This window comes from Paracoccus litorisediminis, assembly GCF_009711205.1.
GTDB classification, from domain to species: Bacteria; Pseudomonadota; Alphaproteobacteria; order Rhodobacterales; family Rhodobacteraceae; genus Paracoccus; species Paracoccus litorisediminis.
This window is the reverse complement of record NZ_WMIG01000014.1, coordinates 1-57,671: the sequence shown is the minus strand read 5'-3', so window position 1 is coordinate 57,671 and position 57,671 is coordinate 1. Positions and strand designations below refer to the sequence as shown.

51 protein-coding genes (1 of these 51 running past the window's edge) are annotated in these 57,671 nt (G+C 61.7%); 24 read left to right on the top strand and 27 right to left on the bottom strand.

Translation table 11 applies throughout. The features are described 5' to 3' along the window. Positions 1-1,193: the 3' portion of a tripartite tricarboxylate transporter permease gene (locus tag GL300_RS18830; RefSeq protein WP_155041216.1), read on the top strand. The gene continues 313 nt to the left of window position 1, outside the view; only the last 1,193 of its 1,506 coding nucleotides appear in the window; its start codon lies beyond the left edge, outside the window; its stop codon occupies positions 1,191-1,193. A gap of 113 nt (positions 1,194-1,306) precedes the next feature. Here the strand turns inward: GL300_RS18830 and GL300_RS18825 are convergent, their stop codons facing one another. The 7 genes from GL300_RS18825 to bioB are packed head-to-tail and all read right to left on the bottom strand — an operon-like array spanning position 1,307 to position 7,269. Next, complete coding sequence (locus GL300_RS18825) at positions 1,307-1,918, bottom strand: GntR family transcriptional regulator (protein WP_155041215.1); 612 nt, start codon at positions 1,916-1,918, stop codon at positions 1,307-1,309. Between the two features lie 16 nt (positions 1,919-1,934). Next, on the bottom strand, positions 1,935-2,690 hold the full coding sequence (locus GL300_RS18820; protein ID WP_155041214.1) for a methyltransferase domain-containing protein: 756 nt from the start codon (positions 2,688-2,690) through the stop codon (positions 1,935-1,937). After that, on the bottom strand, positions 2,687-3,304 hold the full coding sequence (locus tag GL300_RS18815) for a pimeloyl-ACP methyl esterase BioG family protein (protein WP_155041213.1): 618 nt from the start codon (positions 3,302-3,304) through the stop codon (positions 2,687-2,689). Before GL300_RS18815 ends, GL300_RS18820 begins: the two co-directional genes overlap by 4 nt. Beyond that, positions 3,304-4,587 carry an adenosylmethionine--8-amino-7-oxononanoate transaminase gene (gene bioA / locus GL300_RS18810; RefSeq protein WP_155041212.1) on the bottom strand — a complete coding sequence of 428 codons (1,284 nt, stop codon included), beginning with the start codon at positions 4,585-4,587 and terminating at the stop codon, positions 3,304-3,306. The genes GL300_RS18815 and bioA overlap by 1 nt, the downstream gene beginning before the upstream one ends. Beyond that, entirely contained in the window at positions 4,587-5,210 is a 624-nt protein-coding gene (gene bioD / locus GL300_RS18805) for a dethiobiotin synthase (protein ID WP_155041211.1), read from the bottom strand. The genes bioA and bioD overlap by 1 nt, the downstream gene beginning before the upstream one ends. Beyond that, entirely contained in the window at positions 5,207-6,340 is a 1,134-nt protein-coding gene (locus tag GL300_RS18800) for an 8-amino-7-oxononanoate synthase (RefSeq protein ID WP_155041209.1), read from the bottom strand. Before GL300_RS18800 ends, bioD begins: the two co-directional genes overlap by 4 nt. Then, on the bottom strand, positions 6,337-7,269 hold the full coding sequence (gene bioB / locus GL300_RS18795; protein WP_155041207.1) for a biotin synthase BioB: 933 nt from the start codon (positions 7,267-7,269) through the stop codon (positions 6,337-6,339). Before bioB ends, GL300_RS18800 begins: the two co-directional genes overlap by 4 nt. 521 nt (positions 7,270-7,790) lie before the next feature. Between bioB and GL300_RS18790 the strand changes: the two genes are divergently transcribed. The 3 genes from GL300_RS18790 to GL300_RS18780 all read left to right on the top strand — a co-directional run bounded on the left by GL300_RS18790 (position 7,791) and on the right by GL300_RS18780 (position 9,947). After that, entirely contained in the window at positions 7,791-9,014 is a 1,224-nt protein-coding gene (locus GL300_RS18790) for a GTP-binding protein (protein ID WP_155041205.1), read from the top strand. Between the two features lie 40 nt (positions 9,015-9,054). Beyond that, entirely contained in the window at positions 9,055-9,327 is a 273-nt protein-coding gene (locus GL300_RS18785) for a DUF6525 family protein (RefSeq protein WP_155041204.1), read from the top strand. A gap of 140 nt (positions 9,328-9,467) precedes the next feature. After that, positions 9,468-9,947 carry a MarR family winged helix-turn-helix transcriptional regulator gene (locus GL300_RS18780; RefSeq protein WP_246195250.1) on the top strand — a complete coding sequence of 160 codons (480 nt, stop codon included), beginning with the start codon at positions 9,468-9,470 and terminating at the stop codon, positions 9,945-9,947. A gap of 2 nt (positions 9,948-9,949) precedes the next feature. Here GL300_RS18780 and GL300_RS18775 read toward each other — a convergent pair whose 3' ends face one another. The 3 genes from GL300_RS18775 to GL300_RS18765 form a co-directional block, all read right to left on the bottom strand. Beyond that, the gene (locus GL300_RS18775; RefSeq protein WP_246195249.1) at positions 9,950-11,923 is read right to left on the bottom strand and encodes a TonB-dependent receptor plug domain-containing protein; all 1,974 of its coding nucleotides are present in this window, start codon (positions 11,921-11,923) and stop codon (positions 9,950-9,952) included. 424 nt (positions 11,924-12,347) lie between these two features. After that, positions 12,348-14,489, bottom strand: a complete 2,142-nt coding sequence (locus tag GL300_RS18770) for a TonB-dependent siderophore receptor (protein WP_155041203.1) — start codon at positions 14,487-14,489, stop codon at positions 12,348-12,350. Between the two features lie 153 nt (positions 14,490-14,642). Continuing rightward, complete coding sequence (locus GL300_RS18765; protein ID WP_170297723.1) at positions 14,643-15,611, bottom strand: ABC transporter substrate-binding protein; 969 nt, start codon at positions 15,609-15,611, stop codon at positions 14,643-14,645. A 171-nt stretch (positions 15,612-15,782) separates the two neighbouring features. Here GL300_RS18765 and GL300_RS18760 point away from each other — a divergent pair, with 171 nt between their 5' ends. From GL300_RS18760 to GL300_RS18750, 3 genes are read left to right on the top strand one after another with little or no spacing between them, the layout of a single operon-like run. Beyond that, on the top strand, positions 15,783-16,769 hold the full coding sequence (locus GL300_RS18760; RefSeq protein WP_170297722.1) for a FecCD family ABC transporter permease: 987 nt from the start codon (positions 15,783-15,785) through the stop codon (positions 16,767-16,769). After that, the gene (locus GL300_RS18755; RefSeq protein WP_155041200.1) at positions 16,766-17,710 is read left to right on the top strand and encodes a FecCD family ABC transporter permease; all 945 of its coding nucleotides are present in this window, start codon (positions 16,766-16,768) and stop codon (positions 17,708-17,710) included. The genes GL300_RS18760 and GL300_RS18755 overlap by 4 nt, the downstream gene beginning before the upstream one ends. Positions 17,711-17,725: 15 nt before the next feature. Then, positions 17,726-18,493: an ABC transporter ATP-binding protein gene (locus GL300_RS18750; RefSeq protein WP_155041199.1), complete on the top strand. Its 768-nt coding sequence runs from the start codon at positions 17,726-17,728 to the stop codon at positions 18,491-18,493. Here the strand turns inward: GL300_RS18750 and GL300_RS18745 are convergent. Then, on the bottom strand, positions 18,488-19,378 hold the full coding sequence (locus tag GL300_RS18745) for an alpha/beta hydrolase (RefSeq protein ID WP_155041198.1): 891 nt from the start codon (positions 19,376-19,378) through the stop codon (positions 18,488-18,490). The genes GL300_RS18750 and GL300_RS18745 overlap by 6 nt on opposite strands. Positions 19,379-19,665: 287 nt before the next feature. On the opposite strand from GL300_RS18745, the gene GL300_RS18740 reads away from it, so the two are divergent. The 5 genes from GL300_RS18740 to GL300_RS18725 all read left to right on the top strand — a co-directional run bounded on the left by GL300_RS18740 (position 19,666) and on the right by GL300_RS18725 (position 21,564). Continuing rightward, positions 19,666-20,166 carry a jacalin family lectin gene (locus tag GL300_RS18740; RefSeq protein WP_155041197.1) on the top strand — a complete coding sequence of 167 codons (501 nt, stop codon included), beginning with the start codon at positions 19,666-19,668 and terminating at the stop codon, positions 20,164-20,166. Between the two features lie 122 nt (positions 20,167-20,288). Next, positions 20,289-20,417 (top strand): hypothetical protein, encoded by a 129-nt coding sequence (locus GL300_RS27150; protein ID WP_281353167.1) that lies wholly within the window; start codon positions 20,289-20,291, stop codon positions 20,415-20,417. A 4-nt stretch (positions 20,418-20,421) separates the two neighbouring features. Continuing rightward, complete coding sequence (locus tag GL300_RS18735) at positions 20,422-20,898, top strand: hypothetical protein (RefSeq protein ID WP_155041196.1); 477 nt, start codon at positions 20,422-20,424, stop codon at positions 20,896-20,898. Between the two features lie 99 nt (positions 20,899-20,997). Next, on the top strand, positions 20,998-21,312 hold the full coding sequence (locus GL300_RS18730) for a hypothetical protein (RefSeq protein WP_155041195.1): 315 nt from the start codon (positions 20,998-21,000) through the stop codon (positions 21,310-21,312). 81 nt (positions 21,313-21,393) lie between these two features. Continuing rightward, positions 21,394-21,564, top strand: a complete 171-nt coding sequence (locus GL300_RS18725; RefSeq protein ID WP_155041194.1) for a hypothetical protein — start codon at positions 21,394-21,396, stop codon at positions 21,562-21,564. A gap of 980 nt (positions 21,565-22,544) precedes the next feature. Here the strand turns inward: GL300_RS18725 and GL300_RS18720 are convergent. The 9 genes from GL300_RS18720 to GL300_RS18680 all read right to left on the bottom strand — a co-directional run bounded on the left by GL300_RS18720 (position 22,545) and on the right by GL300_RS18680 (position 40,298). After that, the gene (locus GL300_RS18720; RefSeq protein ID WP_155041193.1) at positions 22,545-24,140 is read right to left on the bottom strand and encodes a bifunctional aspartate transaminase/aspartate 4-decarboxylase; all 1,596 of its coding nucleotides are present in this window, start codon (positions 24,138-24,140) and stop codon (positions 22,545-22,547) included. 21 nt (positions 24,141-24,161) lie between these two features. After that, positions 24,162-25,847 (bottom strand): aspartate-alanine antiporter, encoded by a 1,686-nt coding sequence (gene aspT, locus GL300_RS18715; protein ID WP_155041192.1) that lies wholly within the window; start codon positions 25,845-25,847, stop codon positions 24,162-24,164. Positions 25,848-26,235: 388 nt separating this feature from the next. Then, positions 26,236-27,906: a calcium-binding protein gene (locus tag GL300_RS18710; protein WP_155041191.1), complete on the bottom strand. Its 1,671-nt coding sequence runs from the start codon at positions 27,904-27,906 to the stop codon at positions 26,236-26,238. A 32-nt stretch (positions 27,907-27,938) separates the two neighbouring features. After that, positions 27,939-29,936 (bottom strand): TonB-dependent receptor domain-containing protein, encoded by a 1,998-nt coding sequence (locus GL300_RS18705; RefSeq protein WP_170297721.1) that lies wholly within the window; start codon positions 29,934-29,936, stop codon positions 27,939-27,941. A gap of 62 nt (positions 29,937-29,998) precedes the next feature. Then, the gene (locus GL300_RS18700; protein ID WP_170297720.1) at positions 29,999-34,213 is read right to left on the bottom strand and encodes a cadherin domain-containing protein; all 4,215 of its coding nucleotides are present in this window, start codon (positions 34,211-34,213) and stop codon (positions 29,999-30,001) included. A 539-nt stretch (positions 34,214-34,752) separates the two neighbouring features. Further along, complete coding sequence (locus GL300_RS18695; RefSeq protein ID WP_155041188.1) at positions 34,753-36,102, bottom strand: endonuclease/exonuclease/phosphatase family protein; 1,350 nt, start codon at positions 36,100-36,102, stop codon at positions 34,753-34,755. Continuing rightward, positions 36,048-37,253 carry an MFS transporter gene (locus GL300_RS18690; RefSeq protein WP_170297719.1) on the bottom strand — a complete coding sequence of 402 codons (1,206 nt, stop codon included), beginning with the start codon at positions 37,251-37,253 and terminating at the stop codon, positions 36,048-36,050. The genes GL300_RS18695 and GL300_RS18690 overlap by 55 nt, the downstream gene beginning before the upstream one ends. A 7-nt stretch (positions 37,254-37,260) precedes the next feature. Beyond that, positions 37,261-39,351 (bottom strand): TonB-dependent siderophore receptor, encoded by a 2,091-nt coding sequence (locus GL300_RS18685; RefSeq protein WP_155041186.1) that lies wholly within the window; start codon positions 39,349-39,351, stop codon positions 37,261-37,263. Between the two features lie 293 nt (positions 39,352-39,644). Further along, the gene (locus GL300_RS18680; protein ID WP_155041185.1) at positions 39,645-40,298 is read right to left on the bottom strand and encodes a GntR family transcriptional regulator; all 654 of its coding nucleotides are present in this window, start codon (positions 40,296-40,298) and stop codon (positions 39,645-39,647) included. Between the two features lie 166 nt (positions 40,299-40,464). Between GL300_RS18680 and GL300_RS18675 the strand changes: the two genes are divergently transcribed. From GL300_RS18675 to GL300_RS18665, 3 genes are read left to right on the top strand one after another with little or no spacing between them, the layout of a single operon-like run. Continuing rightward, entirely contained in the window at positions 40,465-41,844 is a 1,380-nt protein-coding gene (locus GL300_RS18675; RefSeq protein ID WP_155041184.1) for an SLC13 family permease, read from the top strand. A gap of 35 nt (positions 41,845-41,879) precedes the next feature. Beyond that, entirely contained in the window at positions 41,880-43,232 is a 1,353-nt protein-coding gene (locus tag GL300_RS18670) for a malonyl-CoA decarboxylase (protein ID WP_155041183.1), read from the top strand. Positions 43,233-43,243: 11 nt separating this feature from the next. Continuing rightward, the gene (locus GL300_RS18665; protein ID WP_155041182.1) at positions 43,244-44,743 is read left to right on the top strand and encodes a malonate--CoA ligase; all 1,500 of its coding nucleotides are present in this window, start codon (positions 43,244-43,246) and stop codon (positions 44,741-44,743) included. 312 nt (positions 44,744-45,055) lie between these two features. Here GL300_RS18665 and GL300_RS18660 read toward each other — a convergent pair whose 3' ends face one another. Next, positions 45,056-45,664, bottom strand: a complete 609-nt coding sequence (locus GL300_RS18660; RefSeq protein ID WP_225612455.1) for a CHAP domain-containing protein — start codon at positions 45,662-45,664, stop codon at positions 45,056-45,058. Between the two features lie 802 nt (positions 45,665-46,466). Further along, complete coding sequence (locus GL300_RS18655; protein WP_155041181.1) at positions 46,467-46,709, bottom strand: hypothetical protein; 243 nt, start codon at positions 46,707-46,709, stop codon at positions 46,467-46,469. 187 nt (positions 46,710-46,896) lie between these two features. On the opposite strand from GL300_RS18655, the gene GL300_RS18650 reads away from it, so the two are divergent. Then, positions 46,897-47,520 (top strand): amidohydrolase family protein, encoded by a 624-nt coding sequence (locus GL300_RS18650; RefSeq protein WP_343043116.1) that lies wholly within the window; start codon positions 46,897-46,899, stop codon positions 47,518-47,520. Between the two features lie 142 nt (positions 47,521-47,662). On the opposite strand, the gene GL300_RS18645 is transcribed toward GL300_RS18650, so the two are convergent. After that, positions 47,663-47,803 (bottom strand): hypothetical protein, encoded by a 141-nt coding sequence (locus tag GL300_RS18645; RefSeq protein WP_155041179.1) that lies wholly within the window; start codon positions 47,801-47,803, stop codon positions 47,663-47,665. A gap of 28 nt (positions 47,804-47,831) precedes the next feature. After that, entirely contained in the window at positions 47,832-48,371 is a 540-nt protein-coding gene (locus tag GL300_RS18640) for an SDR family oxidoreductase (protein WP_155041178.1), read from the bottom strand. Positions 48,372-48,433: 62 nt separating this feature from the next. On the opposite strand from GL300_RS18640, the gene GL300_RS26415 reads away from it, so the two are divergent. The 5 genes from GL300_RS26415 to GL300_RS18620 all read left to right on the top strand — a co-directional run bounded on the left by GL300_RS26415 (position 48,434) and on the right by GL300_RS18620 (position 50,752). Beyond that, positions 48,434-48,829 carry a LysR family transcriptional regulator gene (locus GL300_RS26415; RefSeq protein WP_211595202.1) on the top strand — a complete coding sequence of 132 codons (396 nt, stop codon included), beginning with the start codon at positions 48,434-48,436 and terminating at the stop codon, positions 48,827-48,829. Between the two features lie 89 nt (positions 48,830-48,918). After that, on the top strand, positions 48,919-49,206 hold the full coding sequence (locus GL300_RS26410; protein WP_211595199.1) for a type 2 periplasmic-binding domain-containing protein: 288 nt from the start codon (positions 48,919-48,921) through the stop codon (positions 49,204-49,206). Positions 49,207-49,267: 61 nt separating this feature from the next. Further along, entirely contained in the window at positions 49,268-49,606 is a 339-nt protein-coding gene (locus GL300_RS18630; protein ID WP_155041177.1) for a GIY-YIG nuclease family protein, read from the top strand. After that, positions 49,606-50,148 carry an AAA family ATPase gene (locus tag GL300_RS18625; RefSeq protein WP_155041176.1) on the top strand — a complete coding sequence of 181 codons (543 nt, stop codon included), beginning with the start codon at positions 49,606-49,608 and terminating at the stop codon, positions 50,146-50,148. Before GL300_RS18630 ends, GL300_RS18625 begins: the two co-directional genes overlap by 1 nt. Positions 50,149-50,263: 115 nt before the next feature. Further along, entirely contained in the window at positions 50,264-50,752 is a 489-nt protein-coding gene (locus GL300_RS18620; RefSeq protein WP_155041175.1) for a hypothetical protein, read from the top strand. Between the two features lie 1,438 nt (positions 50,753-52,190). Here GL300_RS18620 and GL300_RS18615 read toward each other — a convergent pair. Next, positions 52,191-52,370, bottom strand: a complete 180-nt coding sequence (locus tag GL300_RS18615; RefSeq protein WP_155041174.1) for a hypothetical protein — start codon at positions 52,368-52,370, stop codon at positions 52,191-52,193. 541 nt (positions 52,371-52,911) lie between these two features. Here GL300_RS18615 and GL300_RS18610 point away from each other — a divergent pair. Continuing rightward, the gene (locus GL300_RS18610) at positions 52,912-53,193 is read left to right on the top strand and encodes a hypothetical protein (protein ID WP_155041173.1); all 282 of its coding nucleotides are present in this window, start codon (positions 52,912-52,914) and stop codon (positions 53,191-53,193) included. Here the strand turns inward: GL300_RS18610 and GL300_RS18605 are convergent, their stop codons facing one another. Both GL300_RS18605 and GL300_RS18600 read right to left on the bottom strand, forming a co-directional pair. Beyond that, a complete protein-coding gene (locus GL300_RS18605; protein ID WP_155041172.1) occupies positions 53,194-53,391 on the bottom strand; it encodes a hypothetical protein in 198 nt (65 codons plus the stop codon). It lies immediately after the preceding gene. A gap of 507 nt (positions 53,392-53,898) precedes the next feature. Further along, positions 53,899-54,798: a LysR family transcriptional regulator gene (locus GL300_RS18600; protein ID WP_155041171.1), complete on the bottom strand. Its 900-nt coding sequence runs from the start codon at positions 54,796-54,798 to the stop codon at positions 53,899-53,901. A gap of 105 nt (positions 54,799-54,903) precedes the next feature. On the opposite strand from GL300_RS18600, the gene GL300_RS18595 reads away from it, so the two are divergent. After that, positions 54,904-56,133: an aminopeptidase P family protein gene (locus GL300_RS18595; RefSeq protein WP_155041170.1), complete on the top strand. Its 1,230-nt coding sequence runs from the start codon at positions 54,904-54,906 to the stop codon at positions 56,131-56,133. Between the two features lie 117 nt (positions 56,134-56,250). Continuing rightward, the gene (locus GL300_RS18590) at positions 56,251-57,327 is read left to right on the top strand and encodes an ABC transporter substrate-binding protein (protein WP_155041169.1); all 1,077 of its coding nucleotides are present in this window, start codon (positions 56,251-56,253) and stop codon (positions 57,325-57,327) included. Positions 57,328-57,671 lie beyond the last annotated feature (344 nt).

The following is a 57,671-nucleotide window of genomic DNA, read 5'->3' as shown; positions in this document are numbered from 1 at the left end:
GCAAGGCCGGACTCGCCTTGGGCCTAGCCGCCATCGGCTCCTTCATCGCCGGAACCTTTGCCACGATCGTCATCGCGGCGCTTGCGACTCCGATGACCAAGCTGGGGCTGCTTTTCGGGCCTGCCGAGTATTTCTCGCTGATGATCATGGGGCTGGTGCTGGCGGTTGTCCTTGCGCATGGCTCGCTGGTCAAGGCATTGGCGATGATCGTCGCCGGTGTTCTGCTGTCCTGCGTCGGTGCCGACATGGAGACTGGCCGCGAGCGGATGACCTTCGGTCTGCACATGCTGACCGACGGCATCGAGTTCGTGGTCCTGGCCATGGGCATCTTCGGATTTGGTGAGATATTCAAGAACCTTGCCGACCCGGAAAAGCGGGATGTGGTCCGCGGAAAGATCGGTCGCCTTCTGCCCACCCTTGCCGAGCTGCGCGAGAACATCAGGCCGATCCTGCGCGGGACCGGGCTTGGTTCTGTTCTGGGCGTGCTTCCGGGTAACGGTGCGATCCTTGCGCCTTTTGCAAGTTATGCTCTTGAAAAACGCCTTTCGGATCGACCGCAAGATTTCGGCAAGGGGGTTCCGGCCGCTGTCGCCGGGCCGGAATCTGCCAACAATGCCGGGGCGCAAACCTCTTTCATCCCGCTGCTGACACTTGGTCTGCCGCCCAACGCGGTCATGGCCCTTATGGTCGGCGCGATGATGATTCAGGGGATCGTGCCCGGCCCGCAGGTGATCGAGAACAATCCCGACCTGTTCTGGGGGCTGGTCGCGTCCATGTGGATCGGCAACCTGATGCTGGTCGTCATCAACCTGCCGCTGATCGGCCTGTGGGTGAAGCTGCTGAAAGTGCCCTACCGGTTGCTTTTCCCGGCGATCGTTGCCTTCTGCTGCATTGGCCTGTTTTCGATCTCGAACGATCCGGCGCAGGTCATGATGGCGGGCGTGCTCGGACTGCTGGGATTTGCCCTCTACAAGCTTCAGTTCGAGGCCGCTCCTTTGGCGCTTGGTTTCGTTCTGGGTCGTCTTCTGGAGGAAAAGCTGCGTCAGGCGCTGCTCATATCGGATGGCAGCATGACCACTTTCCTGACCTCACCGCTATCGGCCTTCTTGCTGCTGATCGGTCTTGTGGCTCTGGTCATCGCCGTATTGCCGTCGATGCGCAAATCTCGTGATGAGATCTTCACCGACGCCTGACGCTTTGGAACGCGGCTCAGGGTCGCGTTCCAATCACTCCTTTCAGTCATCATGTCTTTGGCCAACCCGAGATCGTGATCGGCTGGCCGTAAACCGGGCACGATCCGGTGATATCAAATCGCCAGATTCAACCTCTGCAGATGCCGGTCGAGGATGGCTGCGGCGGCCTTTGCATCGCCGCGTCGGATCGAGGCCATGATGCCATGGTGGTCGGCATCGATACGGGGGCGCCACCGATTGCGGTAATGGACAAGGATGTAGCGCGCGGCGACATCCTGCAGGTTGTCCACGATCTCGGCAAGGCGGGGCATATTGCAGCCTTCATAGATCTTGGCGTGAAAGGCGCGATTATATTCCTCCCAGTCGAAGATATTGTCGGCCTGATCGCATGCGTGGCGCAGTTCATCGGCCTCGCGGATCTGCTCGGAGGTCAGATTGGGAACGGAATGCAGCAGCGTCATCGGCTCAAGCGCCAGGCGCATGAGCTTGAGTTCCTTTTGTGCCAACGGATCAAGCGGCGCCACCTGCACGCCGCGATGTGGCTGCGAGACGGCCAGTCCCTTTGACACCACCCGCAACAGCGCTTCGCGCACCGGGACGTGGCTGACACCGAATTCCGCCGCGATATAGTCTTGCCGCAGCTTTTCACCGGCCAGAAGCTCGCCCCGCACGATGCGGCGCGTCAGTTCGGCGGCGATGACATCTGGGGACGGAACATGCGCCATTGCCTGCGTCTGACCTTTAAACCTGCTTCCGGGTAACGCCGGTCTGACCCGACTTGCGGGCCAAGCAATAGGAGGGACGATAGGTCAAAGTCAAATCGCCCTCGCGGTTCATCCGTGCCATCATGGCCTTGAGCGCGGCAGGCCTGAGCCGCCCGCCCAAAAGCCCGTTTACCCCGGTCGCCCGCAGATGCGCAAACAGGGCCTGCGCGGTTGGAAAATGCACAGGGATGGCGTCGTCGCGCGCGGCAAGCAGCTCCATTTCCGCGGGCAGCGCCGCAGCCAATGCAGCACCACTGCGATAAGAGGGCGCGCCCGGTGGCAACCCCAGTGCGGCGAGTTCGGGGAAATTTTCGGGGCCAAAGCTGGAAATGGCCAGAATCCCGCCCGGAGCAAGCACGTCGCAGAAGCGTTGGATCAACTGTTCGGGGTTCGGTATCCATTGCAGCATTGAGCTGCTGGCAATCAGATCGAGCCGCTGCGGCAACGCCAGCTGCGCAATGTCCCCGGCCAGTCGCACTGGTGGCAATGTCCATGCCAGGTCCGGCAGTGGTGCGGCAAGATCGTTGAGCCAGAAGACCCGTGGCGCCAACGTGATCAGCCCGCTGGTAAGAAAGCCCGAACCATGCCCTGCCTCAAGGATGCGCGGGCAAGGGGGCACGAATGGGCGCAGGTCTTCGAGCAAAGTCCGGGCGATCCGACGCTGTGCCTGAGCCTCGGCCTTGTAGCTCGATAGATGTCGCGAGAAGGCCGCGCCGATACGGGCAAGGGTCATGCGAAAATCTCTTCCCAGTCCTGCCAGATCGGGAACGGGTTGTGACCGGTTTCAAGCCACGAGACCTGACGCCCCGCCCAGACGGACCGCATGGATTGGGCCGTGAAAATACGGTCGCGACGACCCGCGAATACCCAGTCAAAGCCCACATCGCCCGTGGCAGGGCTTGCGGCGGGGCGTCGGGCGATCAGCGCCAGCTCCTCATGCAGCGCGGCCACGTCTGGGGCCGCTGGCAATGCCACCCCTGCGCGGCGGGCGAAGCGATCAAGGGCCGCGGGCGTCACTTCGGCCATGGTGCGGGCATAGATTTCGGGGGCGATGCCATAGCGTTCATGGGCAATGTAGGGCGATCCGCAAACCGCCACGGCGCGGTCGGGCGTCACCGCCGCAAGCTGCCGTGCGGCCACCGTTACGCCCAGCGAATAGGCCAGGACCCGAACCCGTGCATAGGGCGCGAGCAGCGCGTGAGGCAGGATTTCATCGCGGTAATCGTCCAGCACCAGAACGTCGCTATCTCCGATGAGGTGCAGGAACGGCGTCACCCCGACCGCCCATCCCGAATATACAAGGATGAGGCTGCGGTCCTGCCCCCGACGCAGCCATGTCTGGCGCATCACAGCCCCCTTGCGATGGCAAGCATCGCCGCCGTGATCCGCGAGACATCTTCGGGCTGGGTGATAAAGGGCGGCATCGCATAAAGCAGCCTGCCAAAGGGACGCAGCCAGACCCCTTCGCTGGCGCAGAAGGCATGGACCCTATCCATGGGCAGCGGGTCCTTCATTTCGATAACGCCGATCGCGCCCAGAACACGTATATCCGCAACTGTCGGGTAGGTCGCAGCGCTGGCAAGCTCGGCACGCAATTGCACCCCGATCCGGCGCGCCTCGGCCGACCAGTCCCGCGACCGCCAAAGGTCAAGCGCTGCCCCAGCGACTGCGCAGGCCAAAGGGTTGGCCATGAAGGTCGGGCCGTGCATCAATGCGGCAGGATTGCCCTGTCCGATCCGCTCGGCCACGTCGGCCGTGGCGATGGTGGCGGCGAAGCTCATGATGCCGCCGGTCAGCGCCTTGCCGAGGCACAGGATATCCGGGCGCACGCTTGCATGATCCATCGTGAAAGCTGCGCCCGTCCGGCCAAAGCCCGTCGCGATCTCATCGAAAATCAGCAGGATGCCATGATGATCGCAAAGTGCGCGCAATCCCCGCAGATAGGCGGGATGATAAAAGCGCATCCCGCCTGCGCCCTGCACGACAGGCTCAATGATGAAGGCCGCGATATCCGCGCCATGGCGGGCGAAAAGCGCCTCGACCTCGGCAAGCCCATTCTGCTTGGGTTCGTCCAGCCATTCGTCATCAAACACCAAAGGCGGCGTTGGCACGAAATGCTGGGCACTGACGGCGCGGCCGAAATGGCTGTGCATGCCAGTCTCGGGATCGCAGAGGCTCATCGCCTTCCAGGTATCGCCGTGATAGCCGCCGCGCGCCGTGGCGATCTGCGTGCGGGCCGGATGACCCGCCGCGATCTGCGCCTGCACAGCCATCTTGACGGCAACCTCCACCGCGACCGAGCCGCTGTCGGAATAAAAGACCCGATCCAGCCCGTGGGGCAGCAATGCCACCAGCTTGCGTGTCAGCGTGATGGCGGGTTGATGGGTCAGCCCGCCAAACATCACATGCGGCATCCGGTCGGCCTGCGACTTGAGCGCGGCAACCAGGGTCTCGGGCGCGTGACCATAGGCGGCGCACCACCATGACGACATGGCGTCGATCATCTTGCCGCCGTTTTCCAGATGCAGCCAGATGCCCTCGGCCTTGTCGACAAGATGCACCGGGCTCGGCGCGCTCATCGCGCTATAGGGGTGCCAGATATGCTGGCGCTCAAAGCTCAGCGCTTCCATCACAGCGCCTCCCGGATGGTGGCAAGGTCGATGCCGCCGAAAGCTGCCGCCAGCGTGGGGGGTGTCAGGGTCCCAAGCCGAGGCAGGCGGCCAAGGCTGCGCACCTGCCCGATCCGGCAGATGATGGCTTGGCTGTCGGCCATTTCGTCACCGACAAAGGCGATGCCAAGAAGATTGACCCGGCGCGCGCGCAGGGCTTCAATCGTCATCAGACTGTGGTTGATCGTGCCCAATCCGGTCCGCGCGACGACAATCACCGGTGCCTGCCAGCGGGCCATGAGATCCGCGTATAGCAGCCCCTCATGCAGCGGGACCAAGGCCCCGCCAGCCCCTTCGACGACCAAGGGGCCCGCGCCATCAGGCAATTGCAGGCGGGCGGGGTCTATGACGACACCCTCGTCTGCGGCAGCGAGATGCGGCGAGGCCGGGCGTTTCAGACGATAGGCCTCGGGCAGGACGGGACGTCCACTCAGCCGCGCCACGATCTGGCTGTCGGTCTCTTCCTCAAGCCCGGCCTGCACCGGCTTCCAGTACTGCGCATTCAGGGCTTTGGTCAGGCCAGCCGAAAAGATGGTTTTGCCGATCCCGGTATCTGTGCCGGTCACGACCAGGGCCGAAGTCATTGGAAATCCCTCCGTTTGAGGTCACCGATCATGGCGAAGAGCGCGTCGATATCGTCGGGGCCCACGCCACCGGTAATGGAAATGCGCAGCCGTGCGGTGCCTTTGGGGACGGTCGGCGGGCGGATCGCGCGCACGTCAAAGCCCCGGTCCTGCAGATGCCGCGCGGCCCGTAGCGCAGCCTCATCGGAACCGATGACAATGGGCAGGATCTGGCTGGGCGGCAGTTCGATCCCAAGTCCACGCGCGGCTTCATGCGCATGGGCGCGCAGTCTTGCCGCCATCTGGATGCATTCGGGATTGCCCCGCAGATGCGCCAGCGCCCGGGTGACCGCAGATGCCATCAAGGGCGAGGGCGCTGTGGCAAAGATAAAGGGTCGCGCACGATTGATCAGGGTGTCGATCAGCGCGCGATCGGCGCAGATCAGGGCACCGCTTGCGCCAAGGGCCTTGCCGCAGGTGTGCAGCGCAACCGTCGGAACATCCCTGATCCCTGCTGCGAACCCCCGACCAAGGGTGCCATAAACCCCCGTGGCATGGGCCTCATCAAGGACCAGCACCGCATCGCGGCGGGCCGCCACGGCGGCGAAATCGTCCAAGGGCGCGAAATCGCCCTCCATGGAATAGACGGTCTCAAGCGCTATCCAGACCCGCCCGCGCCCGCCGGCCAGCCGCCAGGCCGAGATGATCCGTTCGGCGTCGTCCGCGTCATTGTGGCGAAACACCTCGGCCCGCGCCGAGCCAAGGCGCAACCCCTCATGTGCGCTGGCATGGATCAGCGCGTCGTACAGCACCAGATCATCGGACATTGGCAGGGTGGCAAAGATCGCCTGGTTGGCCTGAAAACCGCCCCCCATGTAAATCGCGGCCTGAGCGCCAAAGAGCTGCGCCGCCTCGGCCTCCAACGCCAGATGCTCGGGATGGTTGCCACGTAGCAGCCGCGATCCCGTGGCCCCGACCGGCACGCCCCGTTCCAAAGCATCGGTGACCGCCATGCGCAGCACATCCGACCCGGCCAGTCCCAGATAATCGTTCGAGGCGAAGTCGAGACCGGCGGCCGGCACAAGGCTGCGCAAACGCCGACCCGTATCAAGGACCGACAGGCGTTCGGCATGGCGGGGGAATGCGGTCATGCGCGCGGCTCTTCGGCCATCAGGCCAAGCTTGGCGAATAGCTGCGCGTCCTTGCTTGCATCGGGGTTATCGGCCGTCAGCAGCGTATCCCCGATAAAGATCGAATTGGCCCCTGCAAAGAAGCACATGGCCTGCAACTCATCCGACATCTCGCTTCGTCCCGCCGACAGGCGCACATATGAGCGCGGCGCGAGAATGCGTGTGGTGGCAATGGTGCGCAGCATTTCGATCGGATCAAGCGGCGCCACATCCGCCAGAGGCGTCCCCGCCATGCGCATCAACATATTGATTGGAATGGATTTCGGCGGCTCAGGCAGATCGGCGAGCATCTGGATCATGGCGATCCGATCCTCGGCCGTTTCGCCCATGCCAATGATCCCGCCCGAGCAGACATTGATCCCGGCGCTGCGCACGCGATCGATGGTGTCGAGGCGTTCGGCAAAGCTGCGGGTCGTGATGATCGAGGGGTAGAAGCGCTCGGAGGTGTCGATATTATGGTTGTAGTAATCCAGACCCGCCGCCTTGAGTTGCACAACCTGACGGTCGTCGAGCATGCCCAGCGTCATGCAGGTTTCCAGCCCCATGGCCTTCACCCCCTCGACCATCGCGATCACGGCTGGCATGTCGCGCTCTTTGGGCGACCGCCATGCCGCACCCATGCAGTAACGCGTCGCGCCCGCCTCTTTGGCCTTGCGCGCCTCGGCAAGAACCCTCTCGACCTCCAGCAGTTTCGACGCGCTGAGCTGTGCCCCATTGCGTGCCGATTGCGAACAATAGGCGCAATCCTCGGGACAGCCGCCGGTCTTGATCGAAAGCAGCTTGGCGCATTGGATGCGATTAGGATCGAAATGCGCCCGATGGGTCGTCTGGGCGCGATAGAGCAGGTCCATCAAGGGCAGATTATAGATAATGCTGGCTTTTTGCTGCATGTGCGCGCCTCCTTCACCGTTCCAGAGAGGAGACAGGGCTTTGTCGCGAAGTGCAATTTCACAAACTATCTATCATTCTGATTGGTGGTTTGAGAGAAATATTAATTAATAACAATGCCATGTTCGGATGCGAGCTGGATTTTAGCTTGGTAGTGATCATTCAAAATTATCTATAATATAGAAAAGTCGTCAACTCCGTCAGACAGAGCCACGGGTTCGCTCTGAACGACCTGTAAGATGGATCTACTCACCACCCGCGAGCGCACCGATAAGTTCCGACCCTTTTCCTGCGCAGATATCCCGCACGGATTAGGGATGATGGCCATTGCGACATCACGTCCATGGTCGCGCGCGACAGGAGCGGCAAGCTCGCGGGTTTCTGCGGTCTCGATCCGCGCCGTCGTCGAGGTTGGAATGTGGGGGCCGCGCCCCTGAGGGATAGTCCCCCCAGAAGTCGCTTGCATACCGGAGGCAGCTTCATTTATTTAATGTAATGTTATTACATTTCGAAAAGGGCGAACATGCACAGGATACCCGGAACAAGTGCACCTCGGCTTCCAGTTACCGTTTTGTCGGGCTTTCTGGGGGCGGGAAAGACAACGCTGCTAAACCACGTTCTGAACAATCGGCAGGGCCGCCGCGTGGCGGTGATTGTCAATGACATGTCCGAAGTGAACATCGACGCCGATCTGATCCGGACCGGGGCTGAGCTGTCTCGCTCCGAGGAAAGACTGGTCGAAATGACGAATGGCTGCATATGCTGCACGCTTCGCGATGACCTGCTGCACGAGGTGCGCCGTCTGGCCGGGGAAGGACGTTTCGACTACCTGCTGATCGAATCCACGGGCATTGCCGAGCCCTTGCCGGTTGCCGCGACCTTCGATTTCCGGGACGAGGATGGCACCAGCCTTTCGGATGTGGCACGTCTGGACACGATGGTGACGGTTGTCGATGCGGCGAACCTGACGCGCGATTTTGCCAGCCATGATTTCCTGACCGAACGCGGCGAAAGTCTGGGAGGGCAGGATGAACGAACGCTGGTCGATCTGCTGACCGACCAGATCGAATTCGCCAATGTCATCGTCCTGAACAAGGTCGGCGCGGCGGGGCCCGAGAGATTGGATCACGCAAGAAAGATCCTGCGCGCGCTCAACCCGGATGCCGAGGTCATCGAGGCCGATTACTCGCAGGTTGACGTGGCGCGTATTCTGGATACCGGACTGTTCGATTTCGACAAGGCGCAGGAGCATCCCTTATGGGCCAAGGAGCTTTACGGTTTCGCGCATCATGTCCCCGAAACCGAGGAATATGGTGTTTCCTCCTTCGTCTATCGCGCCCGGCGTCCCTTCGATCCGGTTCGCATCCATGCCGCGCTGAACGGCGAATTGCCCGGCGTGATCCGGGCGAAGGGCCATTTCTGGATCGCAACCCGGCCGGATTGGGTGGCCGAGTTCAGTCTGGCTGGCGCGATCTCGACCGTAACCCCGCTTGGACGCTGGTGGGCCGGAGTGCCCAAGCAGCATTGGCCGACAGTGACCGACAGCCTTGCCGCTGCGGTCGAGCTTTGGGAGGAGCCTTGGGGGGACCGACGGCAGGAGCTGGTCTTCATCGGTGCAGGGATGGACAGGGCCGGGATCACCCGCGAACTTGACGCCGCATTGGTCAGGGAAAATGCGTTCCACCCGGAAGCTTGGGCCAATCTTGCCGATCCGTTTCCGGTCTGGGGCATGCGTCGCGATGGATAGCCGCGCCGTGTCAGTCCACGACCAGATCGAAAAGTGATCAATGCCCCGCAACAACCTTGCGACCTCATTGCGCAAACAGGCACGCGCCGGTTCCATGGATGATTTCGACCGTCTGCCAGCAGAGCTTCGGCAATGGCTGGCGCAGGCTTGCCTACCCTGGAGCGCTGGATCGGTGGTCCGGATATCAAAACGCGCTGCGAAAGCGGATGGTCTGGAAACGGCTCGGCTGCATGCAAGGCTTGATGCCGCCGAGCGCAAGACCCTGCGCAGGGACGCGTTCAAGGTCTGGGGGCGCCATTATCCCGTCGATTGAGCGGTCCGGCAGGGTCATGCACCTGCCGGAGGTCCAAAAGTGATGAAGCGCCCGTGGAATCTGTTGCAAGAGCGGACACCATCACTCGCCGTCCTGCGCGAAGTGACCTATCCTGAACGCAACCAGTTCAGGATTTCACTTTGCTTGCCACCCAAACGCCAGCCCCCGGCCAGCCGCAATTTGGCGATGACGATCCGGGTATCGCCTATAACCGTGTCTTCTTTGGTCTGCTGCGTGTCCAGCGCAGCCTGATGCCCGAGATCGAAAAGAGCCTGCGAGAGTTGGGAATACCCGATCCGATCTGGTACGAGATCCTTTACGCTGTCGAACAGGCGGGCGAGAACGGCGTGCAGATGTTGTCCCTGCAGGATCGCCTTGCCATCCCGCAATATGCGCTGTCCCGGCATGTCGCGCGGATGGAGCGCGCGGGACTGATCCGGCGCGAATCCGTGCCGGGGGCTGGGCGCGGCCAGAACCTGCACCTGACCGAGATGTCGGTCGGATTGCAGAACCGCGTCTGGCAGGTCTATGTCGCCCGCATCCAGGCCGCCATCGGTCCACATATGACAACGGACGAGGCCTATGACCTCGTCCGCTACCTCAACCGGCTTTACGGGTGAGCCTAGAACTTCATCGTTGCGACGACCGAAACGGTGCGGCCCGGCTCATATAGCGGGGTCACGCTGGAATAGTCCTGACCATAGGTCGCGCGATCGGCATATTCCTTGTCGAACAGGTTGGTGACCTCGGCGCGGATCACCAGCCCCTCGACCGCAGGGGCGGCATATTCGGTGAACAGGTTCACGACGCCATATCCGGGGATGTTCTGATCGGCATCCATATTGGTGTCGTCATAGGCCTGCGCCGCCTCGATGCTGCCCCCGAAACTGAAGGCGCTGCCAGCCGGATTGTGCTGCGCCTCCAGCGCAAGGATGCCGCCCAGGGGTGTGCCCAGATCGACGGCGGCGTAGCTGTCCGAGCCTGCCCCGTTCACCTCGAACTTGCTGTAAGAATAGCTGGCGCGCAAGAAGCCGTTGTCCCAGCCGTAACCCAGACCCAGATTGAAGCCCCGGCTTTCCGCGTCGGCATTGGAGTTCGCGCTATAGGTGCTGACCCGCGCGTCGTTGATCTTTGTCAGGAACAGCTCGCCATCCAGCTGGACGGCACCGGTCTCATAATCAAAGCCAAGCGTATAATTCTCGGCGCGCGCCGCCTTGAGGCCGGTGTAATCCCATGCCGGATTGAAGATGAAGTTGTCCTCAAGCGTCACGCCGCCAAAGACCGAGGAAACGCCACCACGCAGCCTCAACCCGTCGGTGACGGCATATGAGACCGAGGCATTGCCGCTGAACCCCGAAAAACTGTCCTCCCATCCGGTCGTGCCGGTGAAATTCTGGTGATCCCAGCGCGCGCCGAACGACACCGACAGCCTGTCGCTGGGCTCAAGTCGCGCCTGCGCAAAGATGCCGATATTCTGCGCGCTTTCGGTGACGTCGCCCGAGACCGCGTCGCGATAGCGGCTTTTGCGGTCGTAATAGTCGATTCCCGCGACCACGCTGTCGCTGTCCGAAAGCTGGAATCGGTTCTCGATCGTTGCCGACAGGGTCTTGTTCAACCCCCGGCTTGTTCCGATCTCGGGTTCCAGCGGCTGGTCCACCCCGATATCCACCTCGGAATAGCCGATGACGGCACGAGGGTCCCAGATGCCATCGGCCTGGGTGTTTTCATAGGACAGGGCGTAGGTACGCCGATCCGTGTCATAGCGGCGCAGGGGGAACGGTCGGCCGTCCCCGACGAAATTCGCGCGATAGGGGCGCAGGGCATCGTCCTGCATCCGCTGGCCGGACAGTTCGACGCGGTGCCCGCTTTCGGTCTCATAGGCCATCTTCAGCAGGCCGCTTTGCAGATCCGCCGCCGAGCCGGCGACCGTATCACCGGCGCCGGTTTCGTAATCATCGCCCGTCGCGGCCTTCAGATAGCCCAACCACTCAAGGCCGTCGTGGCGTCCGGCGATCGTGGCCGAGCGGCCAAAGGTCTTGCCACTGTCGGCATAGGACAGGCGGACATTGCCACCGATGTTCTGGTCATCGGCAAGAATGTCGGCGGCATCGACCGTTTCCATCACCACGGCACCGGCCATCGCGTTCGGGCCGGCATCGGCGGCCGCGACCCCGGCATCGACGCGAACGAACTTCATCAATCCCGGATCGAAGGCATTGGCCGACACATGGTGGAAGATGCGGTTGTTCTGCAGGACGCCATCGACGGTGACCGAAAGGTTCAGCATGTCCACGCCGTTGACGTAGATCTTCTGCGCCACCGGGATCGCGCCGCCGACGGAAACCGATGCAATCCCCGCGAACAGATCCTTGAGATCGCCCATGCGGGCCCGGTCCAGCTCGGCATCCGCAACATATTGGCTGGTACCGCGATCTGCAGCATTCCCGTCATCGTCACGCGCCCGCATGATCAGCGGGTCCAGAACGATAGCACCGCCCGCGGTGGATTGTTGTTCAGAGGTTTCGCTTTGCGCCAATGCGGGCATCGGCAAGGTCGCCAGCAGCAAGACGGTTATCGGAATGCGTTCACGCGCCATTATCAATCTCCTGTAGGTTGATTGGCTTGGAACGCGGTTCGTGGCTATCCACCGGCCCTAACATGGCGGGATAAAACATGCAATTGCATGTTAAGATGCCGACCGAGCGTCTGCGGGACGCTTCGACGCACCACTTCCGCCCGATCATTCTCTCTGACCGATGGGGCTCTGGGGTTCATCATATGCCTGTCCAAGGTCAGATCCGTCAGGGCACGGTTTACTGCGGGGTCGTGCCGGCTTTCACTGTCCAGCATCAGACACAGCATCGGCGCAGATAGTGCCGCGAACTGTTCATTTATCGAAAGGGGGGCCTGCCTCGGAGTTTCACTCACATGGCATCTGCCTCGGTTTCGCTTGAACGGAGCGAGCTGCAAAACGGGATGTCACTGTGCGAGGGCACCAGCCCTCGCACGGTTATAGTAGATCAGAAGGCGCGCGACAGGGTCAGCGTCGCTTCGCGGCCTTCGCCTTGCGCACAGCCATAGCCCGCCGCGCTGCAGGTCGCGTAATATTCCTCGTCGAACAGGTTGGTGACGTTCAGCGCGACCGAGTAATCATCCCAAGTGTAATGCACGGCCATGTCGGCCAGGACATAGGAATCGACCTCGCGGCTATTGGCATTGTCGGCCCAGGTCTTGCCGACATAGCGCAGGCCACCACCAAGGCTCAGGCCTTCGGCGGCACCGTTGAAGTCATATTCAGCCCAAATCGAGGCGGAATGCTCGGGGACCATCGCGGGCTCATTGCCCTGATCGCCGTCCTCGGAGCTGAGCACCTTCGCGTCGATATAGCTGTAGCCCGCGATCAGCGAGATCGCCTCGGTCACCTGACCACGCGCTTCAAGTTCAAGTCCGCGGTGGCGGACCTCTCCGGTCTGGATCTGGAAGCCCGAATTGACCGGGTCCGAGGTCAGGACATTGCTCTTTTCGATATTGTAGAGCGCCGCCGCCAGTTGCAGTTGTGTGCCTTCGGGCTGGTAGCGCAACCCGACCTCAAGCTGCTTGCCCTCGGTCGGCTTGTATTGCTCACCGCCAAAGGTCTGGCCAATATTGACCGTGAAGCTTTCGCCATAGCTGGCATAGGGCACGAAGCCGTTGCCCAGATCCCAGGTCGCGCCCAGCATGCCGGTGGTAGCATTGTCCTTCTGGGCCGAGTCCATGCCCCACAGGCGATCCTTCGTCTCGTTCTCGACCCACGAGCGGCGCAGACCAGCCGTCACCGTCACGCCATTGCCGAAGCGGATGTGATCCTGCGCGTAGATGCCCTTTTCGAGGACCTCGGTGCGCGCGTCGTTGAAGGCGCCCGGCTCGGTCACCGGCTGGTCGAAGTTCAGCGCGGAAAGCGCAATGACATAGCCCGGATCGGCATAACCCATGCTGCCATCGCGGATCTGCTTGCTGACATCGACGCCAAAGGTCAGGACATGTTCGGCATCGCCCATGCGCCCGCGATATTCCAGCTGGTTGTCCAAGGCCCAGTAGCGCGCCTTCTCATCCACGGTGAAGGCGGTGTAGTTCAGGCTGTCGGGCAGGGGCGCACCCGCGACAAGACCGCTGGAATAGAGGTGGTTGTAATCCGTCGTCTGGCGGGCATAGCGGAAGTTCTGCCGGACCTTCAGACTGTCGTTGAACTCATGCTCGGCCTGCCAGCCAATGCTGGCCTGTTCGGTCTCGAACTTGTTCCAGGGATGCTGGGTGTTCAGGAAGTCAGAAGGCAGCGTTCCGCCCGAGGTGTCATAATCCTCGCCCGCGACGGGGACCATGACGTTGGGCATCATGTTGTCTTTTTGCCAATGGGCAAGGAAGGTGATCGAGGTCTGATCCGTTGGCGCCCAGGTCGTGCTGAAGGCCAGCAGATCGCGATCATCGTCCGAGTTCTTGATCGAATTCGCGCCGTCGCGCGTCAGCCCGGTCAGACGCCAGGACAGGGTCTTGTCGGCATTCACGTCGCCCCAATCCACCGCCAGTTCCGCCGTGTCATGCGAGCCATAGGACAGTTTCGCCTCGCCCAGATGGGCGAAGGTCGGGCGTTTGGTGATCATGTTGACCATGCCCGCGGCATCGTTCGAACCGTAAAGCACCGATGCCGGTCCCTTCAGCACGTCGATGCGCTGGATCATGTAGGGATCGACCTTGAAACCGGAAAAGCTTTGCGCCTTGTTGATCAGCCCGTCGCGGAAAAGTCCGTAAACGCCCAGATCGAAGCCGCGGATCGAGAATTGGTCGAAACGGTCGTCCATGCCCCAGGGCGAGGCGACGATGCCGGGGATATAGGCCAGCGCGTCCTCGATCTGGACCGGGTCGCGATCCTTCAGTTCCTGCTCGGTCACGGTGTTGACCGTCATGGGCACTTCGGTCAGGGGTGCGCCGGATTTCAGCCCGGTCGAAGTCGTGCTGACCGTATATCCGACACCGCCCGAGATCGGTGAGCCTTGGCCCTGCAATATGACCGGGTCCAGGGTGACGCTTTCCTGCGCGAAGGCAGGCAGCGCGGTCAGCGCCGTTGCAGAAAGCAGCAGCGCAAGGCGGGGCCGCGGAAATTCCGAGGAGGACAGGAAAAGGGGCATGATGGTCCGGCCGTTTTCTCGCTCCACCCGCCCATATATGGCGTGGTAGTGCGGTGATTGCGTCTGACGGATGCGGATCCGCCGATTGCTGCCGGGGTTGCGTCGGGACGCTGCCTTGGTTTTTCACGCTTCTGTGACCCTTCGCGGGTCAAGTCAAGGCGTCTGCTCCGTCGATGTCGCCGGATCGCCGTCCGATGCTGCCGCAAGCATCCGGGTCAGAGGCTCCAGCGCCCATTCGATAGACAATGGTGACTGGAAACTCATCGCGCCCATCATCTGGGGACTGGCCCAGATTGCGCGGCCTTCGCGCGCGGCGCGTGTATTCTGCCATGAGGGCAGGGCCTCGATCGCTGCGCGCGAAGGGGCCTCGACCAACCAGAACAGCACATCCAGATCAAACAGATCGAAACGTTCGGGACTGATCTGGAAGCGATCCGAACCGCCGACCATCTCGTCAAAGACCGGGGGCGACTTGATCCCGAAGCTTGCAAGCAGGCGGTTCGCACCGTCCATGCTGCGATAGCCGACGATCTGGCCGTTCTGGAAATAGGCCGCCGTACCGGACAGGCCGCGAAACTGCGGATGCGCCGTGACGGCGGCGTCGACCTTGGCGCTGATGCGGTCGATCACGGCTTCGGCCTCGGTCTCGCGTCCGGTCGCCTGCGCGATCAGTCGCAACTCGGCGTCCCATGGCCCACCCCATAGTGGGTATTCGGCGGGTGGACCCAAGACCGGCGCGATTTGCGAAAGCTGCGCGTAAAGCGCGGCATCCATTGGCGCGAAAGTGGCAAGGATCAGGTCGGGTTGCATTTCCCAGACCCATTCCACGTCGATTTCGAAACCTTTCTGCACCTCGGGCTCGGCCCCGACGGCCTTGCGCTCGTCCTCGGCCCATGGGCCGGTCGCATAGGGATGGTCGCCGAACCAGTCATGCACGCCCACCGGCGCAAGCCCCAGTGCGTATAGGAAATCCTGCTCGTGATAGCCGACCGAGACGATGCGCTGCACCTTGTCGGGGTCGATCGTGGTCTCGCCGAAACCGTGGCGCAGGGTGATTTCCTCGGCCGCTGCAGGCAAGGCAAGGGCGGCAAGGCTGGCAAGGATCGCAAGGGCGCGCGGCATGGTCATTTCCATCGGTTCTGGTGCTGCCTTGCGCCGCCGCGCTGGGTCATTCGGGGCTAACCGCTGCGACAGGCCCGGTCAAGCCGCTTGACCCTGACACGCTGCCCTGCAATCAGGCGCGAAAGGCCAGCCCGTCGCCAGCCGTCGCGAATTTCCCCAACGGAGCCCGCCTTGCGACTTCTGCCCCGCCTCACTGTGCTTTGGCTTGCCGTTCTGGCCGGGCTCTTTGCTGCGCTTTGCCTTGGGGCGCAGGATTATCCGCCGAACGTTCTTTGGGCGGCGCTGACGAATTTCGACCCGACGGACCCGGCGCAGGGCATCATCATGGGCATGCGTCTGCCCCGCGTGCTGGCCGCTCTGGTGATCGGCGCGGCGCTGGCCGTGGCGGGGGTGGTGATGCAGGCCATGGCGCGCAACCCCCTGGCCGATCCGGGCCTGACCGGGGTCAATGCCGGGGCGGCGCTGGCGGTGGTTCTGGGGCTGTTCTGGCTGGGCGCGCTGTCACAAATCGTCGTCGCCGGGCTGGCTTTGGCGGGTGCGGCGCTGGCGGCGGTTCTGGTGCGCTATCTGGCCGGGGGCGGCGACAATACCCTGCGCCTGCCGCTGGCGGGTGCGGCACTGTCGAGCCTGTTCATGGCCCTTGTCGCGCTGATCGTCCTGACCCAACCCGAGGCGCGCAACGCCTACCGTTTCTGGATGGTCGGCTCGCTCGCCATGGCGCAACTGCCCGCGCTGGCGGTTCTTGCGCCCGTCGCAGGTCTTGGCATCGTGATCACCGCGCTGGTCGCGCGTCAGATCGAGGCGCTGATGCTGGGTGCCGAGATGGGGCAGGCCCTTGGCCTGAATGTCGGGCGGGTCATGGGCTTTGGTCTTGCCGCCGTCGCGCTTTGCGCGGGGGCAAGCGTCGCCATCGCCGGGCCGGTCGGTTTCATCGGGCTGATCGCTCCGCATCTGGCGCGGCGCGTCTTGCCGCAGGCCAGCCTGACCCAGCAGGTGGCGCTGGCCTGCCCGCTGGGCGCGGGGCTCGCCATCATTGCCGATCTGCTGGGGCGCTGGCTGGTCCGGCCCTCGGAATTGCAGCTTGGCCTGATGCTGGCCATGCTGGGCGCGCCAGTCTTCATGGTCCTGATCCGCCGCATGATCCGCGAGGGCGCATGAGGTTTCTCGGGCTGCTCCTGCTTCTGCTGGTCCTTGCTGTCCTTTCGCTTTCCGCCGGGCGGGTCTGGCTGGGGCCAATCGCGCTTTTCGACGCGCTCATGGACCCCGAAGGCGCGGGGCGCATGATCTGGAATCTGCGTTTGCCGCGCCTGCTGGTGGGCATGATTGCCGGGGCGGGCTTTGGTCTGGCGGGCCTGACCTTCCAGACGTTGCTGAGAAACCCGCTGGCGTCACCCGATGTGATCGGCGTAACGCAGGTTGCGGCCTTTGGCGCGGTGGCGGCGCTTTTTCTGGGTGCACCAGTGGTCCTTGGTGCCTGGGCCGGAGGCTTGGCAGCGGTCGCGGTGCTGGGTTGGCTGGCCGCCCATCCCCGCCACGGCATCGAGACGCGCGCCGTCGTTCTGCAAGGTCTGGCCCTAGCGATCTTTGCCGCTGCGGGAACCGAGGCATTGATCCTGCGCATGGGCGACAGCAGCGCGGGCATGGCCATGACATGGCTCAGCGGCACGCTGAACGCTGCGGGCTGGGCCGAGGTCCGGCGCGGCATCTGGCTAGCGCCGCTGCTGATACCGTTGCTGCTGGCGGGGCGGGTGCTGGACCGGCTGGAACTGGGCGATGACCTTGCGCGCGCGCTTGGCCTGCGTGTCGGGCTGCTGCGGGCGGGGCTTGGTCTGATCGCGGCACTTGTCGCGGCCGGGTCGGTCGCGCTTTGCGGGCCGATGGGCTTCGTCGCGCTGGCCGCCGGGCCGGTCGGCAGGCTGGTTGCGGGCGGCCGTCCCAGCCCCCTTGCGGCGATGCTGACCGGGGCGGCTTTCGTGACGCTGGCCGATGTGTTGGCCCGCGCATTGGCCCCGGCAGCTTTGTTGCCGACGGGGTTATATACCGCGCTCATCGGTGCGCCGGTGCTGATCCTGACCGTGCGCCGCATGGCGCGGCGCTAAAACGAAAGGACGAACATGCCCTTCGAGATCCGCGACCTTTCGATCCATCTGGGCGGAATGCCCGTTCTGCATGGGCTGGATTTCACGCTGCCGGCAGGCGGGATCACCGGTATTATCGGTGCGAATGGTTCGGGCAAGACCACGATGCTGCGCGCCATGGCCGGGCTTTTGCCGCCCGAGCGCGGTTTGGTGCGCCATCAGGGTCAGGACATTGCCGCGCTGCCTCCGCGCGCCCGGGCACGTCGCATCGCGATGCTGCCGCAATCGGCGGCGGCCCCACCCGGTCTGACCGTCCGCCAGCTTGTGGCGCGCGGACGGACGCCGTGGATGCGACCCTTTTTGCCGATGGGCCCCACGGATCGTGCGGCGGTCGATCGCGCGCTGCAGGCCGTGGGACTGGTCGATCTGGCCGCCCGGCCCGTGGACAGCCTGTCGGGGGGGCAGCGGCAAAGGGCGTGGATCGCGCTGGTCCTTGCACAGGAGTGCGACACGATCCTGCTTGATGAGCCGCTGAATTTCCTCGACCTGCCGCATCAGGCCGAACTGGTCGGGTTGCTGCGGCAGTTGGGAGAGACGCGAAGCGTGGTGATGATCCTGCATGACCTGACCATCGCCGCCCGTGTCTGCGATCAGGTTCTGGCCCTGCGCGAGGGGCGACTGGTCGCCATCGGTCCGCCCGGCACGGTGCTGTCCCCCGAGCCCCTGCGCGAGACCTTCGGCATCGGCTTCGATTGTACCACCCTGCCGGATGGTAAACCGGTGGTTCTGCCCGCGGGCCTATGAGCGCAGGTCAAAGACCCAATGCAGCGCCCGGTTCACCGCGACGGGCAGCAAAGACATATGAGTTTCCCCGGCATAGGTCTCATAAACGGCCGTGACGCCGGGCAATCGGTCCAGATCCTCGGCCATCTCGCGCGCGGCGTCCAAGGTGCGTTCCTCGGCCTTGGCAGCAAGGCGCTTATCTGCATCCTTGGCCTCGCGCTGGAACGGGGCAAGCAGGTCGCCCTCCCATTCCCCGGCGGAAAGATGCACGCGGATCTGTCGCCCCTTGGGATCGAAGGCATCGCGATGGGCCAGAAGGAAACTGTCCTCCCAGGTGATCGAGGGGCTGGCTGCGATCCAATGGGTGAAAGCATCGGGGCGGTTGAACATGAGCCAAAGCGCGAAAAGCCCGCCGAAGGAATGGCCGAAAAGCCCTTGCTGCGCGGGATCGAGCCGGGTGAGGGTTCCCAGAAAGGGGCGAACATCCTCAAGGATGAAGCGCGCCAGTTCGGCCCCGCCGCCGGTCCGGACCTCGGGCGTGCCGGGCCAGAAGGGGGGATAGGTCGCGCCGGGTGGCGGGCCAAGATCCCAGCTGCGACGGAACGGGTCATAGGCGTCCTCGGTCGGATAGCCGATAGCGACAAGCGCCCCCTGACCCAGATTTGTTCCGGAAGGGTAGGGTGCCTGCGCTCGCATCGCGTCGATCGCCGTGGCGATCACCGCATTCCCGTCGGTCATGAAAAGCGCGGGGCAGCCCGCTTCGGGCATCTCTCCGGGCGGTAGCCACAGAAACACGCGCCGGATCGCGCCGCTTGCCGTATCTGCCATATCGAACCAGCGCAGCCCGGCATGGCCCGTGCCCTCGGCGGTGATCGCCGGCAAAGCGGAGAAGGTGTTGCTATCCATGATTTCTCCTTGGGACGCCGCAATTGCGCACAGCCTTAATCTGCGCTGAGGTCGCGAGGCAACAGGAAGACTTGCAAGTGGTGCGAACTGTTCTTGGACGAAGCCGCCCGGCGTGCCCGAGACATTCTCTGGACACGGCCCCGAAAGGCGTTTTCGGGCCTATCCGCTCCACGCGACCGAAGCCTGGGTCAAGTTTTCCAGCTTGAATACCCAGATCTTTCCTGGAAAATGACCTGAAGGCACAGTGCATTGCGCTGCTGCGAGATTACTTCTCGAAAAAGCTGCGCGTGGCGCGGACCGGAATCGCCGGTTCGGAAGCGGACGACATCTACGGCCCCGACAATGCCACACTACGCCGCGTCAAGCGGATCACCGACATCGTGGTGGACCACGGAATTAACTTCGATGGTTTCAACTGGGCCTACGACCTCTATCCGCAGGACGGTAAGCCGTCTTCGGGTTCGGTCGGCTACGAGGACGGGACCACCCTCGGCAATTGGCGTGGCGAGAAGGACAAGCTTTTCGAGCACAAACTCGACCCGGACGAATATGTCGTCGAAATCGAGGCGGCTTGTGAAGAGGGTGGCGGCATCCACCGTATCGCCATCCGCACCAACAAGGGCCGGTATCCGAGCGAGGGCGGTTTTTTCGGACGCGACCCGTCGGCACGTCAGATAAAAAAAGATCCAAGCGCCTCGCGTCATCGGTTTCCACGGCTTCAAGGCCACGCTGGTCCATGGGATGGGGCTTTGTTACCTGCGCTTGGGCGACGATACGCACTCGCCTGATTTTCTGGAAAAGATGGAGCCCATCCTTTTTCCCAATCGCGATTTCGGCGCGATCTGATCGCCTCGGACCAGCAGTTAGGACTCCTAGTGGACGGCCCCGCTTTGAACACCGGGAGAGACGCATGGCTGATGTAACATACTGGTTCGACAGGAAGGGCACCCGCCTGGACGAAGCCCAAGGCATTGTTGCCAATGGATGGCCGGATAAGGTGATCGAGGGGCTGGCGGGCAAAATTTCCCCCGGTCAATGACAGGATGCCAGGTATCCCGACGACGTTTCCAAGTCTGTCGAGCGCGATCGCGACCGCAAGCAAGAGCAGCCCGAAGAACACCTTGCTGCATTACGAAATACCCAAGGGCATGGCGCTTTTCATGCGAGGTGCGACCTCCGACCTTGTTCAGGCCGTGGGTACGGACAAGAATATGGGAATTGAGCGCTTGGCGGTCATCGACAACGATCATCTTGAGGTTCGCCACATTCGGCAGAGCCTTAGCCGCAATGGTGCGGTCTCCATTTTCAGAATCGCCGGCAAGGAGACTTACAGGAGCAAGGTTAAGGCCTATCCGCCAGAAGAGGCCCCGCAGCAGAAGTCATGGGCCCTGATGGCGAGTGTCGAGGCAAAGCTTTACGTCCACAGGCCCACTGCAACGGCGCGACAGTTTTCCGTTATCGAGATGGACGCCCTGAGCGGGCTCATTGAGAAGTGCCGGAATGTTCAGCCATGGTTGTGATGGGACAGGGACCTCAAGCGGGGCGTCCTGACGGCCGCGAGGGCGCCGCGATTTTTCGACCGTCTGCCCGGTCTCAACGTCAAAAAGGGGAGTAAACGCATGTCAGGAGCGGCGTTCGGGTTCGACAAGAAGATCGACGAATATGAGCGCGCATCGGAATCCGCGAACGGCATTCCAGCACGTGTGATCCAGATGATGACGGAAACTCAACGTGAGCGCGCGCGTCCCAGCATCCGGCAAATGTACGATGAGACGTTTGACCTGAAGCACATCGAGATGTGGTATGACTACGCACTTTTTATCCGCGGTACGACCGACGAGATCGTTAAGGCACGACAGAAGGATCATGAGAGCGGGATCAAATATTTCTCGGTTCTCGGTGACACTCGTCTCGATATCCGATTTATCCGTTAGAAAGCCGGTGTCTCAAAGACCGTCTCTGTTGTCGGGATTGCTGGCAAAGACACAGACTGGCCTCCTAACCAAGCGTATGACTTGAATGAGGCCCGGCGCCTCAAGGGCTGGGCGCAGATGGCGGTCTGGGAAAACAGTGAAGCCTACAGTGACAAGAAAAGCAAAGTCGTCAAATTCTCCTGCATCAGCCTTGCTGATACACAGTTGATAGATGTCGTCCGGAAGGGCGAGAGCATCGAGCCATGGTTCTGACGAACGTGAGCCGATTTGAGTCTTTGGCAACCGAGTTTTTGAATGTGAGCGATTTTCATGTTCGTTCTCTGAATTATTATCCTCAGGCCATTCTGGATATCGTCTCCTCCGAGTTTTTTGTTGTAGCTCCAGCGATCCTCATTAACGTTCTCATATCCGCAGGTCGGGCAACCGCGGCGCTAGCCAGAAAGACAACTACTCCTACGATTACATAGCTTTATCCGAATTATTCCGTATCCGAGGCGCATTTTGACGTGGGTGGGCTGAAGCTGCCCTTAAAAAGGGGAGGCGATGCCGAATCGGCGAAGCAACCCACTCTCACAGTATGCATCTGAATTTTGGCTACCTGAGGAACAATATTACCTGCCATCGGGCGCGGGCCGGGAATGTTGGGTCAGTTCATTCATGGTTGCTCCGGATTCGGGAATGGTCGTCGCCTGCTTTACGCCAAGTCGTACGCTCGATGCTTTCCGCAGCCCGCAGGAATTCGTTGTGCTCCCTCTGGCGGTTGTCGGCTTCCAAGGGGTTCGCGTTGCGATGAGATTGGTTGGACATTGCCTGTAGCGGCCGCCGCCGTCCGGAATTCCGGCGTCTCCCAAAGTGGATATCGCTCCCGACGTGCCGCTATGAACCGCCCTGCACGGGTGTGTTTTCCGCATTCAGCCTCCACCTCGCCCCCGCTTCCCAGAGGCTGAGGCTTCCACCTCCCCTCTTTGGATTAAATCAGACCGTCAGCGACCTCGGCTTCGTCAGGAACGGGTTATGCCCGCGTCAGTTCGTGGTCTTGCAGGTTGTCTTTGCGGGTCGGCTCACGCAGCCCGGCTACGATATTGGAGGGGATTCACATGGTGAATCCCCTCCAACAACTGTGCAGCGCGCCATCGGGACTAGGCTCTAAGCGCTGCTACTACCCGACAGGGCTATCTCTGATGCTGGCCTGGATGAGGTCCCTTAACCTTCAGCGTATCGGGACTGCGCCGTCAGCCTGCGGCCCCGCCTTTCCTCCAGGCGGCGTGATATTCGTCGGCCATCCCGCGTAGCGCTCGACCGATCTGGGCGTATTCATATTCGTTGAGATTGGCGAGCGAGGCCCGACCCGACGGATGCTGCGTGCCAAAGCCACGCCCCGGCAGCAGCACGATTCTGGTCTTGTCCGCGATGCGAAACAAAAGCTCGTTGGGCGAGAATTTCTGCGTGATCCATTTCGCAAATTCCTCACCGTAAAGCTGCTTCGAGACCTTTTCCAGATCGACCAGCGTGTAGTAATCGACCGAGTTTACGTCATCCGGCATGTCGATGCCCAACTCGGCATAAAGCGCGGCTTGCCTACGGCGGATCACGTTCTTCAGGGCGGTCTTGTAGCTGTCATTCTCATCCATCAGCGCGAATAGCGAGAACAGGACCATCTGCACCTGCTGCGGGGTCGATAGACCCGCAGTATGGTTCAGCGCCACGGTCCGGCTATCGGCAACAAGGCGGTCGATGAAACGCAGTCCGGGAACGTCGGTCGTGATCGAGGCATAGCGGCGCTCGAGCATGTCCTTGTCCGCCTTGGGCAGCTCCGCCAGCGCCGCGTCCAGCACATTGTGCTGATGCATCGCCACCGCGCCAAGCCGCCAGCCGGTCGCGCCGAAGTATTTCGAGAAGGAGTAGACCAGAATGGTATTTTTTGGACAGACGGCGAACAGCGACTGGAAGCCGTCGGCGAAGGTTCCGTAGACGTCGTCAGTCAGGATCATCAGATCGGGGCGGTCGTTCTTCACGATCTCGGCGATCCGCTTCAGGCTGCGATCGTCCAGCTTGACCGAAGGCGGGTTCGAGGGGTTGATGCAGAAGAAAATCTTGATCGCCGGGTCCTTCAGCTTGTCCAGCTCGGCGTCGGGATATTGCCATCCCGCATCCGGATCGGCGTTGATCGCGACCTCCTCCAGCCCATAGACGTCCAGTTCCGGGATTTCGATATAGGGGGTAAAGACCGGCATCCCGATCGCGACCTTGTCGCCTTTCGTGACAAGCTGGTTCTTTTTCAGCGTGTCGAAGATATAGGTCATGGCCGCCGTGCCGCCCTCGACCGCGAAGACATCCACATCCTGTGCCGAGATCCGGCCCCCAACCATCTCGCGCATCAGATACTGACGGGTAATCTGTTCGCTGATGCGCAACATGCGTGGCGGAACGGGGTAGTTGCAGCCAAGGATGCCCTCGACCATCTCATGCAGGAAATCTGAGGCGGAAAGCCCCAATTGATCGCGCACGTAGCTGAGCGCGCGGCCAAGGAACTCGACTCCTTTCTGGTCCTGATTTTCGGTGATGAAGCGCTCGAAACGGCCTTCGATCCCCTCGATCTGGGGCAAGCCGCCGATGCCCTGCTGCATGTAGGAATAGGACAGCTCGGATTCTGCCGCGGCGAAAAGACCCAACCGGAAAAAGGCCCGACGGGGCAGCGTCGCCATGAAATTCGGGTTACCCCGGCCCGCATTCAGCATCGACTGGTCGGATTTGCTCGACGCCAGCTTGATCAGCTCATCCTTGAGTTCAAAGGGGCTAAGCTGCGCGAATTGGCTGTAATCGGTCATTTCACATCTCCGTTTCAGAAATCAGACGAATGCCACGACAAGCGGGCCAAGAAGGGTCAGAAATACGTTGGCAAGAGCGTAGGTGATGGCGAAAGGCGTGGTCGGAACAGTGTTCCCGGCCTTTTCCAGAATTTCGCCGAAGGCGGGGTTGGCGCTGCGCGAACCCGACAATGCGCCGGCAAAGATGGCGACATTGTCATAATGCAGGATGTAGCGCCCGACGAGCATGGTCAGGATCATGGGCAGGATCGTGACCACCACGCCAATCAGGAAGATCGACAGGCCATGCTCGGCGATGGTGTGAACCGCCTGCTGGCCGGATTGCAGTCCGACCACCGCGACAAACCCGGCCAGACCCAGATCGCGCAACAGCGTCGAGGCGGCCAGCGGCAGGTTGCCGACGGTCATGTGGCGGCTGCGATACCAACCGAAGGCGAGGCCCGAAAGCAGCGCGCCGCCTCCGGCCCCAAGGGTCAGCGGGATCGATCCGATGCGGACGACCAGCAGGCCGATCAACAGGCCCACGACCAGCCCGAAGCTGTGAAAGACCCAATCCGTCTTGTCGCTGGGAACGATCGACGGTCCGACCCGGCCTGCGAGCCGCTGGAGATCCTCTTGCACGCCATGCACGGTGATGATGTCGCCGGCCTCGATCACCGTATCGTCCTGCAGCACCAGCCTGCTGCCCCCGCGCGAGGCGCTCAGAACATAGATACCGTGCCGCAGATCATCGTTCCTGACCAGAATGTCAGCGACGCTATGGCCGACGAAGTCCTTGCCTGAAATCTGCACCTCACGCGTGGTCACGACCAGCTCCATCCCGTCGCTATCGGGGATTTCTGGTCCGATGCCGTCCTCCAGCGCGATGACGCTGTTGCGGCGACCGACGACAAGCACCGCATCGCCCTTCTGCAAGGTCAGGCCCGATTGGGTGCCGATGATATTGCCGTTGCGCCGGACGCGCTCAATGGTGAAGGCGCGCTCCGGCGCCGATTTTTCGACGGCTTCGATGGTTTTTCCCGCCGCGCCTTCGACGCGAAAGACACGGCCCACCAGCTCGGGCAGGGCCGGAGCCTCGCCGCTGCCATAGATGCGCGCCCCTTTCAGCAATTCGGCCTCGGCCTTGACGGCATCATCGCGGATCGAGCGCTTCATGAACCACGGCAGGATGTTCACGCAGACGATGATCGCCCCGAACGAGCCGAAGATGTAGGTCACGGCATAGCCGATCGCGACATTCGCCTGCAGGCGCTGGACCTCATCCGCGGCAAGGCCCAGTTTCTCGATTGCGGAACCGGCGGTGCCGATGATCGCGGATTGCGTCAGCCCGCCCGCGGCAATGCCCGCCGCCAGACCTTTGTCCAGCGCAAAGATCTTGGCAAGGATCACCACGGTCGCCAGACCGCTGATCGCCAGCACCGCTGCCATCACGATTTCGCGGATCGACTGTCGTCCTAGTGAGCGAAAGAACTGCGGCCCGCTTTCAAAGCCGACCGCATAGATGAACAGCGCAAACAGCACCGACTTGATGCCATTGTCGATGGTGACGCCGAACTGGCTGATCAGCACCGCGACAAGCAACGATCCCGCCACGCCACCCAGCTGGAATTTTCCGAACTGGAACTTGCCTATCCAATATCCAAGGGCAAGCGACAGGAATAACGCGATTTCGGGCGAGTGGTTGAACACACCGGACAGGAATGTCATGCGAGCTTCCTTTTACTCAATCTGACCATGCCATGCTGACCCGTTCGAAATCGACGCGGGAAGACATGGTTTCGCTTCAGCTTCAGAAATTCAGCAATGCAGTTGGCCACACGAATCCCGTGACCAATTCCGACATTTTGTCTGGCTATCTGGCGCTGTCCAGCGCCAAATAGCCAGATGGTGGAGAATAATTATTCTCCGAAAAAAACATTCTATCAAAGCATTGGCGAAATATGCCTGCCAAAATGGAATACGTCTGCGCGCCATTGGCGCAGGAGTGCCAATCACGAACAGGGGTAGGAGTTGCGGCTACAGGATAGAGAACCCTTGCCGCGGAACGGCCACACAAAGCGGCGGAACAGCCGGTGTTCCGCCGTCTGGGATTACGTCAAAGCAGGAAATAGCTCTCGTTCAGATTGACCTGAGCATCGATGACGATTGCAAAATCAGCGACCCTATCGCCGTTTGCATCGCCATAGACGAAGGTGTCGCCGTTCTGTTGTTGATAGCGCAACTGGCCAGCCGTGCCCGAAAACGCAGCCGTCCCCAGCCACGAGAACGCCTGGTTATCAGAGACAGAAGTGTTCGCGTCGATCGCCCTCAGGTCAATGCGATCGCCCGCGCCGCCCTGGAAATCGACGATCACGTCGCGCCCGGCGGTCGCAACGGTCGAGTCAGACAACGCTGCAAATACGAAGGTATCAGCACCCACACCCCCGGTGAGCATATCCGCGCCTGCGCCGCCGTTCAGCTGGTCGTTGCCCGTCCCGCCAATCAGGCGGTCATTGCCTGCTGCGCCCAGCAGAACATCCGCGCCCGCACCTCCATTCAGGACGTCATTGCCTGCACCGCCGTTCAGGCGGTTTGCGGCCCCGTTTCCGGTCAGCGTGTTGGCCAGCGTGTTGCCGTTTCCATTGATCGCGCCGGTGCCAAGCAGTTGCAGCGCCTCGACATTGGCAGACAGGGTATAACTGACGGTCGAGCGCACGGTGTCGGTCCCACCTGCCGCGGCCTCGACCACGCGATCGCTGGCCGAGTCGACCAGATAGGTGTCGTTGCCGGTGCCGCCGGTCATGACGTCGGCACCTGTGCCGCCATTCAGCGTATCGCTTCCGGCCCCGCCATTCAAAGTGTCATTGCCAGCTTCGCCGCTCAGAAGGTTCGCGGCCCCGTTTCCGGTCAGCGTATTGGCCAGCGCATTGCCCTTTCCGTTGATCGCGCCCGTGCCAAGCAGTTGCAGCGCCTCGACATTGGCAGACAAAGTGTAGCTGACGGTCGAGCGCACGGTGTCGGTGCCCCCTGCCGCGGCCTCGATCACGCGGTCGCTGGCTGAATCGACCCAATAGAGGTCGTTTCCGGCACCGCCGGTCATGGCGTCCGCGCCGGTGCCGCCATTCAATGTGTCAATTCCGGCTGCTCCGCTCAGGTTGTCATTGCCTGTTCCGCCAATGATGCTGTCGTTACCTGCGCCGCCGCCCAGCGTGTCATTGCCTGCGCCCCCGTTGATCGTGTCGTTGAAGCGCGTTCCGGAATAGGTGTCCGCCCCGGCCGAGCCGATAACGTTATGCGCTTCGGCCCAGATGAAGCTCTCCAGTCGGGTGGGGTCGGCGCGCCCGCCATCATGCCCGTCGCCACCCATCAACCCGTTTGTGACCTGATGGAAGTTCCCGCGCACCCCCGGCGCATTTGAGATGTTCAGTCCGGAAATCTGGATGGAGGTCGAGACATTGGTAATGTGCCCCGCCGCATCGCGGGTAAACGTGCCGGTCGCCGAATTGTAGCTGTTGCCCAAGGTCGTCAGCCTGATCGAGGTCATCGTGCCGCTGAGCGTATGGCTGGCGAAGGCATAGCTGAGATTGCTGCCATCCATGATGAGGGCCTGCGTGTCGCGCGGGTTTGCGGCCTGTGCGCCCAAAAGCAGCAGCTGGTCGCCGTTGTACTGGTTGTTATCGCCCAGAAAAAGCGGGAAGCCCGCCTGGTCGAAGCGGTTGAAATAGGCGTCGAAATCGGCGTTGAAATTCACCCCGGTCGAGGCAAGCAAGCGGATCGTCAATGCCATTTCCAGTGTCTCCTTGAGTTCAGGTGGGTTGATCAGAAGCGGACGCTAAGCGTGGCATGGGCGTTGAAGCCGGGGCTGGGGTTGGCGTTCAGGTATTGCGTGTAGTCGCGGTCAAGCACGTTGTTCAGCGCCACATTCGCGCTGAAATCGTCATTGATCTGGTATTGGGCAAACAGGTCGAGCGTTTCATAGCTGTCGCCGACATAGCCTTCGGCGCGGGCATTCTTCTGCTCGCCGACGAAAGTCGCGCGCGCGCCCATTTGCAGGCGTGCGTCGAGCGCCTTGATGCCGGCGGTCGCGGCGATCTGATACGGCGGCACCTTGGGTTGAACCCCGTCTTCCTGTGGGTAAAGCAGCACGTCGTTCAGGTCGTCGCCGCCCCGACGCTGGCCATCCAGAAGCTGGCCGTTCAGCCCGCCGAAAAAGCGCGAGGAGTCATAGGACAGCTCAAGCTCGGCCCCGCGGATGCGGACCTTGCCGATGTTCAGATATTGGATCGCGCCGAACAGCCCGTGCTGGACCAGGTTCTGGTCGATGTAATCGTCGACGTCGTTCTGAAAGACCGCGAAACGGGCGCTGATTTCGTCATCGTCGCGCAGCAGGCCCTGAAGCTGCGCGTCCAGCCCCGCCTCGATCGTGTGGGCGATTTCGGGGCGCAGATCGGGGTTGGGCAGGAACTCACCGCTGACCGATCCGGGGTGAAAGCCCTCGATCATGCTTTCGGTCAGGGCAGGGGGGCGCATCGCCTCGGCATAGCTCAGGTAGAAGCTGATCCGTTCATCGGGGATGTACCGGACCAGAAATTTTGGCGAAAGCCGGTCGCCCTCGACCCTGTGGCGGTCGTTTTCCAGCTCATAGCCGTCAAAACGCAGCGCCCCTTCAAGCTCAAACCATGGGTTCAGAGCCACGCGATCCTGAATATAGGCCCCCCAGACGACCCGCGTGCCCGGAGGGGTCAGCTCGTCGCTGGTTCCCACGCGGTCGACCGTGCTGACCCGGTCGCGAAAGACATCGCCTCCGAAAGTCACCTCGTGTTCGACGCCGCCGGTCGAAACATGCGCCGTGTTATGGGCGTCGAGGCCGCTGGTCTCGATCCTGAATGATCGCTCGAACGGGCCGTTCTGAACGGACTGGTCCGCCTCGGTCCGGGTCAGGTAGGTCTTGACGCTAATGTCCCAGAAGTCCGAGTCGACCGAAGTCCAGCGATAGCCCGCGATGGCTGTATCCACCGTTACATCGGTGTCGCGCAGGATTGACGTGCCGGTCAGGAAGGATGTGTCATAGCGACTGGCGGTAAAGCTCAGTTCATGCCCCTCGGCCGGGCGGAAGCGGGTCTTGAACAGGCCGGAATTCATGGTCTGGCCCGAGGCGACCCTGTCGCCGCCGCCCGAGGTATAGTCGCGCCGGTCAAGATAGGTCCCGCCCAGCAGGAAATCGACGCGCTCCTCGGGCCGCACGGCGCCGACAAGGTTCACCGTCGGGCCGGGGCCGTTGGAATCCAGCGAAAAGCGCAGCCTGCCGCCGCGGTCGGACCCGTCCGCGATGATGTCATCGGCATCGATGGTCGTCAGGCTGACGACGCCGCCAATCGCCCCACCGCCATTGACCGTGGCACCGGGGCCGCGCGTGACCTCGACCGATTTGAGCATCTCGGTGTCGGTGTAGAATGAGCCGTTGGCACCGTGCCCGGTGCGCTGGAAATTCTGCCGCGCGCCGTCGACCAGAACATTGACCCGGCCGAAATCCTGCATGCCCCGGATATTGACCGAAACGCCGGGATCGCCGCCCGAGACCTGCGTCGTGACGCCCGGAATCTCGTCCAGAACCTGCGACAGATCGAGGCCGGAATATTCCAGCTGGATCTGATCGGCGCCGAGGACGGTGCTGGTGCCATCGCCGTCACCATCGTCCTCGCTGCTGAGGACAACCGTATCCAGCCGCACTGCCTCTTGGGCAAGCGTGGCAGCTGGCGCTGCGGCAATCAGCGTGACGGTCGTGGTCAGGGTCGCAAGCCTGCGGACGGCTGCCATGGTCTGTTCCTTTTGGCTCATATGACAGGGAGGGCCACAGCCCTCCCCGCCGGTTCGCTTGATCAGAGCAAGAAGTCGCTCTGCGTGAAGGTCAGCTTGTCGTCAAAATGGATGGTGAAGTCGGTGCGGCCGTCACCATTCACGTCGGCATGGACAAGGCTCTGCCCGTTCACGTTCACAAAGCGCAGCTCTCCGGCCTCGCCCGAGAAAGCAGCGTTCCCGATGAACGAGAAGGCCTGATCGCCCGCCGTCTCGGTGTTCGCGTCGATCTGGGAAAGATCGATCCGGTCCGCGCCTTTGGTGAAGTCCCAAATCGAGTCGCGCCCGGCCAGCGATGTCGTCGAGTCGCGCAGCGAGGTGAAGACAAAGACGTCGCTGCCCTCGCCACCCCTGAGGATATCGGCACCCGCGCCGCCGATCAGCCGGTCATTGCCGACACCGCCGAACAACTTGTCATCGCCCGCGCCGCCATTCAGGACATCGTTCCCCGCGTAGCCCATCAGGACGTTCGCGCCGGAATTTCCGGTCAGGGCGTTCGCCACCGCATTGCCGGTGGCATTGACTGCGGCCGTGCCGGTCAGGATCAGGTTCTCGACATTCGCGCCAAGGGTATGGCTGATGGTCGAGCGGACGGTATCCACACCCTGGCCGGAAAGCTCGATAACCCGGTCGCTTGCATGATCGACGTAATAGGTGTCGTTGCCGACACCGCCGCTCATCTGGTCAATGCCCGTGCCACCGTTCAGCGAGTCGTTACCAGCCCCGCCGATCAGCGTGTCGTTGCCAGCCGCGCCATTCAGCGCGTTCGCGCCTGCCGTGCCGGTGATCCGGTTCGCGCCGGCATTGCCGGTGCCGTTCAGTGCGCCGCCTTGCAGCTCAAGGTTCTCGATATTCGCGGAAAGCACATGGCTGACGGTGGCGCGAACGGTGTCGGTGCCCGCATTCGCGGCCTCGGTGATCCGATCGCCCAGATTATCCACGAAATACAGGTCGTTGCCGATGCCGCCCTGCATCGCGTCAGCCCCAAGCCCGCCGTTCAGCGTGTCGTTGCCAGCGCCACCGATCAGGGTGTCATTGCCCGCCGCACCGTTCAGCGCATTCGCACCGGAATTTCCGGTGATCCGGTTGGCCAAAGCGTTGCCAGTGCCGGATAGAGCCGCCGAGCCTTGCAGTTCAAGGTTCTCGACATTTGCGCCAAGGACTTGCGACAGCGTGGACGATCTAACGGTGTCGATGCCCGCGCCCGCAAGCTCGGTCACGCGATCTCCGGCATTGTCGATGATATAGACGTCATTGCCCGCACCGCCCTGCATCACGTCGGCCCCAAGGCCGCCATTCAGCGTGTCGTTGCCAGCCCCGCCGATCAGCGTGTCGTTACCACTCGCGCCATTCAGCGCGTTCGCGCCAGCATTCCCGGTGATCCGGTTGGCCAGAGCGTTGCCGGTGCCACCAATCGCCGCCGTGCCTTGCAGTTCAAGATTTTCGACATTGGCCGCCAGCGTGTGGGTGACGGTCGCGCGCACCGTGTCGGTGCCCTGACCGGCAAGTTCGACCACCAGATCGCCCGCATTGTCGACGATATAGATGTCGTTGCCGATTCCGCCGCGCAGGGTGTCTGCACCCGCGCCGCCGTTCAGCGTATCACCCTCGGGCGTACCATTCAGAAGGTCGGCTGCGGCGGTTCCGGTGATCAACCGGCCCAGCACATCGGTAACGCCAACAGTGAAGTTCTGCGTCACAACGCCACCGCGCCCGTCCGAGACCTGAACCGCAATCTGGTGCGAGGTCGCGGTTTCATAGTCCAGCGCGCCATTCACCACCAGGCGGGTCTGCCCGTTCTGCGTGACCAGGGCAAAGCGCCCACCGGCATTGTTGGTCAGGCTGTAGGTCAGCGCATCGCCATCGGCATCTGTCGCCGACAGAATGCCGACGACGGTGCCATTGGCCGAATTCTCGGCGATCCCGGTTGCGGACAGGGTGACGGTCGCGGGTGCGGTGTTCGCGACCGGGTCCTCGACCGCGATGGTGATCTGCTTGTCGAATTCATTGCCCGCGCCATCGGTGACGCGAATGGTCAGGACATAGTTGTCATGCGAGAGCGGTGCCGTTCCGGTGACGCGGATTTCGTTGCCGACGATCCGGAAACGACCATCCGCATCATCGACCAGAGCGAAGCTGTGGGTATCGGTTGTCTCACGATCGGTGGCAGTCAGACTGCCCACGACCGTGCCGGCAACCGCGCTACCGATGACTTCGGCATTGGACAGCGCCACATCGGTCGGCGTGTAATTCGCGCGGTGATTGACGAAATCATAGGTGAGGTTGTCGAAGCGGAGCAGCTCGATATTGGTCAGCGTGTCGATGCCGGTGCCACCCGCACGGCTGTCGGTGATGACCAAGGGCGCACCGCCCATGCCGCCGCTAAAGGAATAGCTGCCGGAAGGGCCGCCGAACACGCCGTCAAAGACCGCGACATCCGTGCCTTCGCCGCCATTCAGCAGGTCGTTTCCGCCCGCGCCCTCGATCGTGTCGTTGAAGCGGCTGCCGGTATAGACGTCATTCCCGGCCGAGCCGATGAAATGCTGGCGGTATTCGTCAAGCGCATCGGCATAGGCATCCAGCCGCGCCTGCGAACCGGCCGAGCCGTACATATGGGCGATGACGAAATTGTGGACCGCGCCATTCGCTTCGATCTGGGCTTCTTCGGTCGGGGTTGTCGGGCGCGCGTTTGCAAATTCCAGCCCGCTGATGCGCAGCTCTGCGTCGCCACCGATGAACGCGCCGCTCGCGTCATAGCTGCCGGTGCCGCGCGTGCCATATTCGATCGTGTCGATTTCGCCCGTCACGGTATGGGTGCCGAAATAATATTCCAGCGCCCCACGCGTCAGGATGTAGGACGACGAGGGATCGCTGCCATAGGCCAGCATCGCCTCGGTTCCGCTGAAGTTCGTGCCGTTGTCAAAGACCGGCATCCCGCCGCCCGATATGCCCTGCAGGAACCCGCCGCGAATGAACGCCTCAAGGTCCATGCCTGCGCTTGCGCCCGATGCGTCGATGGTGATGACCGGCGGCTCGGTCACGGTGACGGTCAATGCCTGCTGGTAGCTATTGCCCGCGCTGTCGGTGACCAAAACCTCGATGTCATAGCTGCCATCGGTCAGGGGTGCGGCGACACGCACTTCGCCGTTCTCGATCACGAAACGGTCCTCGGCGCTGTTCACCAATTCATATGTATAGGTGTCGGTGGTCTCGCGATCCGTGACCGAAATCGCGCCGACCGTCGCGCCGACCGCGGCGGTCTCGGCAATGCTGGCATTGCTGAGCGCCAGTCCGGTGGGGGTAAAGTTGGCGCGATGGTTCACCAGATCATAGGTCAGGTTGTCGAATTTCAGGATCTCGACATTCGTCAGCGTATCCGTGCCGGTTCCCCCGCTCGGGTCGGTGATGACCAATGGCGCACCGCCCGTGCCTCCGGTGAAGGTATAGCCGCCCGGACCGCCGAAATTGCCCTCGAGCACCAGCGTATCGGTCCCGGCGCCGCCGTCGATGGTGTCATCGCCTGCACCCGACTGGATCAGGTCATTGCCCGCGCCGCCATTGATGATGTCCGCACCCTCGCCGCCGTCCAGCGTATCGTCACCAGCCCCGCCGTCGATCGTGTCGTTCTGGGCGCTGCCGGTGAAACTGTCGGCATGGGCCGAGCCGATGAAGTTCTGGGCATAATCTGAAAGTAGGTCATAAACGGCACCCGCGTTGCCCGAGGACGCCGCGCTATGCATGTCCATGACCGGGTTGGAAACCGTGTCCGAAGATGCCCCGGTACCGGGCGCGACGTCGACACCCAATCCTGTGATGACCAGTTGCGTATCAAGACCGGCGATGCTGCCTGCAGCACCCGTGCCTTGGGTCGCCGAGGTCTGCCCCTCGACCCAGTTGCCGAAGGTCAGCCCGTCAAGCTGGCCTGACAATGCATGCGGATAGCTGGTGCCATAGCGGATCCAGTCATAGGCGAGACTGCTGCCCTCAAGGACGAAAAGTCCCTGCGACCCAGGGAAGCTATAGGCAACCTGCGAGCCGCTGACCGCCTGAGGCGCTCCGAAAAACGGCGTGAACTCACCGCCGTAAAACTTGAATGAGCCCGCGCCCGAGACATAATCGCCAATAAACGTCGCCCAGTTGATACCCGCAGTTGCGGTCGAGGCGTCAATCGTAATGCCGCTACCGGGTGCTGCGGCTGCCGCCGCTGCGATCGGAGCGAGGTTCGGTTCGGTGCTCACGTCGAGAATCTCCCTATGCCCCTCGGGGCCGGATTTGGATCTGTGATGTTCAGGAATTCGAATGGTGCAGCGCGCAAGCGGCCATGCCGTGGCAACGGAGGAGGGCATCGTTGTGCCCCACCCGGCTGTCGGTCATGTCTTGAAGCGATCCATGCTTCATCGGCCCCTCTCACACGAAGCGGATGGCCTTGCGGCCGTCATTTTGCTCTGGGTGAGCTGACCGTGATCACAGCCGATTGGCTGTGATCAGGGGCCGAAGCCTGCCTATGACGTAGGGAATGCCAATGTTAACAAATTCAGTCAAGTATGACTCGTGCCGACTTCGGGCTTTGGCGGGTGAATTACGTCATTTGCACGCGTCGATGCGTGGTAAAGTGACTGCCGCCTCGATTTCGTCGCTCCCGCCTGCCTTTTGGCTGCTCAAAGACCAGTCGTCCCTGAGTGGCATCGCCGGAACCGTGGCCCTCATACGCCCTTCAGCAAAAACTGCACGCCGGGCCATGGCCCGCAGGATGGCGGCGTGACCGGGCATGGTCGAGTCAGCCGATCACGAACCTTTCCAGATATTCGTCGGAATAATCTGTCTCAAGCTCGACCCAAACCGGCAGATGATCCGACATCTCATAGGTCACCCATTGCGCGTATGATCTTTGAAAATCCGCGTGAGGGGCTTCGCCATGCGCCCGACGATGCGCCGCGACAATCGGAGCGTAATGCGCGATGTTCTCTAGGTCGGTCTTTCTGATCACGTTCGCAGGATCGGGCGGGGCGCCAGGATCGGGCATCTTGGCCGGGCCATAGACAGCATTGCGCCAGTCGAAAGCTCCGGATCGCAGCAGGCGGGTCTTGCGGGTGCTTGCCCCATGCTCGGTATAGGCAATCTGGTCAAACGGTTTGTCACCCCCCAGGTTTGACGGCGGCACCGGGGCAAGCTTCATCTTGCTGTTCTTGAGGGCCGCCATGATCGGATGGTTCGCGTCCTCGATATTCATGTCGCCGAGGAAGATGAAAACCTGATCCTCGACCTTGGCGCGCTTTGCCAGCGCATCGGTAATTGCAGCGACCTCGGCCGCGCGAAGCGCATGATCATCGCCATAAATGATATGCGAGGAACAAAGCGTAAAGCGGAACCATCCTGCCTGAAAGGCCGCGAAAAATGGCGTTCTGGCAATCTGGTTGCCGCCCGGCAGCACCGACTTGGGGATCACGATCTCGCCGATGATATTGCGGAAGATCACCTTGTCGGTGTTGTAAAAGAACGCCATGCGCTCATCGTTTCCACCCTCGTGGTCGCTGACATCGGTCAGGAAATATTCCCAGTTCGGCCCAAGCAAGGTCTTCAGCCGTCGGATCGGCTCCAGATTTGGTCGCAGTTCCTGCAAGGCGCATATGTCGAAGGCGGCAATGATTTCCGCGATGTAATGGATGCTTTCGGGAAGCCGCGGTAGCCCCCCGTCAAATGCGCGAAGGTTCCAGGTGCCGACGATGAGTGAATCAGAGCGGCGCCCCCTGACAATCCGAAGATTCAGGTCGTGGCGCAGGGCCAGAAGCCTCTGGGCGATCCACTTGTGCTTGTCGGGATAGTTCGAGTCTGGGAGCTGCCTGTAGTCGTTCAGGTCCTGATAGAATGGCATGGCAATCCTACTCGCTGAAATGAAGCAGACGGGAAGATCCGGGCGCGACTCTTGGGCTATTGTAGCAGGATGTTGGGGATGGCGGCTGTCGATACAGCATGAGCTTCGATTGGGGCTCAGTCGACACGCGGCATTCATGAACTTGTGTGACGCAATGTTGCCGACCCGTTCAGGAGGGTCGGCAACATCATCTGTATTCGTTACGCTTTGTCGCCAATCCGCCGCAAGATGCCAACTGCGCAGACCAGCGAGCACGCCAGCGCGCTGGCGAACAGGCCGTGATAGCCGAAATGCCCGGCGATCTGGCCACCGATAAAGCCCAGCACCATGCCCACCCCCGCATCCATGCATTGAAACAGGGTGAAATCCACGCCGGCCTGACGCGGATCGGACCATTGCATGAAACGGGCGTAAAGCGCGACAAAGCCAAAGGCGAGCCAGGCGTTCGAACCGATCTGCGTCAGAACGGCCAATGGTCCCAAAGGCAGGGCCATTCCTGCCGCCACGGCAAGGCAATAGGCCAGCACCATTGCCTGCCCGGCCAGCGCGATCATCAGCACCGGCAGCGTCCCCAGACGGGCGACCGCGACGCCACCCAGAACAGCGCCGAGCAAGCCGACGACCAGGCTGCCTGCGGCGCTGTAAAGCCCGACCTCGGTCAGGGTGAAGCCCTTATCCACCAGAAACGGTCCGAAAAAGCCCAGCGAGGATTTCATGGCAGCGACGTAAAGCGCCGTGATCAGCAACCCACGCCGCAATTCGGGACGGGACAGCGCCGCGCGCAGGCTTGCGCCACCCGCAGCCGGTTCGCTTCGCGGCGCGGGTTGACGCAAAAGCAGGAACGGCAGGGTGCCGATCAGGCACAGCCCCGCCAGAACGGCAAGGCCCGCCTGCCATCCCAGTCGATCAATCGCGACCAGAACCAGCCCCCCGCCCAGTGCAGCGCCGATATAGGCCCCGCCGACCTGCATCATGTTGGCCCAGGAATAGGCCGATGGCGGGAAGGCCTCGACCGCATGGCCGTCGCAGGCAATATCGACGGTTGCCGTCACGGTGGCGATGACAAAAAGCGTCGCGATCAGAGGAGCAAGCGCCGAGGCAGTTTGCCCCGACAAGGCCAACAGAGCGGCAAGGACCAGCCCGCCGCCACAGGCGATCATCGTCTTTGTTCGCGGGACGCGCCCCGGAGGACGCCGCCACCGCTCGACCCACGGGCTCCACAGGAATTTCAGCGTCCAAGGCAGAACCAGAAGCGACAGGAAACCCAGTTTCTCAAGGGCCATACCCTGCTCGCGCATGACGGCGGGCAGGGCGGACCAGATGAATCCGCTCAGCACGCTCTGGGTGACATAAAGCCCACCCAGAGTTCCCAGTGCCGCCGGCAGCGCAAGACGGCGCGCAGTCATCTGCATCTTAGAAGCGACGCGACAGGCTCAGGTCGATCATCCGCGGTTCGTCGCGATAGCACCAACCGGCGGTGCAGGTCTGCCCCTCGCGGTCGAACAGATTGCGGACATTCAGTTGCAATTGCGTCCCCTCATAGCCGAGGCCGGCAAAGTCATAGGTCGCGCCAAGGTCGAAATAGGTCCGGCTGGCATTCTCGATCGTGTTCAGATCGTCGCCATAGCTTTTGCCGATATAGCGCATCCCGGCCATCAGACCGACATTCTCCAGCGCGCCAGCCTCGGGCTCGTATTTCACGAAAAGCGACAGCGTGTCATTCGGAACGCCCGAAAGTTCGTTGCCTTTGGTGCCGGGGCTGCCTTCGTTGATCTCGACCTTCATATGGGCGTAGGAGGCGATCAGGCTGACGCCATTTTCAAGATTGCTCATCGCCTCAAGTTCGAAACCGCGCGAGGTCAGGTCGTATTGCAGGCCGCGATTGCGCCCGTCATCGCCCACGACCAGCACCATGCCATTGTCCTGATGGATGTCGAACAGCGCGGCCGAAATCACGGTGCGCTGATCGGGCAGGGCGTATTTGATGCCGATCTCTTTCTGCAGTGCTTCGGTCGGGTCGGCGGGGCTGCCGGTCGGGTCGGAACTGTCGGCATAGACCTGCGCAACATTCGGCGCGAAGGAACTGGCAATATTGGCATAGGGCGTCACGCCGTTCTGCATCTCGTAGGAGACGCCCAGACGGGCGGTAAAGGCCTCGTCCTTCTGCTCGCCGGAATTGACGGTCGAGGTGCCATAGACGGCGTCGGCATAATCGGTATCGACCCAGTCATAGCGGGCCGAAACCGAAACCATCAGGGCATCGCGTTCGATCTGATCGGCGAAATAGATGCCGGTCTGGACCTGCTCGCGCGAGGCATAGAAGGGCACGTCCAGCGCTTCGTTGGCGGCCTGACCAAGGGCCGTTCCGCCGTAATCCGCACTATATTCGCCGCGCGTGTAATCGGCCCCGAAGGCCAGCGTATGCTGGAAGTCGCCAGTCGCCAGCTTGTGTTCCAGCATCAGGTCGAGAACGTGGGATTTCGCGGTCTCGTGGTAGCGTTCCCAATAGCCGGGAACCAGATCGGGATAGGTCCCGTAGCGCGTGCCATAGCGCATGTCGGCCCGCACCTTGGTCCAGCGGTAGCTTTGGCGCAACTGGGTGTCTTCCGAGATGTCCCAGGTGTATTCGTAGCCGATCCGGAATTGCTCCAGATCGAAACGGTTGTAGTTCGGATCGCCCGCCGGGGCGTCGGTCACATCAAGATCCGAGCCAAAATGGTAATAGGCCACGGCGCCGGTGCGATCCTTGGCATATTCGGCGCTGAGCAGCAGCCTTTGGTCGTCGGACAAACGGAAGCTGATCGAGGGCGCAAGCAGGATGCGGTCATCGGCATAGCCATCGATATGGGTGTCGGCATCGCGGGCCAGTGCGACAAAGCGATAAAGCGTGTCGCCTTCGGCATCCAGCGGGCCGGTGAAATCGACGGCCGCCTCGACGCGGGCATAGCTACCATAGCTCAGGCGGGTTTCGTGATAGGGCGTGTCCTTGGGGCGCTTGCTGACCAGATTGACGATGCCGCCGGGGGTGCTGACGCCAAACATCGACGAGGCCGGACCTTTCAGCACCGCGATCCCCTCAAGCGTGTAGGGGTCGTTGCGATACCAGGCCGAAAGACCGTTGAAGCTGCGCAGCCCGTCGCGGAAGACGCCCGTCTGATAGGCCGGGAAACCGCGCAGCCAGAACGAGTCGTAGCGCGTGTCATAGCCGTAATTTCCCGGCGTTGCCGATGCCGTGTAATTCAGCGCCTCAAGCATGGTGCGCGGGGCCTGATCCTGCAGCTGATCCTGCGTAATGACGCTGACCGCTTGTGGCAAACGCTGGATTGGGGTCTCGACACGCATCGCCTGACGACCGGAGATGGCGATATAGCCGTCCTGCTGAAGCGTCTCGTCGCTTTCCGCCTCAAGAACCACCGTGTCAAGCTGAACGGGCTCTTGCGCGTGCAGCATGCCCGAAAAGCTGACGCTGCCAAGCAGCAAGATAAGGAAATGTCTGGAGTTCATGGAAATGCCTGTAGTTTGAAACGCCCGTTCTTAAATGGGCGTTGGTGTGATTTGCGGGGACCCTTAGTGAAAAACTAAGGAATGTGAATATTAGACGACAAATAAAGTCAGGGATGTGGCGCAAGCGCGACGGCCGACAGGAATCCCACTTGGGAGGTCGTCGGGTAGCAACTATCGCGCGTCATTGCTGGCGGGGACGGCTGTTCCGATCGGCCCGATCTCTCGTAAGAAAGAGGCCGCGTTCATTTTCAAGCCTATCGCGATTGATGCGTCGACGCTCGAACGGAACGCCGCTAGCCGTGCCGCAGCGCGACCACCAGATCATGGAAGCGGTCGCCCTGAACGATGACATGATCATGCAGCGCCTTAGCCGCGCCCTCGGCATCGCCCGCGCGGATCATTGCCACCACGGCATCATGTTCGGCCAGCGACCGGGCCATTCGATTTCTGACCTGTAACTGCATCCGGCGGTAGGGTTGCAGCATGGCGTGCAGACGCGACGCCTCTTTTTCAAGAAAGGCGTTATGCGCGGCGCGGTAGATGCTGTGATGGAATTCGGAATTCTTGGCGTAATAGCCCTCGACGTCGCCTGCCTCGGCGCGTTGGCGGCAGGCGTCATGCGCGCGTTCCAGCGCCTGCATCTCGGATTCCAGAATGCGGCGGGCGGCAAGACGACCGCAGGAGGCCTCGATCTCGGCCATGACCTCGAAGCGTTCGGCCAGTTCCTCGGCGCTCCATTCGGTGACGAAGGTTCCGCGCTTGGGAAAGACGCGCACCAGACCTGATGCCTCCAGATGGTGCAGCGCTTCGCGGATCGGGGTCCGTGAGCAGTCGAATTCGCGCTCCAGCGCCTCGGGGTCAAGGCGGGCGCCGGGCGGATAAAGACCTTGCACAATGGCGTTTTCCAGCGCGTTGCGGATGCGCAGCGTGTTCGGAATATTCGCCATCTCTCACCTTTTACCTGTTCGTCATCCCATCATAGCCCGCCCGGCCGGTTTCATCCATCCGAGTTTCTGTTATATACATTAAGAAACGTCAAACGTATAACAAATGCGGGAGGGGATTCGCGTCGAACGTGAATCCGTGGAGATTGCAAGGAGGGAGGAGCCGCGCATGAGTCCGCATTTTCTATCAATTTACGCTTTGGCCGCGATGTTTGTCATAGCCACGATCTGGCCGATCAACATGGGCGTGCTGGCATTTGTCGGCGCGTTTCTGGTCGGCACGCTGCTGGCCGGGCAAAGCACCAATGACATCATCGGCGGCTTTCCGGGCGGGCTGTTTCTGACGCTGGTCGGGATCACCTGGCTGTTCGCCATCGCCCAAAACAACGGCACCATCGACTGGCTGGTCCGCATGGCGGTCCGCGCGGTCAAGGGCCGGATCGCGGCGATTCCGTGGATCATGTTCGGCATCTCGGCCATGCTGACCGCCGTGGGCGCCGTCAGTCCCGGCGCGGTCGCCATTGTCGCGCCGATCGCGCTGGGATTTGCCTTCCGCTACCAGATCTCGCCCTTGCTGATGGGCCTGATGGTGGTGCATGGCGCGCAGGCGGGGGGCTTTTCTCCGATCAGCATCTATGGCGGCATCACCAATCGCGTCGTCGAAAAGGCCGGGCTGCCGCTAAGCCCGATGACCACTTTTGCGGCCAGCTTCACCGTCAACGCGGCGGTGGCCTTGATCCTGTTCATGGTGCTGGGCGGACGCGCGCTGATGCGCATTCGTCAGGACATTGAGCCGGTGAAGGTTCCCCATGTCCTGATCGCCAAGCCCGCGACCGGTCCGCAGATCTTTGGCGACAGCGAGGCCGAGGCCCTGTCCCGCCGCATCGGCGAAGAGGCTGGCGGCTCATCAAACAAGCTGGTTGCCGAGGTCGAAGAGGGTAATCATCCCGACGGCAACCTGTATCAGATCGTCACTTTGCTGGGCCTTGCGGCCTTGGCGGTGCTGGTTCTGGCCTTCAAGCTGGATATCGGCTTTGTCGCGCTGACCATCGGTCTGGTGCTGGCGCTTTGGGCGCCGACCATGCAGAAACGCGCCATGGCGCAGGTGGCCTGGCCCGAGATCATGCTGATCACCGGCGTCTCGACCTATGTCGCGGTGCTGCAAAGCATGGGCACCATTGATTTCGTCGGCGACAGCGTTGCGGGCATGGCCTCGCCCTTGCTGGCGGCACTGATGCTGTTCTTCATCGGCGCGGTGGTGTCTGCTTTCGCCTCATCCACAGCGGTTCTTGGTTCGTTGATCCCGCTGGCGGTGCCGTTCCTGCAAGGCGACACGGGCGTCGGAGCCATCGGCTTCATCGCCGGCATGGCGGTCGCCTCGACCATCGTCGATGTCAGCCCGTTTTCGACCAATGGCGCGCTGGTTCTGGCCAATGCGCAGGGCATCGACAAGCAGGTCTTCTTCCGCAAGCTGCTGAACTATGGCGCGCTGGTCACCCTGATCGCTCCGGTCGTTTTGTGGCTGCTCTTCGTCGTGTTGCCGGGATGACCCCGGCAACCATCCCCTGAACCAAGGAGATCGTGATGAAAACCGAAGCGCCCCGTTCCAGCCGTCCCGCCTTTCTGGGCGAGCTGTTCGAGTCCCTGACCGAGCGCGGCCGTCGCCTGCTGTGGCGTCGCGACAGCGCGGACGCGCCGCAGCCGCCGGAACTCTCGGAACTGGCCGAGGCGCTGCTGTCGCGTCGCGGTGAGGCCTCGGGCGTGGCGCTGGCACAGGGGTTGCTTTCGGCCTTTGACCTTGCCGGGCGCGATGCCCGGCTGGGTTTCCTGCGGGTGCTGGCCGAGCGCTTCGGCCCCGATCCGGTGGCGGTCAAGGCGGCACTCGCCACGCTTGATCGCGACCCTTCGGCGCTTGAGGATCTGCATGCAGCCGCCGAACCGCGCCGTCAGGAATTGATGCGCCGCCTGAACCTTGCCCCCGGCGGCACGGCGGCGCTGGTCCGGATGCGCGAGGAATTGTTGACCCATCTGCGCAGCCAGTCTGATCTGAAGCGCGTCGATGACGATTTCGCGCATCTGTTCGCATCGTGGTTCAACCGGGGGTTCCTCGTGCTGCGTCATATCGACTGGAACACCCCGGCCTCGATTCTGGAAAAGATCATCCGGTACGAGGCCGTCCATGCCATCCAGAACTGGGACGACCTGCGCAATCGCCTGCAGCCGACCGACCGGCGCTGCTATGGTTTTTTCCATCCGCAGATGGTCGACGAGCCCCTGATTTTCGTCGAGGTCGCCTTGACGAGATCCATCCCCGATAACGTGGCCGGGCTGCTGGACCTCAAGCGCCAGGCGATCGAGGCCGAGCAGGCGACGACTGCGGTCTTCTACTCCATCTCGAACACGCAACGGGGGCTGGCCGGGGTCTCGTTCGGGAATTTCCTGATCAAGCAGGTGGTCGAGGAGCTGAAGGCCGAATTGCCGAATGTCCGCACCTTCGTGACATTGTCCCCGGTGCCGGGTTTTGCCGCATGGCTGGCCGTGCAGCGCAAGGACGAGACGTCCGAGATGATCGACGCCGATCAGCGCATTGCCTTTGCGCTTCTGGACGAACCGGGCTGGCACAAGGATGCGACCAAGGCCGAGGCGCTGCGCGCGCCGCTGATGGCTGCCGCAGCCAGCTATTTTCTGCGCGCCCGCGACGCCAAGGGCCGTGTGCCCGACGCCGTCGCGCGCTTTCATCTGGGCAATGGCGCGCAGCTTGACCGTCTGAACTACCTCGGAGACATCTCTGCCAATGGGCTGAAGCAGTCGCATGGGGTGATGGTCAACTACCTGTACGACCTCAACCGGATCGAGATGAACCACGAAGCCTTTGCCGAACGCGGCACGGTGACTGCCGCGCCGGATGTGCAGCGCGCGCTGCCGAACACGAAATGAAAGGAACCATGATGAGCGACAACCTTTTCGACATTTTCGCACGTGGCATTTCGGACCCCACGACCACCGCCATCGAGACGGTTTCCGGCGAGCGCATCAGCTATGCCGACCTGATCGCGCGCACCGGTCGCATGGCAAACGCGCTGGTGTCGCTGGGCGTGCAGCCCGGTGACCGCGTTGCGGTGCAGGTGGAGAAGTCGGTCGAGACGATAATCCTGTATCTGGCGACAGTGCGGGCCGGTGCGGTCTTCCTGCCGCTGAACACCGGCTACACCCCGGCCGAGATCGAATATTTCGCGGGCGACGCCGCCCCCGCGATCTTCGTCTGCGACCCGGCGAAGGCCGAGCAGCTTGCACCCGTTATCGGCGATGCACGGCTTCTGACGCTGGGGGCAGATGGGCAAGGCAGCCTGACCGATGCCGCCAGGGACATGGCCGAGGATTTCGCGACCGTGCCGCGCGCGTCGGATGATCTGGCGGCGCTGCTTTACACCTCGGGAACGACGGGACGGTCCAAGGGGGCGATGCTGACGCATGGCAACCTTGTCTCAAATACCACGGCGCTGCGCGAGGCCTGGGAATACGGTCCCGCCGATGTCCTTATCCATGCCTTGCCGATTTTTCACACCCACGGGCTGTTCGTCGCCACCAACGTGACGCTGTTCTCGGGTGCGTCGATGATCTTCCTGCCCAAATTCGACGTGGACTGCATCTTCGAGGGCATGGCCCGCGCGACCGTGCTGATGGGCGTCCCGACCTTCTATACCCGACTGTTGCAGGACGACATGCTGAACGCCGAGACGACGTCGCGGATGCGGCTGTTCATTTCGGGCTCAGCTCCGCTGCTGGCCGACACGCATCGCGAATGGCGGGCGCGGACCGGCCACGCCATCCTTGAGCGCTACGGCATGACCGAGACGAACATGAACGCCTCGAACCCCTATCACGGGGACCGTGTGGCGGGGACCGTCGGCATGCCTTTGCCCGGCGTTGAGATCATCGTGACCGATCCCGAAACCGGTGTGGAACTGCCCCTGGGTGAGATCGGCATGATCGAAGTGCGCGGTCCCAACGTGTTCAAGGGCTACTGGCAGATGCCGGAAAAGACGGCCGCCGAACTGCGCGAGAACGGCTTCTTCATCACCGGCGATTTGGGACGTTTCGACGATCGCGGTTATCTGCACATTGTCGGACGCGGCAAGGATCTGATCATCACCGGCGGCTACAACGTCTATCCCAAGGAAGTCGAAACCGAGATCGACGCGCTGCCGGGCGTCACGGAATCTGCGGTGATCGGCCTGCCGCATCGCGATTTAGGTGAGGGGGTGACAGCCGTGATCGTGGGTCCTGCGCCTCCGTCCGAAGGCGAGGTGCTGGCGGCACTTGAAAAACGGTTGGCCAAGTTCAAGCTGCCGAAGCGCGTGCTGTTCGTGGATGACCTGCCGCGCAACACCATGGGCAAGGTTCAAAAGAACCTGCTGCGTAACCAGTTCGGCGGGCTTTACGACTGAACGCATGAGACCGGCGGGGGCATGAGAGAGTGCCGCTTCCGCCGGTCCGGCAAAAGTAGCGCCCCTTGGCCCTTGGCGGATCAGCCATCTGGCTTGGCCCTGGGACGGCCCGCGACCAACCGTCACGACCGCGTAGGGCCTTGGACGATTTTCGACTGCGGCATCTTGGCCTCCTGCATGTCTGCAATAGGGCGGCTCATCCTGCGTTAGGCTAGGGAACGGCGTCTATGGCATCCTCGCGTTGCGGCATCCTAGGACTAGAGGGGCATTCCCTGCAAGGCCCTAGGAAAACCCAATCCGTTCTGCCACGCACTAATTTCTCGCGGTCTTCGTACCTGCCGGATAGATGAATCCGTTGACCGGGTATGTCGAACCCAGTTGGCCGGGCATACTTTCAACTCGAACCATGGACCAATCGTTTTTCGGCGAGACATCCACCGCCGTCATATCAATGGACACCTTGTTACGGTTCCAGTTGGCGTGGCTGATGAGAATCTGCCGCTGGTTGATGACCTTTGAGACGACGGCGACATGGCCGTTCGGGTTCTTTCTGGTCGCCTTGAAGGACAGGACGGAGGCCGGAACAGGTGTGACGCCCCGATTGTAATGGCCTTTTGCCTTGCCCCACCAGTCCTTGGCGTTTCCAGAAATATCAATCCCGCTTACCGTCCGCGCAAATGGAACGCACCAGACCCTGCTACCACGGTGCTGCTTCTGCTTCACTTCGAGAAGGGCAAGAGACATGCGGTCCGGCGAGATCCGCCCAACTGACACATCGCTGTTCTTGCTGATCCTCGCACCGACCTCGACGTCGGATGTGGATCTGTCAGTTCGTACTGCCTGCTCTGTGCATCCGGCAAGCGCCATGCACAGGGCAAGTGTCGCGGAGCAGGCCAGCCTGCGTCCCCGCCAATCGATCATCTGGTAGCCCTCGTCGTTTTTTCTTGATTACCTTTTGGTAACCCGAGCTTCATAGCCGGGTCGGCTTCCGTATCTCAATGGAATGGTTCAACAAGCCGCTGCCATCGGCGTCCTTTTGCCGAAACCGCAGGTCGCGATAGGCGGCGATCCATCCTGACACTGCGCCGCAAGACGAAGACATTTGACATGATGCCGAGCGAGGGGTTGGCTATTTCCAATAACGCAGGAAGGTCCGGGCCTGATCTTCGGATCTAGATGCCACGGTGATGACGGCATCGGTCTTCGCTTCGTCCAAACCGTCGATGAAAATCAGCACGTCGCGATGCAGGTCGGACGCCGCGTGCTGGCCGGGCGACGGAACCGGTCAACTCCGCCAACGGTTCAGCATTTCAATTCGGAGGGCACCGCGATTGCTGACTGCGCCGACCCGGACGATCGCGACCCGAGTTCAGCCGGGAGTTGCGGCAAAACCGAAGCAATACGCTCGAGCCTAAGGAAGATACGGATGCTTCCTGAAAATTAGAGCTACGCCGCAAAGACGCTCGCGATGACCGGGGCTGTTCATCCCCGACACGGCACCGACACAGGATATCGCGGACATGATCTATTCTGGTGGACCATCCTGCTAGGTTTCTTCGACGCACATGGCCACATTTTGATGGGGACTAGCACGTCCTGTCCGCCAACCTGCTTTCGCCTCTCGACGGCGAGGTCAAGCATATTGCGAGCTACAGGCCACGCTGAAGGACTGGACCGAAAAAACGCCGATACGGTGAAGGAAGCCATCTGATCCTCATGCTAGCTAAGACCCGGTCTTGATGCCGTATCCAGCGTGCCGGCCTTTCTCATGCACCAGCCCGGCCATCTGGGTGCGGGGAGCTTCAAGGCATGAGAGCTTGCTGGCATCACCACCGAAAGCAAGGACCCGGCTGGCGGTAAGATTCTGCGCGGAGCGGATGGCGCGCCCAGCGGCGTGCGCGAGGAGAACGCCTTTTATGGCGCAATGACCAAGCTCCTCAAACCGCGCGGCGCCAAGGGTTTCCAAGCCTATGTCCATGCCGGGGCGGAGCCTAGACCAACCTTGGAATACCACGGCCGAAGAAAGCCGCACTGTTCCCGAAACCGCGGACCTCCTGTAGAAGGTCGCGAATAAGAGGCTTCAAGATCGACGGGCTGACCTATACCGATGCGCTGGTCGATCACGATTACATCGCGGCCCATGTCTCCAAGAAATATACCAATCGCTTCCTCGTCGCGGGTGCCAAGCTGACGATCGACGGCTCGCCTCAGCGCTTCACGGCGCTCAGGGGCCGGCCCTATTATGCGCCCATGGGGAATATCCGCGGGGATATGCGCGCTATTCCGCCGCGACGATGGAACAGACCGTGGACGTGATGGACTGGGCCTATGGCAAGGGCATTCAAATCATCTTGCATGCCAATGGCGAAGGCGCGTCCGACATGCTGATCGCCGCAGTCTACGCCACAACCAAGAAATATGGCCCGGCAGACCACCGCCCCGTGATCATCCATGGCCAGTTCCTGTGCGAGGCCGAGGCGGACGCCTTCAGGCGGCGGGATACCGTCGCTTCGCTCTTTCCAATACACACCTTCTATCGGGGGGATTGGCACCGCGACCATACGGTCGGGCCAGAGCTTGTCGACAATATCTCGCCGACGGGCTGTCTGGTCAACCGTGGTATGAAGTTCAGCCGCCATCACGATGCATCCGTGGCCCTGCCCAACAGCATGCGCTTTCTTGACGCCACAGTGACGCGGCGCGTGCGCTCGGGCGACATCATCGGCCCGGCGGAAAGGGTGGACGTGATGGCAGCGCTGAAAGCGATGAGGATCTGACTGGCATGGCGGCATTCCGAAGATGCGTCCAAAGGCTCGATCGAGACCAGCAAGCTGGCTGATTTTGTGGTCTTGTCCGACAAACCGACCACCATCGCCTCCGGAATCATCGACACGATCAAGGTCCAGACCATGAGATGGTCTACAAGGCGAGGTCACAGTAACGATTGTAGCGAGTTGCAATACCGGAATCGGGGCCACGGCTGCTCGATGAGGTGGCGTGGATATTGTTGCGGGCGAGGGCGATGGCGAAGGCGCGGCCGATAATGCCGATGCTGTTCATGGTTGCCCTCCTCTAATGGGTCAGGCGGTCATCGACCATCCGCGACGTTCTCGGCGCCGGCGAGAAAGGCGACCGCGCTGACGATCTCGGTAGGCTGGCCATAGTGGCCAATGGTCGTGCCGGGGCCGACGATTTTTGCCACCCGACCGTCGGCGGGGTTCATGTCGGTATCAGTGGGGTCGGTATGGACAGTGGTGATGGTGATCCGCTTTGCTCCCGAATCGCGGACAAGGCTGCGGTTAAAGCCGGAGATCGCGCCCTTGGTCAGGGTGTAAAGCGAAGCCGTCGGAAAGGCCGCATAGCGCGTCACCGACGAGCCGATTTGGATGATCCGTCCGCTAGGCTTTATGTGGCGCGCGGCTTCCTGCGTGGCGACAAAAACCCAGATGACATTGACGGCGATCATGCGTTGATAGGTCTCGAAGGGGATTTCCTCGATCGGGCCGCCACGGCCACGGCCGGCATTGTTCACGAGAATGTCGATGCCGCCAAAATGCGCCTGTTGCTTGTGCCTGATTAGTCGGTAATCATTTGTTCTTGCTTCAAGAAATCTGGAAAGATTCGTCAAAAGCGCCGAGACCGCGAGTTTCTGCGAGGCCTTTCGCTGCCGCCGTGAGCCGAAATGGCGCGATGCTGGAACGTAATCTGGGCCTGCGCCTGTTCCACCGCTCGACCCGAAAACTGGTCCGGACCGAGGCGAGCGAGCATTTTCTGCAGTCCATCGGCGGCAATATCGATGCGCTGCAAGCGGCGATTGCGGATATCTCCTCGGGGGCGTCCAAGCCTGCGGGGCTGTTGAAGGTCGGCCTAAGCCCGACGTTTGGGGCGGATTTCATCCTGCCGCATTTGCCGGACCTTTTGCGGCACTACCCGCGGATCCGCCCGGAATGGCATTTCGAGAACCGCCATGTCGATCTGGCCACCGAGGGTTATGATGCGGCAATCGGTGCGGGCCTCGACCTGACGCGGAAATCGTCGCCGCGCCGGGCTACATGGCGGGGCGGCCCAGCCGACCGATCCCGATGACCTGTCACGACTGGACGGCATCGTCATGCGGTCGCTTCGCACCGGCCACGTGCGATATTGGACGATGCGCGATGCCGCCGAGGACGGCCATGCTGCCCCCGACCGTCACCCTGCACGATCCCGCCGCGATGCACGAGGCGGCGAGGCTTGGCCGTGGTGTCGCCTTGCTTGCCATGCCCGATGTCCTGCGCGACGTTAAAAACGGCAAGCTGATGAGCCTGACCCCGCAATGGTGCGCCGATGAAGGGGCGATTTCGCTCTGCTACGCCTCGTGGACCCTGCTTCCGGCCAAGACGCGAGTTTTCGTCGATCTTGTCACCGAGACCTTCCGCCGCGACAAGCTGGCCGAAAGGTTTGCAAGCAATCTGGGGGAATGATGTTTCCGCGTTTATCAGGATATCGCGTATCAACGTGCAGCGGGGTGCTCGGGAAACGACCATGACGGCTTATGTCTATATCCTAGGCTGCCACGGCCCCCATGGCTATCGCACCTATGTGGGATGGACGCTGGACCTTGAGCGGCGGTTGGCCGAGCACAATTCCGGCGGCGCAGCGGGTGCCAAATCCACTCGGGGCCGAAGCTGGAGCCTGATATATGCAGAGCGTCTGGCGACGCGCAATGAGGCGATGAGCCGCGAGTGGCATCTGAAGCGCGACCGAAGACTGCGCCGCGAACTGGCTCGAACCGCACAAGGGTTTTCCCATGGTGGCGGTGCCCCTTGCGATCGCCCGGAACCAGCCGCCAGTCCTTGGCCAGCCACGCGCAGGCGGGTTTGATGCAGCACGATCCTGGCAGCAGACATGTCATTCTGTCGGGCTGTTCGGGCGGAGGAAAATCGACGCTTCTGCTTGAACTCGGAAGGCGTGGTTATGCGACGGTTGCCGAGCCTGGCCGAAGGATTGTCACGCAAGAGATGCGCGGCAAGGGCAGGGCGCTGCCTTGGATCGACCTCGAAGCTTTCGCGCGGCGGGCAATCGACATGGCTGTCGCGGACCGGGAAGGGATGAAGGGCGCGAAGGGCTGGGTTTTCTTTGATCGGGGCATCGTCGATGCGGCCGTGGCGCTGGAACATGCGGCAGGAGTACCCGTATCCGACACTCTCAGCCGCGTTGAGCCCTTTTGCAGGCGGGTCTTTCTGACCCCGCCTTGGCCGGAAATATTTACCACGGACGGTGAAAGGCAGCATGAGATGGAGGACGCCATCGCGGAATACCACCGGCTGATCGATGCCTATGATCGCCTCGGATATGATCCGATCATCTTGCCGAAGATCGATGTCGAAAGACGGGCGACGTTCGTTCTTGACCGTCTGTCGTAAGGACGCGCCCATGCCGAGCTTCTGCCTGCGGTCCGATGACGCATGGCCATTCGCAGGTGAACCTGACGGCGGCCTGTGCGTTTGATGGCTGGATTATTTCACGGAGACCATCACGATGACGTTGAAAGAGAAATTCTCGTCCGAGGATTGGGCAGCGGTACTTCAGGCGCCGATGCTGGTCGGGCTCGCGGTGACAGCGGCAGATCCGGGCGGGCTTATCGGCGCTGTGCAGGAAAGCGCAGCGGTGGCAAGCTCTGTCCAGAAGGCCGGTGAAGGGACGCTCGCCGCCGAGATCTCGGCGGCCTATCGAACCTCCGAGGGCCGGAGTGCCGCGACCGACGGTGTGAAGCCATTGGTGAAGGGCAAGAAGCCGGCGGAAATCTCTGAGGCGGCAATCTTGCGGGTAGGTGAGATCGCGGCGCTGGTTGACGGGGCCTCTCCTGAACATGCGGCAGAGTTCAGGGCTTTCCTGATCGACACCGCTACCCGCGTTGCCGAGGCGGCAAAGGAGGGCGGCTTCATGGGCTTTGGCGGTGAGGCTGTTTCGGAAGCCGAGCGTAAGGCGCTGGACACCCTGCGCGCCACATTGAGTCTTCAAGCGTGACATAAGCCCGGTCGCCTGTAGAAAGTAGCGGGCGAACCGGCCTTTGATGATCGGCTACAGCAGCGCTGGTATCTGAGTGCATTACACCGGCGCGGGTCGGGGAAGGGCCCTATGCCCGCGTCCCCGGCTCGGCGCGGTCATGCTTATGCGGGGCCCGTCTGAGGTACCAGGCGGCAAGCCGACGACATGCAGGAAGGCATTGAGGAATACGCCCGGGTTGTAAAGCCGACCTCCCGGGCAATGCGCAATGAATTTCTGGCCGAATTGCAGCCGTTCCTGCGCCTTGGCCACACGCAGACATTGGGCGTAAACCGTTGCGTCAGCCTAGTTGCCTTCTGGAGGCGCAAAAGACGATGCGCTCCTCACGCCCGGCATGATTGGCCAGAAATGCAAGCCGCGCCTCCTTGCTGTGAACGACCCACCAACTTCAGGCCTAGGTGGGTATATGACATCAACCCGCCCAACGGGGTGCCGTCACCACAGTCAATCATATCGGCGGGAAAGGTGCCGTCGCAGATCGACGCCAATATCGTGCCTTCGGGTGGCGATCCCGCAGCCCGCCCGCTAGCGGTCGGCGGTTCTTGGGGGTGATTGGCGGCGACTAACGGGTAACATCGAACTTTCGGGCATGTCGCTAGTGATGAAGCGGGCGCGGACGGCGAAAAGGGGGTGGCCGCCGTGCTTGGTCTACTACGTGGCATAGAGGCAAGCGGCACGCCGAGGGTCATCTGTATTTGGCGCGGGTCATCACCAAATAGAGCAGGTGCCGTACTTCCTCTTGGTTGTCTGTCCGGCACCGAAACTAGATGGGCTGTCGCCAGCTCGGCAATCTCTATATCCTAAGCTGTTCACTTGCGGAGGACCATGTCGGTCTCTTGGTAAGGAGTTGCTGGCTACCAACATTCAAGCGTTACCGGTCGGGTCAATAGCCGCGCACGCGTCGGACGGCTGTCACCGGCAACTGCTCAACGGGAACGACCTTGGCCCGCCCATCACAGCCGTTTGGCACAGGCCAAGCCGGGTCGCGGCATGGTCAGAATTCGACCGCGGATTGGCGGTGAGTCCGGTCGAAGCTGATGCGACTGACGTTGTCCGCGACGTCGATGCGGCGAGCCGTCCGAGGAAGCCCAGCATCCAGCCAAGCATGCGCCCAGACGGATGTCATCAAGCACTTAGATAGCTGGGTGCCGTGGCGATATGCCTCAAGAGCGCGGTACTCCGCCGAAGAACAGGGTCAGGCCTCCGATGCGGCGGGTTTCCATCAGAAGCTCTGCCAGCAGCACGGCCTATGCGCGAAACATCCCTTCAGACGAGCTTTTGCCGCGACCCAATGCGCGGATTGTTACGATCAACGGCGAGATGGTCGGGCGGGTGAGGAGGTCTTCGACGGCCTGGTCGGGCGATAGATATGTCTCGACGGGCATTGGATCGCCCGGCTTCATGCCCAGCGGTGTGGCTTTGCAACCAGCACGAAGCCGCGTGGGTCGGTGCCGCCGATGCGGGCCTTGCCGGGGAAACGCTGGTACAGTCGCGCGACCAGCCCCTTGCAATGGGTCTGATCGATGTCGCGGATCGCCAGCTCGCTGGCTCTGCGCGCCAGGATATCATCGGCGATCACCTTCCCGCTCCGCGAGCTCGGACCCTAGGCAGGATTGCCCGCGACATCCCAAGCCATCCCATCCGGATCACGATATTCGCCGCGACCGGTCCGAGAAGAGGTCGCAGAAATCGAGGCAGGAGATATTGTGCAGAGCGGCAATGACGTTTCCATCGCAATTGCGCCTGGCCTTGATGCCAGCTAGGCGGGCAGGGCTTCGAACTGGATATGGATCGCGGAACGACCAAGCCATTGAAGCCGCGATCCGGGATGATCTGGCTTAGCGCAACCGGCGATTTCACCTGTCTGATCGGATGCCCAGCGACCGGGAAAGCTCGGGTTCCTTTATCGACTCTAGCTGTTGTGCCATTTCATCCATGATGGCTTGCGCCGGGGCGCGGTTCCGCGCGCGCGTTGGTAGTGTCGTCAAGTTCATTTATAAATTTTTATTTATTCAAATACTTAGTTGAATTTTAGAATGCATCACTGATCGACCGCGGCAGTCGGTCCAACGGATGAGGAGACTTCGATGGGCTATTACGCACTCGCATAGCTGGACACGGTGATCTTTGGCGCAGGTAAGGCCACGCCCGACATCGAGGCCGGGGCCCGCGCGCTGGAACAGACTAAGTTCAAAGGTCTTCCCGTGGTCGAGATCCTCAATCCCGATACCTACCGGGTCATCGCCGTGGCGGTGGGCAAGCTGGCTCCGCTGGGCTGGACAGTCGCGGACCAGCACGAGACCTACCGCGCGACCGGACAGTCTGCCGCGCCAGCACGCCGGATGGCGTATCGTTTTTCACCGGCATTTCGGATGTTGAACGTCTTTCTTAAGTCAACGTGACTAAGAAGTATTCATAAGCAGCGTCATCGAAAATCTCTGACCATTGTCGAGATGCTGGTCGAACATCCGGTTTGACGGGCAGTGTCGAACATCGCCGCCCTGACCGGACAGCCAGTCAGCGGCATGCCCCGCGCCCTGCACGAGCTGTTTCGACTGGGCTATGTCCGGCAAATCACAGGTGGTCGTGTTGTCGATCAAGTTGGCCTCTCTTGGGCTGGGCTTCATGCGTCGCGCCCGCACCAACGCGTCGTCCAGCCGATCCTTGATCGGCTTGCGCAGGATTTGGGCGAGCTCATCCGGCTTTCGGTCATCGGCAATGCGAACCTGACGAGAGTGGAGGTCGGGCAGGGGCGACGTCCGGGTTGCGCGACGATCTGGGCCAAGAGCAGGTCCATCTTGTCTCATCCGCCGGAGGGCGGGCATGGCTGGCCGTGAGGACAAACGGGGAGGCCTGGGAGCATATGAGTGATCAGGGCTTGGGCGCCCATGGGTCGGGCAAACCGATCGGCATCCCCGAGTTGCTGGCCATCTTGGACGAGACCCGCCAGCACGGCTATTCCGTCGCGGCCCGCAGTCGCCCAAGGATTTTCAGTAGCAGTATTTCATTTGGCTGCTGCAACATCGGCTCGGCTGTGCGGCTGGTATTTCAATGTAGGCTTAGTTGAATGCAGGAAGGCGGTTTCAGGCCGCGAATTCGTCACTACGCTAGCCGTTGGCCTGCTCGGAACGTATCCATGCGAGGAAGGTGTGGCGTGCCTTACGTCGGGCGGCATCGACCGGGGTCATGTCTGACCGGATCAGATAGTAGTCGAAGTTTTCCAGCACCGAAATGTCCGAGAGTTGCACCAGCCGTCCCTCGGCCAGATCCGGCTGGATCATTGCCAGTGAACACAGCGCGACACCCTGTCCGGCCAAGGCAGCAGCGCGCAGAAGGTTGAAGTCCTCGAAAATGGCTCCCGGCAACCGGTCCGGCACGATCTGGCCGGCGCGGCTCAGCCAAGTCTGCCAGCTCGGCTGATCACTGTCATGCAAGAGCCCGACCTTGAGCAACCAACGTAAGGTGAGTTGAGCAGGTGCCGACCCGACCAGCGCAGGGCTACCGACCGGCACGCTGCGCCCGGACATGAAGGGTTCGGCCGCGATGCCGTCGCCCACCGGGCAGGAGTCGGCGAAGGTAAAGGCGAAGTCGGTCGTCATGAAGTCGATGTCATGACCGTGATGGGCATAGATCACCCGCAGCTGAATATCTGGATGCTGTGCCCGAAAGCGTGGCAGTCGCGGGATCAGCCAGCAGATTGCAACGGACGGAATGGCAGCCACGACCAGTGCCCCGTCCGAGGTGGCTGGCCTTGCCCGGCGGCACGCGGCGTCTATGGCATCAAGCGCCATTGTCAGGTCGCGCGCCAGCGACACCCCGCGCGGCAACAGCACCGGCACCCGCCCGCCTCGATCGAAAAGGGGCGCGCCAAGCCATTGTTCCAGATGCTTTACTTGGTGACTGATCGCAGGCTGGGTGACAAACAGACTGTCGGCCGCAGCACGGAAGCTTCCGGTCCGGGCGACGGCCTCAAAGGCACGAAGAGCGTTCAGCGGCGGCTGGGTCATGCGCCTCACTCATGAGAAAATCTTATCACTCGATTATAAAACCTCTTTTGACGCCTGCAACTCACAACCCCCAACCTAAACGAAATGTAACGCGAGGAGGGTTCGATGACCGAGCGCGAAAGACTTCAGAATTTCGTCGGCAACGGCGAAAAGGCTAGGGGCACGTTTTCGGCCGCCGAAATGCAGCGTCGTCTGGACGCGATCCGCAGGTATATGGCCCAGAACAACGTCGATGCGGCGCTGTTCACGTCCTACCACAACATCAATTACTATGCCGATTTCATCTATTGCCAGTTCGGGCGGCGCTACGGCTTCTTTGTCGATCAGGACAACGCAACCTCGATCAGCGCGGGCATCGACGGCGGCCAGCCGTGGCGACGGACCTTTGGCAGCAACCTGACCTATACCGACTGGCAGAAGGACAACTACTTCCATGCCATCCGCCAGATCATCGGCGGCGCGAAGCGGATCGGAATCGAATTCGACCACGTCAATCTCGATCTTCTGTCGCTGCTGAAGGCCGAGTTTCCAGGCGTGGACTTCGTCGACATCGCTGCCCCTGCCATGCGCCTGCGGATGATCAAGTCAGCCGAGGAGATCGCCCATATCACCGAGATGGCGCGCATTGCCGATATCGGCGGCGCAGCCTGCGTCGAGGCAACCGCCGTCGGTGTGCCCGAGCATGAGGTCGCGTTGCATTCGACCGCGACCATGATCCGCGAGATCGCCAGAACATGGCCTCATGCCGAACTGCTCGATACCTGGACCTGGTTCCAGTCAGGCATCAACACCGATGGCGCGCATAATCCGGTTACCAGCCGCAAGATCGAAGCCGGGGACATCCTGTCTCTGAACTGCTTCCCGATGGTCGCGGGCTATTACGTCGCGCTGGAGCGCACCCTGTTCGCGGAACATGCAAGCGACGCGCATATCCGCCTGTGGGAATTCAACTGCAAGATCCATGACCGCGGCAAGGAACTGCTGGTGCCGGGTGCGAAATGCTCCGACATCGCGGCTGAGCTGAACGAGATGTATGCCGCCGAAAACCTGCTGCAATATCGCAGCTTCGGCTACGGCCACAGCTTCGGTGTCCTGTCGCATTACTATGGCCGCGAGGCCGGGCTGGAGTTGCGCGAGGACTGCGAGACGATCCTTGAACCCGGCATGGTGGTCTCGATGGAGCCGATGATCACCATCCCCGAGGGTCTACCGGGCGCGGGCGGCTATCGCGAGCACGATATCCTCGTGATCGAGGAGGCTGGCAGCCGCAACATCACCGGTTTCCCCTATGGCCCCGAACATCTGATCGTGAAGGGCAAGGCGCGGGCGACCTGAGGCCGGCACTCTCGCCAGACATAACCGCATGACCAATCGCTTGCCGTGGGCCGGGACAGTTCCGGCCCGCGGGACCCCGCGATGTGAAAACAAAAAACACCAACAGGAGAGCCAAGCATGAACAGGAAGTTCATCCTTACCACCGCAATGACGCTTTTTGCCACCACGGCCATGGCTGACGAGATCACCGTCATGTCCTGGGGCGGCACCTATGGCCAGAGTCAGGTCGAAGCTTATCACAACCCCTTCGCCGCCCAGACCGGCATCAAGGTCGTCTCGCTCGACAGCGATAACCCGGCGATCCCGATCAAGGCGCAGGTCGAGGCGGGCAATGTCACCACCAATGTCGCCGATGTCGAATATGCCGACGCGATCCGGCTTTGCGACGAAGGGCTACTGGAGCCGATCGATCCGTCGATCCTGCCACCGGCACCCGACGGCACCCCGGCCAGCGAGGACTTTCTGCCTCAGGGTCTGTCCGATTGCGCAGTCGGCTCAATCGTCTTTTCGACGATCTTCGCCTATGACAAGACGAAATTCCCCGAAGCCAAGCCGCAGACCATCGCCGACTTCTTCGACACCCAGAAATTTCCCGGCAAGCGCGGGATCAAGAAGGTACCCAAAGCCGTGCTGGAAATGGCACTGATGGGCGACGGTGTGCCGGCAGATCAGGTCTATGCCGTGCTGGATACCGAAGAAGGCATCGACCGCGCCTTTGCCAAGCTCGAAAGCATCAAGAAAGACATCGTCTGGTGGGAAACCGGTGCGCAGCCGCCGCAGTTGTTGGCCGATGGCGAGGTTGCGATGACCATGGCCTATAATGGCAGGATCTTTGGCGCTGCCGTTTCTGAGGGCAAGCCCTTCGAGATCGTCTGGGATGGGCAGGTCTACGAGTATAACCTGTTCGTCATTCCAAAGGGCGCCGAGAAGCAGGGCCAAGCGCTGGAGTTCATCAAGTTCGCCACCGACACGCAGAGACTGGCGGATCAGGCGAAATGGATCAGCTACGGTCCGGCACGCAAGTCGTCGGCCGAGTTCGTCGGTCTCTATCAGGACGGCAAGACCGAGATGGCTCCGCATATGCCGACCAACGCGGCCAATATGCAGAACGCACTTGGATCATCCTACGAGTTCTGGGTCGATCATGAGGCAGAACTGGCGGAGCGCTTCAGTGCATGGCTCAGCCTGAGCTGATACGACGAGGGTGCAGAGTCGAAGATACCCCACCGTCCCTCCTGAACGGTTTTTCAGAGGTTCTGGCCGACAGATTCAGCCAACAGTGTGTGTCGGCCTTTACGGGTGTGTTAGCGTTGTACTTGGTGTTCCTTAGATGAAAGAGCAACCGTTTGTTTGCTAAGCTATCAATTCACTTAACATAATCTGAATTATGCTTACCGGCAGTATAGCCGAGGGTGGATTCAAGTTGGAACTGCGACTTTGATGTAAAATCAGTGCATTGCATCAAGGAGTATTCTCCATGTCCAAACCTTACCTGCATCTCGACCTCGAAGAACGGCGCAAAATCGCGCGCTGGCGCG

What these genes read in the sequence shown, in the direction of transcription:
- GL300_RS18820 (WP_155041214.1), bottom strand. Translation starts at nt 2,690, where the DNA reads ATGACCCTTGCCCGTATCGGCGCGGCCTTCTCGCGACATCTATCGAGC.
- GL300_RS18645 (WP_155041179.1), bottom strand. Translation starts at nt 47,803, where the DNA reads ATGAACAGCATCGGCATTATCGGCCGCGCCTTCGCCATCGCCCTCGCC.
- GL300_RS18685 (WP_155041186.1), bottom strand. Translation starts at nt 39,351, where the DNA reads ATGAACTCCAGACATTTCCTTATCTTGCTGCTTGGCAGCGTCAGCTTT.
- GL300_RS26410 (WP_211595199.1), top strand. Translation starts at nt 48,919, where the DNA reads ATGCTGCCCCCGACCGTCACCCTGCACGATCCCGCCGCGATGCACGAG.
- GL300_RS18705 (WP_170297721.1), bottom strand. Translation starts at nt 29,936, where the DNA reads ATGGCAGCCGTCCGCAGGCTTGCGACCCTGACCACGACCGTCACGCTG.
- GL300_RS18620 (WP_155041175.1), top strand. Translation starts at nt 50,264, where the DNA reads ATGACGTTGAAAGAGAAATTCTCGTCCGAGGATTGGGCAGCGGTACTT.
- GL300_RS18745 (WP_155041198.1), bottom strand. Translation starts at nt 19,378, where the DNA reads ATGGATAGCAACACCTTCTCCGCTTTGCCGGCGATCACCGCCGAGGGC.
- GL300_RS18800 (WP_155041209.1), bottom strand. Translation starts at nt 6,340, where the DNA reads ATGACCGCATTCCCCCGCCATGCCGAACGCCTGTCGGTCCTTGATACG.
- GL300_RS18730 (WP_155041195.1), top strand. Translation starts at nt 20,998, where the DNA reads ATGTCAGGAGCGGCGTTCGGGTTCGACAAGAAGATCGACGAATATGAG.
- GL300_RS18765 (WP_170297723.1), bottom strand. Translation starts at nt 15,611, where the DNA reads ATGCCGCGCGCCCTTGCGATCCTTGCCAGCCTTGCCGCCCTTGCCTTG.
- GL300_RS18675 (WP_155041184.1), top strand. Translation starts at nt 40,465, where the DNA reads ATGAGTCCGCATTTTCTATCAATTTACGCTTTGGCCGCGATGTTTGTC.
- GL300_RS18595 (WP_155041170.1), top strand. Translation starts at nt 54,904, where the DNA reads ATGACCGAGCGCGAAAGACTTCAGAATTTCGTCGGCAACGGCGAAAAG.
- GL300_RS18770 (WP_155041203.1), bottom strand. Translation starts at nt 14,489, where the DNA reads ATGCCCCTTTTCCTGTCCTCCTCGGAATTTCCGCGGCCCCGCCTTGCG.
- GL300_RS18750 (WP_155041199.1), top strand. Translation starts at nt 17,726, where the DNA reads ATGCCCTTCGAGATCCGCGACCTTTCGATCCATCTGGGCGGAATGCCC.
- GL300_RS18660 (WP_225612455.1), bottom strand. Translation starts at nt 45,664, where the DNA reads ATGATCGATTGGCGGGGACGCAGGCTGGCCTGCTCCGCGACACTTGCC.
- GL300_RS18665 (WP_155041182.1), top strand. Translation starts at nt 43,244, where the DNA reads ATGAGCGACAACCTTTTCGACATTTTCGCACGTGGCATTTCGGACCCC.
- GL300_RS18755 (WP_155041200.1), top strand. Translation starts at nt 16,766, where the DNA reads ATGAGGTTTCTCGGGCTGCTCCTGCTTCTGCTGGTCCTTGCTGTCCTT.
- GL300_RS18775 (WP_246195249.1), bottom strand. Translation starts at nt 11,923, where the DNA reads ATGGCGCGTGAACGCATTCCGATAACCGTCTTGCTGCTGGCGACCTTG.
- GL300_RS18710 (WP_155041191.1), bottom strand. Translation starts at nt 27,906, where the DNA reads ATGGCATTGACGATCCGCTTGCTTGCCTCGACCGGGGTGAATTTCAAC.
- GL300_RS18825 (WP_155041215.1), bottom strand. Translation starts at nt 1,918, where the DNA reads ATGGCGCATGTTCCGTCCCCAGATGTCATCGCCGCCGAACTGACGCGC.
- GL300_RS18735 (WP_155041196.1), top strand. Translation starts at nt 20,422, where the DNA reads ATGCCAGGTATCCCGACGACGTTTCCAAGTCTGTCGAGCGCGATCGCG.
- GL300_RS18670 (WP_155041183.1), top strand. Translation starts at nt 41,880, where the DNA reads ATGAAAACCGAAGCGCCCCGTTCCAGCCGTCCCGCCTTTCTGGGCGAG.
- GL300_RS18590 (WP_155041169.1), top strand. Translation starts at nt 56,251, where the DNA reads ATGAACAGGAAGTTCATCCTTACCACCGCAATGACGCTTTTTGCCACC.
- bioA (WP_155041212.1), bottom strand. Translation starts at nt 4,587, where the DNA reads ATGGAAGCGCTGAGCTTTGAGCGCCAGCATATCTGGCACCCCTATAGC.
- aspT (WP_155041192.1), bottom strand. Translation starts at nt 25,847, where the DNA reads ATGACATTCCTGTCCGGTGTGTTCAACCACTCGCCCGAAATCGCGTTA.
- GL300_RS18600 (WP_155041171.1), bottom strand. Translation starts at nt 54,798, where the DNA reads ATGACCCAGCCGCCGCTGAACGCTCTTCGTGCCTTTGAGGCCGTCGCC.
- GL300_RS18625 (WP_155041176.1), top strand. Translation starts at nt 49,606, where the DNA reads ATGCAGCACGATCCTGGCAGCAGACATGTCATTCTGTCGGGCTGTTCG.
- bioD (WP_155041211.1), bottom strand. Translation starts at nt 5,210, where the DNA reads ATGACTTCGGCCCTGGTCGTGACCGGCACAGATACCGGGATCGGCAAA.
- GL300_RS18785 (WP_155041204.1), top strand. Translation starts at nt 9,055, where the DNA reads ATGCCCCGCAACAACCTTGCGACCTCATTGCGCAAACAGGCACGCGCC.
- GL300_RS27150 (WP_281353167.1), top strand. Translation starts at nt 20,289, where the DNA reads ATGGCTGATGTAACATACTGGTTCGACAGGAAGGGCACCCGCCTGGAC.
- GL300_RS18720 (WP_155041193.1), bottom strand. Translation starts at nt 24,140, where the DNA reads ATGACCGATTACAGCCAATTCGCGCAGCTTAGCCCCTTTGAACTCAAG.
- GL300_RS18815 (WP_155041213.1), bottom strand. Translation starts at nt 3,304, where the DNA reads ATGCGCCAGACATGGCTGCGTCGGGGGCAGGACCGCAGCCTCATCCTT.
- GL300_RS18680 (WP_155041185.1), bottom strand. Translation starts at nt 40,298, where the DNA reads ATGGCGAATATTCCGAACACGCTGCGCATCCGCAACGCGCTGGAAAAC.
- GL300_RS18690 (WP_170297719.1), bottom strand. Translation starts at nt 37,253, where the DNA reads ATGACTGCGCGCCGTCTTGCGCTGCCGGCGGCACTGGGAACTCTGGGT.
- GL300_RS18630 (WP_155041177.1), top strand. Translation starts at nt 49,268, where the DNA reads ATGACGGCTTATGTCTATATCCTAGGCTGCCACGGCCCCCATGGCTAT.
- bioB (WP_155041207.1), bottom strand. Translation starts at nt 7,269, where the DNA reads ATGCAGCAAAAAGCCAGCATTATCTATAATCTGCCCTTGATGGACCTG.
- GL300_RS26415 (WP_211595202.1), top strand. Translation starts at nt 48,434, where the DNA reads ATGCTGGAACGTAATCTGGGCCTGCGCCTGTTCCACCGCTCGACCCGA.
- GL300_RS18790 (WP_155041205.1), top strand. Translation starts at nt 7,791, where the DNA reads ATGCACAGGATACCCGGAACAAGTGCACCTCGGCTTCCAGTTACCGTT.